The organism is Nocardioides guangzhouensis (assembly GCF_004519545.1).
Taxonomy (GTDB): domain Bacteria; phylum Actinomycetota; class Actinomycetes; order Propionibacteriales; family Nocardioidaceae; genus Nocardioides; species Nocardioides guangzhouensis.
Genome location: NZ_SDKM01000014.1, coordinates 54614 through 110001, shown reverse-complemented (window position 1 = coordinate 110001; position 55388 = coordinate 54614). Strand labels below are relative to the sequence as shown.

The 55388-nt window shown below is 72.2% G+C and carries 57 protein-coding genes, 2 tRNA genes and 1 pseudogene (2 of these 60 running past the window's edge); 34 read left to right on the top strand and 26 right to left on the bottom strand.

Annotation, left to right across the window (positions count from 1 at the left end; genetic code table 11):
- Together EKO23_RS11405 and recO are read left to right on the top strand one after the other, a co-directional pair.
- A protein-coding gene (locus EKO23_RS11405; protein ID WP_134717305.1) for an alpha/beta fold hydrolase crosses the window boundary here: on the top strand, window positions 1–536 show its 3' portion. Its footprint begins 322 nt before the window's first position; 536 of the gene's 858 nt are visible here — the last part of the coding sequence; the start codon falls outside the window, past its left edge; the stop codon is at window positions 534–536.
- 30 nt (window positions 537–566) lie between these two features.
- On the top strand, window positions 567–1295 hold the full coding sequence (gene recO / locus EKO23_RS11400; RefSeq protein ID WP_134717302.1) for a DNA repair protein RecO: 729 nt from the start codon (window positions 567–569) through the stop codon (window positions 1293–1295).
- 13 nt (window positions 1296–1308) lie between these two features.
- Here recO and EKO23_RS11395 read toward each other — a convergent pair whose 3' ends face one another.
- Window positions 1309–1758, bottom strand: a complete 450-nt coding sequence (locus EKO23_RS11395) for a MarR family winged helix-turn-helix transcriptional regulator (RefSeq protein WP_134717300.1) — start codon at window positions 1756–1758, stop codon at window positions 1309–1311.
- 72 nt (window positions 1759–1830) lie between these two features.
- On the opposite strand from EKO23_RS11395, the gene EKO23_RS11390 reads away from it, so the two are divergent.
- From EKO23_RS11390 to EKO23_RS11380, 3 genes are all read left to right on the top strand, one after another.
- Window positions 1831–2607 carry an isoprenyl transferase gene (locus EKO23_RS11390; RefSeq protein ID WP_134717297.1) on the top strand — a complete coding sequence of 259 codons (777 nt, stop codon included), beginning with the start codon at window positions 1831–1833 and terminating at the stop codon, window positions 2605–2607.
- Between the two features lie 65 nt (window positions 2608–2672).
- Window positions 2673–3206, top strand: a complete 534-nt coding sequence (locus EKO23_RS11385; RefSeq protein ID WP_134717295.1) for a SigE family RNA polymerase sigma factor — start codon at window positions 2673–2675, stop codon at window positions 3204–3206.
- On the top strand, window positions 3199–4044 hold the full coding sequence (locus EKO23_RS11380) for a hypothetical protein (RefSeq protein WP_134717294.1): 846 nt from the start codon (window positions 3199–3201) through the stop codon (window positions 4042–4044). The genes EKO23_RS11385 and EKO23_RS11380 overlap by 8 nt, the downstream gene beginning before the upstream one ends.
- A 12-nt stretch (window positions 4045–4056) precedes the next feature.
- Here the strand turns inward: EKO23_RS11380 and EKO23_RS11375 are convergent, their stop codons facing one another.
- The 4 genes from EKO23_RS11375 to EKO23_RS11360 are packed head-to-tail and all read right to left on the bottom strand — an operon-like array spanning window position 4057 to window position 7265.
- On the bottom strand, window positions 4057–4464 hold the full coding sequence (locus EKO23_RS11375; RefSeq protein ID WP_134717292.1) for a Fur family transcriptional regulator: 408 nt from the start codon (window positions 4462–4464) through the stop codon (window positions 4057–4059).
- Window positions 4451–5446 carry a metal ABC transporter permease gene (locus tag EKO23_RS11370; RefSeq protein WP_134717290.1) on the bottom strand — a complete coding sequence of 332 codons (996 nt, stop codon included), beginning with the start codon at window positions 5444–5446 and terminating at the stop codon, window positions 4451–4453. The genes EKO23_RS11375 and EKO23_RS11370 overlap by 14 nt, the downstream gene beginning before the upstream one ends.
- Window positions 5446–6300: a metal ABC transporter ATP-binding protein gene (locus EKO23_RS11365; RefSeq protein WP_134717288.1), complete on the bottom strand. Its 855-nt coding sequence runs from the start codon at window positions 6298–6300 to the stop codon at window positions 5446–5448. The genes EKO23_RS11370 and EKO23_RS11365 overlap by 1 nt, the downstream gene beginning before the upstream one ends.
- Window positions 6297–7265: a metal ABC transporter substrate-binding protein gene (locus EKO23_RS11360; protein WP_134717286.1), complete on the bottom strand. Its 969-nt coding sequence runs from the start codon at window positions 7263–7265 to the stop codon at window positions 6297–6299. Before EKO23_RS11360 ends, EKO23_RS11365 begins: the two co-directional genes overlap by 4 nt.
- A gap of 180 nt (window positions 7266–7445) precedes the next feature.
- On the opposite strand from EKO23_RS11360, the gene EKO23_RS11355 reads away from it, so the two are divergent.
- The 8 genes from EKO23_RS11355 (at window position 7446) to bfr (ending at window position 15815) form a co-directional block, all read left to right on the top strand.
- Complete coding sequence (locus EKO23_RS11355; RefSeq protein ID WP_134717284.1) at window positions 7446–7763, top strand: antibiotic biosynthesis monooxygenase family protein; 318 nt, start codon at window positions 7446–7448, stop codon at window positions 7761–7763.
- 399 nt (window positions 7764–8162) lie between these two features.
- Window positions 8163–9563: a glycine--tRNA ligase gene (locus tag EKO23_RS11350; protein ID WP_134717282.1), complete on the top strand. Its 1401-nt coding sequence runs from the start codon at window positions 8163–8165 to the stop codon at window positions 9561–9563.
- A 44-nt stretch (window positions 9564–9607) separates the two neighbouring features.
- Window positions 9608–10261, top strand: coding sequence for a hypothetical protein (locus EKO23_RS11345; RefSeq protein ID WP_134717280.1), 654 nt, complete (start codon window positions 9608–9610; stop codon window positions 10259–10261).
- A gap of 86 nt (window positions 10262–10347) precedes the next feature.
- On the top strand, window positions 10348–11706 hold the full coding sequence (locus EKO23_RS11340; RefSeq protein ID WP_217702580.1) for an SWIM zinc finger family protein: 1359 nt from the start codon (window positions 10348–10350) through the stop codon (window positions 11704–11706).
- A gap of 1 nt (window position 11707) precedes the next feature.
- The gene (locus tag EKO23_RS11335) at window positions 11708–14242 is read left to right on the top strand and encodes a DUF6493 family protein (RefSeq protein WP_134717278.1); all 2535 of its coding nucleotides are present in this window, start codon (window positions 11708–11710) and stop codon (window positions 14240–14242) included.
- 109 nt (window positions 14243–14351) lie between these two features.
- Window positions 14352–15011 carry a DUF6281 family protein gene (locus EKO23_RS11330; RefSeq protein ID WP_134717277.1) on the top strand — a complete coding sequence of 220 codons (660 nt, stop codon included), beginning with the start codon at window positions 14352–14354 and terminating at the stop codon, window positions 15009–15011.
- Window positions 15012–15133: 122 nt separating this feature from the next.
- Complete coding sequence (locus EKO23_RS11325; RefSeq protein WP_134717275.1) at window positions 15134–15337, top strand: (2Fe-2S)-binding protein; 204 nt, start codon at window positions 15134–15136, stop codon at window positions 15335–15337.
- A gap of 10 nt (window positions 15338–15347) precedes the next feature.
- Window positions 15348–15815 (top strand): bacterioferritin, encoded by a 468-nt coding sequence (gene bfr / locus EKO23_RS11320; protein ID WP_246051031.1) that lies wholly within the window; start codon window positions 15348–15350, stop codon window positions 15813–15815.
- Between the two features lie 19 nt (window positions 15816–15834).
- Here the strand turns inward: bfr and EKO23_RS11315 are convergent, their stop codons facing one another.
- Window positions 15835–16170: a YciI family protein gene (locus tag EKO23_RS11315; RefSeq protein ID WP_134717273.1), complete on the bottom strand. Its 336-nt coding sequence runs from the start codon at window positions 16168–16170 to the stop codon at window positions 15835–15837.
- Window positions 16171–16181: 11 nt separating this feature from the next.
- Window positions 16182–16526, bottom strand: a complete 345-nt coding sequence (locus EKO23_RS11310; RefSeq protein WP_134717271.1) for a TraR/DksA family transcriptional regulator — start codon at window positions 16524–16526, stop codon at window positions 16182–16184.
- A gap of 88 nt (window positions 16527–16614) precedes the next feature.
- Between EKO23_RS11310 and dusB the strand changes: the two genes are divergently transcribed.
- The 8 genes from dusB (at window position 16615) to EKO23_RS11270 (ending at window position 24223) form a co-directional block, all read left to right on the top strand.
- Window positions 16615–17778: a tRNA dihydrouridine synthase DusB gene (dusB, locus tag EKO23_RS11305; protein ID WP_134717269.1), complete on the top strand. Its 1164-nt coding sequence runs from the start codon at window positions 16615–16617 to the stop codon at window positions 17776–17778.
- A gap of 216 nt (window positions 17779–17994) precedes the next feature.
- The gene (locus EKO23_RS11300; RefSeq protein WP_134717267.1) at window positions 17995–18912 is read left to right on the top strand and encodes a VldE C-terminal domain-containing protein; all 918 of its coding nucleotides are present in this window, start codon (window positions 17995–17997) and stop codon (window positions 18910–18912) included.
- 60 nt (window positions 18913–18972) lie between these two features.
- On the top strand, window positions 18973–20247 hold the full coding sequence (locus EKO23_RS11295) for a deoxyguanosinetriphosphate triphosphohydrolase (RefSeq protein ID WP_134717265.1): 1275 nt from the start codon (window positions 18973–18975) through the stop codon (window positions 20245–20247).
- Between the two features lie 26 nt (window positions 20248–20273).
- Window positions 20274–22169 carry a DNA primase gene (gene dnaG / locus EKO23_RS11290; protein ID WP_134717263.1) on the top strand — a complete coding sequence of 632 codons (1896 nt, stop codon included), beginning with the start codon at window positions 20274–20276 and terminating at the stop codon, window positions 22167–22169.
- Window positions 22166–22669: a hypothetical protein gene (locus EKO23_RS11285; protein WP_217702579.1), complete on the top strand. Its 504-nt coding sequence runs from the start codon at window positions 22166–22168 to the stop codon at window positions 22667–22669. The genes dnaG and EKO23_RS11285 overlap by 4 nt, the downstream gene beginning before the upstream one ends.
- Before the next feature lie 68 nt (window positions 22670–22737).
- Window positions 22738–22810: transfer RNA gene (locus tag EKO23_RS11280), tRNA-Asn, on the top strand.
- 138 nt (window positions 22811–22948) lie between these two features.
- Entirely contained in the window at window positions 22949–23368 is a 420-nt protein-coding gene (gene gvpJ, locus EKO23_RS26690) for a gas vesicle protein GvpJ (RefSeq protein ID WP_134717261.1), read from the top strand.
- A 60-nt stretch (window positions 23369–23428) separates the two neighbouring features.
- Entirely contained in the window at window positions 23429–24223 is a 795-nt protein-coding gene (locus EKO23_RS11270; protein WP_246051030.1) for an aldo/keto reductase, read from the top strand.
- A 110-nt stretch (window positions 24224–24333) separates the two neighbouring features.
- On the opposite strand, the gene EKO23_RS11265 is transcribed toward EKO23_RS11270, so the two are convergent.
- The 4 genes from EKO23_RS11265 to EKO23_RS11250 form a co-directional block, all read right to left on the bottom strand.
- Window positions 24334–24780 carry a MerR family transcriptional regulator gene (locus EKO23_RS11265; protein ID WP_246051029.1) on the bottom strand — a complete coding sequence of 149 codons (447 nt, stop codon included), beginning with the start codon at window positions 24778–24780 and terminating at the stop codon, window positions 24334–24336.
- On the bottom strand, window positions 24777–25097 hold the full coding sequence (locus EKO23_RS11260) for a hypothetical protein (RefSeq protein ID WP_134717259.1): 321 nt from the start codon (window positions 25095–25097) through the stop codon (window positions 24777–24779). Before EKO23_RS11260 ends, EKO23_RS11265 begins: the two co-directional genes overlap by 4 nt.
- Window positions 25098–25171: 74 nt before the next feature.
- Entirely contained in the window at window positions 25172–25909 is a 738-nt protein-coding gene (locus EKO23_RS11255; RefSeq protein ID WP_134717257.1) for a PIG-L deacetylase family protein, read from the bottom strand.
- Between the two features lie 9 nt (window positions 25910–25918).
- On the bottom strand, window positions 25919–28273 hold the full coding sequence (locus EKO23_RS11250) for a xanthine dehydrogenase family protein molybdopterin-binding subunit (RefSeq protein WP_134717255.1): 2355 nt from the start codon (window positions 28271–28273) through the stop codon (window positions 25919–25921).
- A 133-nt stretch (window positions 28274–28406) separates the two neighbouring features.
- Between EKO23_RS11250 and EKO23_RS11245 the strand changes: the two genes are divergently transcribed.
- From EKO23_RS11245 to EKO23_RS11235, 3 genes are all read left to right on the top strand, one after another.
- The gene (locus EKO23_RS11245) at window positions 28407–29831 is read left to right on the top strand and encodes a wax ester/triacylglycerol synthase domain-containing protein (protein ID WP_134717253.1); all 1425 of its coding nucleotides are present in this window, start codon (window positions 28407–28409) and stop codon (window positions 29829–29831) included.
- On the top strand, window positions 29821–30258 hold the full coding sequence (locus EKO23_RS11240) for an SRPBCC family protein (RefSeq protein WP_134717251.1): 438 nt from the start codon (window positions 29821–29823) through the stop codon (window positions 30256–30258). Before EKO23_RS11245 ends, EKO23_RS11240 begins: the two co-directional genes overlap by 11 nt.
- A gap of 65 nt (window positions 30259–30323) precedes the next feature.
- Window positions 30324–30400 (top strand) — tRNA-Ile (locus EKO23_RS11235).
- Window positions 30401–30822: 422 nt separating this feature from the next.
- On the opposite strand, the gene EKO23_RS26450 is transcribed toward EKO23_RS11235, so the two are convergent.
- The 3 genes from EKO23_RS26450 to EKO23_RS26125 all read right to left on the bottom strand — a co-directional run bounded on the left by EKO23_RS26450 (window position 30823) and on the right by EKO23_RS26125 (window position 31994).
- On the bottom strand, window positions 30823–30957 hold the full coding sequence (locus tag EKO23_RS26450) for a hypothetical protein (protein ID WP_281280906.1): 135 nt from the start codon (window positions 30955–30957) through the stop codon (window positions 30823–30825).
- 222 nt (window positions 30958–31179) lie between these two features.
- On the bottom strand, window positions 31180–31332 hold the full coding sequence (locus EKO23_RS25245) for a hypothetical protein (RefSeq protein ID WP_167880429.1): 153 nt from the start codon (window positions 31330–31332) through the stop codon (window positions 31180–31182).
- Window positions 31333–31520: 188 nt separating this feature from the next.
- The gene (locus EKO23_RS26125; RefSeq protein WP_246051028.1) at window positions 31521–31994 is read right to left on the bottom strand and encodes a DUF5994 family protein; all 474 of its coding nucleotides are present in this window, start codon (window positions 31992–31994) and stop codon (window positions 31521–31523) included.
- Between the two features lie 925 nt (window positions 31995–32919).
- Between EKO23_RS26125 and EKO23_RS26685 the strand changes: the two are divergent.
- Both EKO23_RS26685 and EKO23_RS26680 read left to right on the top strand, forming a co-directional pair.
- Window positions 32920–33123: pseudogene (locus tag EKO23_RS26685) on the top strand (GAF domain-containing protein); the annotation flags it as partial.
- Window positions 33124–33132: 9 nt separating this feature from the next.
- A complete protein-coding gene (locus EKO23_RS26680; RefSeq protein WP_425464393.1) occupies window positions 33133–33447 on the top strand; it encodes an ANTAR domain-containing protein in 315 nt (104 codons plus the stop codon).
- A 264-nt stretch (window positions 33448–33711) separates the two neighbouring features.
- Here EKO23_RS26680 and EKO23_RS11220 read toward each other — a convergent pair whose 3' ends face one another.
- The 4 genes from EKO23_RS11220 to EKO23_RS26675 form a co-directional block, all read right to left on the bottom strand.
- Window positions 33712–34032, bottom strand: coding sequence for a hypothetical protein (locus EKO23_RS11220; protein WP_134717247.1), 321 nt, complete (start codon window positions 34030–34032; stop codon window positions 33712–33714).
- A gap of 39 nt (window positions 34033–34071) precedes the next feature.
- The gene (locus EKO23_RS11215) at window positions 34072–34320 is read right to left on the bottom strand and encodes a hypothetical protein (protein ID WP_134717245.1); all 249 of its coding nucleotides are present in this window, start codon (window positions 34318–34320) and stop codon (window positions 34072–34074) included.
- 2 nt (window positions 34321–34322) lie between these two features.
- On the bottom strand, window positions 34323–34859 hold the full coding sequence (locus tag EKO23_RS11210) for a DUF5994 family protein (protein WP_134717243.1): 537 nt from the start codon (window positions 34857–34859) through the stop codon (window positions 34323–34325).
- 68 nt (window positions 34860–34927) lie between these two features.
- Complete coding sequence (locus EKO23_RS26675; RefSeq protein ID WP_425464392.1) at window positions 34928–35368, bottom strand: DUF5994 family protein; 441 nt, start codon at window positions 35366–35368, stop codon at window positions 34928–34930.
- An 864-nt stretch (window positions 35369–36232) separates the two neighbouring features.
- Here EKO23_RS26675 and EKO23_RS25235 point away from each other — a divergent pair.
- Window positions 36233–36601: a hypothetical protein gene (locus tag EKO23_RS25235; RefSeq protein WP_167880427.1), complete on the top strand. Its 369-nt coding sequence runs from the start codon at window positions 36233–36235 to the stop codon at window positions 36599–36601.
- A gap of 634 nt (window positions 36602–37235) precedes the next feature.
- Here EKO23_RS25235 and EKO23_RS25230 read toward each other — a convergent pair.
- A complete protein-coding gene (locus EKO23_RS25230) occupies window positions 37236–37613 on the bottom strand; it encodes a hypothetical protein (protein WP_167880426.1) in 378 nt (125 codons plus the stop codon).
- A 138-nt stretch (window positions 37614–37751) separates the two neighbouring features.
- Here EKO23_RS25230 and EKO23_RS11205 point away from each other — a divergent pair, with 138 nt between their 5' ends.
- The 5 genes from EKO23_RS11205 (at window position 37752) to EKO23_RS11185 (ending at window position 46928) form a co-directional block, all read left to right on the top strand.
- Entirely contained in the window at window positions 37752–41951 is a 4200-nt protein-coding gene (locus tag EKO23_RS11205) for an nSTAND1 domain-containing NTPase (RefSeq protein WP_167880425.1), read from the top strand.
- Window positions 41952–42132: 181 nt separating this feature from the next.
- Window positions 42133–42732, top strand: a complete 600-nt coding sequence (locus EKO23_RS11200; protein ID WP_134717239.1) for a dihydrofolate reductase family protein — start codon at window positions 42133–42135, stop codon at window positions 42730–42732.
- Window positions 42733–43709: 977 nt separating this feature from the next.
- Window positions 43710–44249 carry a SigE family RNA polymerase sigma factor gene (locus EKO23_RS11195; RefSeq protein WP_134717237.1) on the top strand — a complete coding sequence of 180 codons (540 nt, stop codon included), beginning with the start codon at window positions 43710–43712 and terminating at the stop codon, window positions 44247–44249.
- A complete protein-coding gene (locus tag EKO23_RS11190) occupies window positions 44246–45421 on the top strand; it encodes a hypothetical protein (protein WP_134717235.1) in 1176 nt (391 codons plus the stop codon). Before EKO23_RS11195 ends, EKO23_RS11190 begins: the two co-directional genes overlap by 4 nt.
- A 121-nt stretch (window positions 45422–45542) precedes the next feature.
- Entirely contained in the window at window positions 45543–46928 is a 1386-nt protein-coding gene (locus tag EKO23_RS11185; protein WP_134717233.1) for an NAD(P)-binding protein, read from the top strand.
- A 93-nt stretch (window positions 46929–47021) separates the two neighbouring features.
- On the opposite strand, the gene EKO23_RS11180 is transcribed toward EKO23_RS11185, so the two are convergent.
- The gene (locus tag EKO23_RS11180; RefSeq protein ID WP_167880424.1) at window positions 47022–47693 is read right to left on the bottom strand and encodes a calcium-binding protein; all 672 of its coding nucleotides are present in this window, start codon (window positions 47691–47693) and stop codon (window positions 47022–47024) included.
- Between the two features lie 134 nt (window positions 47694–47827).
- Here EKO23_RS11180 and EKO23_RS11175 point away from each other — a divergent pair, with 134 nt between their 5' ends.
- Entirely contained in the window at window positions 47828–48319 is a 492-nt protein-coding gene (locus EKO23_RS11175) for a SixA phosphatase family protein (RefSeq protein WP_175582688.1), read from the top strand.
- A 49-nt stretch (window positions 48320–48368) separates the two neighbouring features.
- On the opposite strand, the gene EKO23_RS11170 is transcribed toward EKO23_RS11175, so the two are convergent.
- From EKO23_RS11170 to EKO23_RS11155, 4 genes are all read right to left on the bottom strand, one after another.
- Window positions 48369–48743, bottom strand: a complete 375-nt coding sequence (locus tag EKO23_RS11170) for a YciI family protein (RefSeq protein WP_134717228.1) — start codon at window positions 48741–48743, stop codon at window positions 48369–48371.
- Window positions 48744–48859: 116 nt separating this feature from the next.
- Complete coding sequence (locus EKO23_RS11165; RefSeq protein WP_134717226.1) at window positions 48860–51208, bottom strand: ABC transporter permease; 2349 nt, start codon at window positions 51206–51208, stop codon at window positions 48860–48862.
- Window positions 51209–51214: 6 nt separating this feature from the next.
- A complete protein-coding gene (locus tag EKO23_RS11160; protein WP_134717224.1) occupies window positions 51215–51988 on the bottom strand; it encodes an ABC transporter ATP-binding protein in 774 nt (257 codons plus the stop codon).
- Between the two features lie 119 nt (window positions 51989–52107).
- Window positions 52108–52731: a winged helix-turn-helix transcriptional regulator gene (locus EKO23_RS11155; RefSeq protein ID WP_134717222.1), complete on the bottom strand. Its 624-nt coding sequence runs from the start codon at window positions 52729–52731 to the stop codon at window positions 52108–52110.
- A 78-nt stretch (window positions 52732–52809) separates the two neighbouring features.
- Between EKO23_RS11155 and EKO23_RS11150 the strand changes: the two genes are divergently transcribed.
- The gene (locus tag EKO23_RS11150) at window positions 52810–54285 is read left to right on the top strand and encodes an MFS transporter (RefSeq protein ID WP_134717220.1); all 1476 of its coding nucleotides are present in this window, start codon (window positions 52810–52812) and stop codon (window positions 54283–54285) included.
- A gap of 115 nt (window positions 54286–54400) precedes the next feature.
- Here EKO23_RS11150 and EKO23_RS11145 read toward each other — a convergent pair whose 3' ends face one another.
- Window positions 54401–55150, bottom strand: a complete 750-nt coding sequence (locus EKO23_RS11145; RefSeq protein WP_134717218.1) for an ABC transporter permease — start codon at window positions 55148–55150, stop codon at window positions 54401–54403.
- A protein-coding gene (locus tag EKO23_RS11140; RefSeq protein ID WP_134717216.1) for an ABC transporter ATP-binding protein crosses the window boundary here: on the bottom strand, window positions 55147–55388 show its 3' portion. The gene runs 682 nt beyond the window's last position; 242 of the gene's 924 nt are visible here — the last part of the coding sequence; its start codon lies beyond the right edge, outside the window; its stop codon occupies window positions 55147–55149. Before EKO23_RS11140 ends, EKO23_RS11145 begins: the two co-directional genes overlap by 4 nt.

Genomic DNA, 55388 nt, shown 5'->3' with positions numbered 1-55388 from the left:
TCGGCGCCAACGTCTCGCTGGAGGCGTTCATGCACGCCCCCGACCGGGTCCGCGGCCTGATCGTGGAGATGCCGGTGCTCGACAACGCCCTCGAGGCCGGGCTGGTGGTGTTCGGCCCGATGATGCTGTGCGCCCGGTACCTGCCGTTCACGGTCCGGGCGCTACGCGCGGTCACCCGGCCCATCCCGCGCGGCCTGGTGCCGTTCTGGGCGGGGATCGCGCTCGACACGTTCGACCAGCAGCCGGCCTCCATGGCCGCGGTGCTGCACGGGATCGTGTTCGGGCGGATCGCGCCGCCGTCCCGGGCCCGCCGCGCGATCGACGTGCCGACCCTCGTGGTCGGGCACCCCAAGGACCCGATCCACCCGGCGGCGGACGCGGCGATGCTGGCCGAGGAGGTCCCCGGCGCCCGGTTCGTGCAGGCGCAGAGCATCCTCGAGTGGCGGGTGCGCCCCGAACGGCTGGACGCGATCACCGCCGAGTTCGCCCGTGAGTGCTGGCACGACCGGCTCGGCCACCGCCGCGTCGGGTCCTGATCACGGCCCCGCACGGGGCAGAATGAAGGGGTGCCCCTCTACCGTGCCGAGGCGGTCGTGCTGCGCACCCACAAGCTGGGGGAGGCCGACCGCATCATCACCCTGCTGACCCGGTCGCAGGGGCTGGTGCGCGCCGTCGCGAAGGGCGTGCGCCGTACGTCGTCGCGCTGGGGCTCGCGGCTCGAGCCGTTCACCCACGTCGACCTCCAGCTGGCCGAGGGACGCAACCTCGACGTGATCACGCAGGCGGAGACGATCGACCCGTTCTCGGCCGGGCTGGGCGCCGACTACGAGGCCTACACCGCCGGCACCGCGATGCTCGAGACCGCCGAGCGGCTGATCGCGGAGGAGCGGCAGCCGTCCGTGCAGCAGTTCCTGCTGCTGGTCGGCGGCCTGCGCGCGCTGACCTCCGACGAGCACGGCGCCGGGCAGGTGCTCGACTCCTACCTGCTGCGCTCGCTCGCGGTGGCCGGCTACGCCCCGTCGTTCGACGCGTGCGCGCGGTGCGGCACCGAGGGGCCGCACCGTTGGTTCAACCCGTCGGCGGGCGGGGTGCTGTGTGCGTCCTGCCGCCTCCCGGGCTCGGCCACCCCGTCTGCCGAGACCGTGGTCCTGCTGGGGGCGCTGCTGGCCGGCGACTGGCCGGTGGTCGACGCCGCCGAGCCACGGCACCTGCGTGAGGCGACCGGACTGGTCGCGGCGTACCTCCAGTGGCACCTCGAGCGCGGCCTGCGCTCGCTGGCCTACGTCCAGCGCTGAGCGCCGGCCGGGGTCAGTGCGGGACCGCGTCCCGGGCGATCCAGAGGTCCATCGTGTCGTTGAACCGCTGCAGCGCGCGCAGGAACTGGCCCCGCTCCTCGTCGGTCCAGTCGACGAGGATCGCGTCGAGCATCCGCCGGCGGTGCGCGCGGGCCGTCTCGACCGTGTGCGTGCCGTGCGCGGTCAGGTAGAGCAGCGTCGCCCGCCGGTCCAGCGGGTCGCTGGCCTTCTCCACCAGCCCGATGCGCTCGACGGCCTGCACCTGGCGGGTGATCGTCGACGGGTCGAGCCGGAAGGCGGTGGCGATGCTGCCGAGACGTTGCGGCCCCTCGTCGGCGAGCAGGCACAAGATGGCGTACGCCGACCGCTCGAGCTCGATCTCGCCCGAGGACGTCTGCACGTGGATCGCGTTGGTGCGTCGCAGGAGCTTGAAGAGCTGCTGCTCGATCTGGTCGTTGTCCAACCCGTTTCACCCCCTCCCCAGAGCAGTGATGCTCGAAGCATAGGACCGCCGGGCTCTCGTAGTCTGGGAATCGTGACTCGTCAACCACGGCCTCCGCGGCCCCATCCCTCCGGTGCCGTCCCGCCGCCGGTCCCGCGCACCCTGGTGCCGCGCCACGTGGCCGTCGTCATGGACGGCAACGGCCGCTGGGCCAAGGAGCGCGGGCTCCCGCGGACCGCGGGGCACGAGCAGGGAGAGCACTCGCTCTTCGACGTGGTCGAGGGAGCGATCGAGATCGGCGTCAAGGCGATCTCCGCCTACGCGTTCTCCACGGAGAACTGGACACGCTCCCCGGACGAGGTGCGCTTCCTCATGGGCTTCAACCGCGACGTGATCCGCCGCCGCCGCGACGAGATGCACGAGCTCGGCGTGCGGGTCCGGTGGGCCGGCCGGACCCCGCGGCTGTGGCGGTCGGTGATCAAGGAGCTGCAGGCCGCCGAGGAGATGACGAAGCACAACAAGGTGCTGACCCTGACCATGTGCGTCAACTACGGGGGCCGGGCCGAGCTCGCCGACGCGGCCCGCGCGATCGCGCGCGAGGCCGCGGCCGGGCGGCTGGACCCGGAGAAGGTGACCGAGAAGGTGTTCGCGAAGCACCTCTACGTGCCCGAGCTCGCCGACGCCGACCTGGTCTGGCGCACGTCGGGCGAGCAGCGGCTGTCCAACTTCGTGCTGTGGCAGGCGGCGTACTCCGAGCTCGTGTTCTCCGACGTGCTCTGGCCCGACGTCGACCGGCGGCACCTCTGGGACGCGATAGACCAGTACGCCCGGCGTGACCGGCGCTACGGTGGTGCTGTCCCGAACTCCTGACACCTCGGGAACCAGGCGGGCGCCTCGCGGGTCGTTCCTTCTCAAGGACGGCCGAGGGAGGTGCGATGAGCGAGGAGATCCTGTCCCGTCAGCCACGACGGGTGGCGGACCAGCAGTCCGACGCACTCCGCGACGTGTTCGAGGGGTCGTACCGACGACTGGTGGTGCAGCTGTACGCCGTCACCGGCGACAGCGTGGAGGCGGAGGACCTGGTCCAGGAGGCGTTCGTGCGGGCGGTGGCCGCCGGCCACCGGTTCCTCAGGGCGGACAACCCCGAGGCCTGGCTGCGCACGGTCGCGATCAACCTGCACCGCAACCGCTGGCGCAAGCTGCGCAACTACTCGCGGATCCGGCACCGGATCGAGGAGCCGCGCGACCTGGCCGGCCTCGAGGAGCACGTGGTCGTGGTGAACGCGTTGCGATCGCTGCCGGCGGAGCAGCGCGAGGTGATCGCGCTGCACCACCTGGCGGACCTGAGCGTCACCGAAGTGGCCGAGGTCCTCGGCTGCAAGGAAGGGACGGTCAAGTCCCGGCTCAAGCGAGGGCGTGACGCGCTCGCCAAGGTGCTGGGCCCGTGGGAAGGGGGATCCGATGAGTGAGCAGCGGCTCAAGGACTTCGCCTCGGAGGCCGAGCACCTGGTGCAGGCCCCCGAGCTGGACGACCTCGTCGGGCGCGGGCGCGACCTGCGGCGGCTGCGGCTGACCGTGGTCGCCGCCGCGGCGGTGCTCGTGACGGTCGCCGGCGGCATCCTCGCCTCCGTCGACCACGACGACCAGACGGGTCCGCCAGCCCAGACGCCGGACGACGTCGTGCCGCGGGCCGGCAAGCAGTTGCTGACGGCCGATGAGGAGCTGGAGGCCGGAGAGCAGCGTTTCTACGTTCCGTCGGTGTTCGGCGACGACCGGGTCTGGTTACGCGCTCCCGGCTCGGGCTGGGAGTGGTGGGGCGAGGGTGCCGTGAAGTGGCAGTCGGACGACACAGTCCCGGCCGGGCAGGCCGAGCCGTATGTCCGCTACACGATCCTGCCCCTCGAGCAGGTGATGGCGGGGCGTCCATGTGACCCCAGCCACGCGAACAGCCGATGGAAGGACGTCGGAGACGACCCGACGACCGCCGCGGAGAAGATCGGCACCATCCCCGGCCTGCGACTGGTCCAGGCACCCGAGAGGACGGAGCGCTTCGGTGTCCAGGTCGTGCACGTCGGCGTCGCGCTCCGGACACCCTGCCCCAACAAGTCGGATCGGAACCTGTTCATGGGTAACGGGAGCGTGATCTGGGGGTCGCCCCCCGGTGACTACGACGTGTGGATCGCGAAGCTGTCGAGCGGCGGCTTGGTCATGATCGCCGCGGACCACCACCCGGACGTGGCCAAGTCGTACCGCGAGCAGCTCGAGGCGCTGCTGGACAGCACCCGCATCGACGACGGGGCGGACTGACCACGGGACGGACTAGCGACAGGCCGGGCAGGTGCCGAAGATCTCGAGGGTGTGGCTGATGTCGGCGTACCCGTGCTCCGAGGCGATCGACCGGGTCCACCGCTCGACGGTGGGCCCCTCGACCTCGACGGTGGCGCCGCAGGACCGGCAGACCAGGTGGTGGTGGTGCGTCGCCGAGCAGCGACGGTAGATCGCCTCGCCGTCCTCGGTGCGCAGCATGTCCACCTCGCCGACCTCGGACAGCTTCTGCAGCGTGCGGTAGACCGTGGCCAGGCCGACGTTGCTGCCGGCCCGGCCGATCAGCTCGTGGATCTCCTGGGCGCTGCGGAAGTCGTCGAAGGCGGCCAGCGCCTCGACCACCGCGGTCCGCTGCTTCGTGGGGCGCAGCGGCTGGGCCTCGCCCCGCTCAGTGCTCGTCATAGTGACCTCCGTGCGCCGCGTGGCGGTGGCCGTCGTGGATGTAGTCGACGTGGTCGCCGTGCTCGACCGCCGGGTGCCCGCAGTCGTCGCCGTGCACGTGCGGGTGCTCGTCGGTGACCTCGTGCCCGAGCGGTGGCTCGGCGACGAACGGGGTCCGCAGCCGGGCCCGCCGGCGCAGCACCGCGCCGATCGGCCAGGTCACCGCGAACCCGGCCAGCGCGAGCAGCACGATCGTGGGACCGGGCGCGACCCGCCACTGGTACGACGCGAACGCGCTCACCACGAGCCCGCCCAACGAGGCCGCCACGCCGAGGCCCATGGCCAGCGCGAGCGTCGTGCGGAACGACCGGGTGACCTGCTGCGCGGTGGCCACCGGCACCACCATCAGCGCCGAGACCAGCAGCAGCCCCACCGTGCGCATCGCGACCGTCACGGTCACCGCGGCCAGCACCGCGACCAGCACGTTGTAGGCCTGCACGTTGAGACCGGCGACCCGCGCGAACTCCTGGTCCTGGGCCACCGCGAACAGCTGCGGCATCAGGCCGACGCAGATCACCACGACCAGTGTCGCGAGCGCCATCGTCGCCCACACGTCGCTGACCGAGATCGACGTGATCGACCCGAACAGGAACTCCTGCAGCCGCGCCGCGCTCTGGCCGGCGATCCCGGTGATCAGCACGCCGCCGGCGATGCCGCCGTAGAACAGCAGCGCCAGCGCGACGTCGCCGTTGGTGTGCCCCTGCACCCGGATCACCTCGACCAGCACCGCGCCCAGCACCGCGACCACGATCGCGGTCCAGGTGGGGGAGGAGCCGGTGAGCAGGCCGAGCGCGACACCGGTCACCGCAACGTGCCCGAGCCCGTCGCCCATGAGGGCCAGCCGGCGCTGGACGAGGTAGGTGCCGACCGTCGGGGCGGCCAGGCCCGTGAACACCGCGGCCAGCATCGCCCGGATCATGAAGTCGTAGCCGAGGATGTCCATCAGGCCCTCCCGTCCGGCCGGCCGGACCCGTTGCCGGTGCCGAGGCCGCTCGCGGTGCCGCCGACCCCGCCGTCCAGGGGTGCCGCGACGTGCGGGGCGTGGTCGTGCCGCGGCGCCTCGTGGTGGTGGTGGCTGTGCGACTCGAGGAACAGCGGGTGGTGCACGGCGTCGTCGGCCAGCGGCGCCCCGTCGTAGGCCAGCCGTCCGTCGCGCATCACCAGCGCCCGGTCCACCAGCGGGGCCAGGGGACCGAGGTCGTGGGCGACCAGGACGATCGTCGCGCCGCGGTCCTTGAGCACCCCGAGGGCCCGGGCCAGCGCCTCCTGGTTGGGCAGGTCCACGCCGGCGGTCGGCTCGTCGAGGAACAGCAGCTCCGGCTCACCGGCCAGCGCCCGGGCGATCAGCACCCGCTGCTGCTGGCCGCCGGAGAGCGCGGTCACGCCGTCGCGGGCCCGGTCGGCCAGCCCGACCACCTCGAGGGCGGCGCGGATCGCGGCCCGGTCGGGGCCGAGCAGCGGTCGCAGCCAGCGGCGGCGGGTGAGCCGACCCGAGGCGACGACCTCCCAGACCGAGGCGGGTACGCCGGACGCGGCAGTGGCGCGCTGCGGGACGAAGCCGATCCGCTGCCACTGGTGGAAACCGTCGAGGTCCTCGCCGAACAGGTGGACCGAACCCGCCGTCAGCGGGCGGAGCCCGGTCATGGCGCGGACCAGGGTGGACTTGCCGGAGCCGTTGGCTCCCATGAGCGCCACGAACTCGCCCTGCCGCACCTCCATCGAGATGCCGCGCAGCACCGGTCGGCCGGCGATCGCGACCGCCGCTCCGTCGACCGTGACCACGGTGGGGGACGTCATCGACATCCGTTCGCCCTCTCGAGCTCGCGCAGGTTGCGCCGCATCAGGGAAAGGTAGTCCTCGTCGGCGGTCTGGTCACTCAGTCCCTCGATCGGGTCGAGCACCGCCACCTCCACGCCGAGGTCGCCGGCCAGGGTGTCGACGGTCTTGCGGCTGACCAGGGTCTCGGCGAAGACGGTGGTGATGCCCTCGGCCTCGACCAGGTCGTGCAGGCGGGCCAGGTCGGCAGGCGTCGGCTCGGCGTCGGGGGAGAGGCCCACGACCGGCTCGATGTGCAGCCCGTAGTGGGCGAGGTAGCCGAACGCGTCGTGGTTGACGACCACCGTGTCCCGCTCGCAGTCGGCCAGCCCCGCGGCGTACTCCCGGTCCAGGCGCTCGAGGTCGGCCCGCAGGTCGGCGGCGTTGGCCCGGACCTGGTCGGCCCGGCCCGGGTCGAGCCCGGCCAGCTCGTCGGCGACCGCGTCGCCGACGTCGGCGAGAAGCAGCGGGTCGAGCCAGAAGTGCGGGTCGAGGTCGCCGTGGTCGTGGCCGTCGTCGGCGGAGTGCTCCTCGTCGGTGTGCTCGTCGGTGTGGTCGTCGGTGTGCCCGTCCTCGTGGTCGTGCTCGGCGAACGGCCGCAGGTCGACGACGTCGGTCACGTCCAGCACCGCCCCCTGGGCGTTCTGCTCGATCGCGGCGTCCACGGCCGGCTGGAATCCCTGCTCGTGGATGACCAGGCCGGCGTCCTCGACCGCGGCGGTCTCCCGGATCGAGAGCTCGAGGTCGTGCGGCTCGCTGCCCGGCTGGGTGAGGTTGACGACGTCGAACCCGTTGCCGGCCACCCGCTCGGCCACCCACGCCAGCGGGTAGAACGCGGCCACCACTGTGTGGTCGTCCGCGGGCTCGCTGGTCAGGGCGCTGCAGCCGCCCAGCAGCACGGCGGCGGCCGGCACCAGTGCCAGGCGGGCACGGAGCGACGTTGACATGAGAACGATTCTCAGGTCAGTTGAGAATCATTGTCAACTCGTCCTGCCGCCGGGTCGTGCGCACTCGGTTTCGAGTCGCTCGCTGGCGCTCGCTCCTCGACCAGCGGGCGGCGCTCGCTCGTCAACCAGCGGGCGGCGCCCGCTCCTCAACCAGCGGGCGCGCGGCTTAGGGTGGCGGTCGTGCTGGTGGTGAACAGGTTCCGGGTCGCCGAGGACGCCGCGGTCGGCTTCCGGGCCGACCTCGAGGCGGCGCACGGATTGCTGGCCGGGCGGCCCGGCTACCTCGACGGGCACGTCGGCCGCAACGTGGACGACCCGGAGCTCTGGGTGCTGACCACGCGGTGGGAGAGCGTCGGCGCCTACCGCCGCGCGCTGTCGTCGTACGACGTCAAGGTGGGCGCCGTTCCGCTGCTGAGCCGGGCCCTCGACGAGCCCAGCGCCTTCGAGGCGGTGCTGCCGGGCGAGCCCGTGAACACGGCCGACCCGCGCGTCACCTGAGCACCCTGCACCCCACCCGCACCGGTCCCGGTCTCCCGGTGACGCGGGTGGTAGCGCCCCGCCCACCCGTCCGAGATGTCCGAATATGCCCCGGCCGGGGCATGGTGTCCGGACGGTCGTGCCGGAATGCTTGTCGCGTGCCCTTCGGGGCGCAGGGCAGGACGAGGGAGCGTTCGTAGCGGGGGACGGGCGTACTGCTCGCCGCCGTCCTCGCGGCGGGGGCACTGACCGGAGCGGCGGGGGACGACGCAGCCGGCGGCGCCGCCGAGGACGGCGGCCCACCTCGCTCCCGGTGAGTCCGGGACCCACCCCGAGCACACGATCCTGTGGCGGCGCTCGTTAGGCTGATCCTTCGACCACCTGACCGGCAGCCAGCCGGCCGACCCAGGAGTGATCTTCGTGGCCAAGCCGCCCCCCTCGACCGTGGACAACGTCGTCTCCCTCGCGAAGCGGAGGGGTTTCGTCTTCCCCTGCGGCGAGATCTACGGCGGCACCCGATCGGCCTGGGACTACGGCCCGCTCGGCGTCGAGCTCAAGGAGAACATCAAGCGCCAGTGGTGGCGCTCGATGGTCACCATGCGCGACGACATGGTCGGCCTCGACTCCAGCATCATCCTGCCCCGTCAGGTGTGGGAGGCCAGCGGTCACGTCGACACCTTCACCGACCCGCTCACCGAGTGCCAGTCCTGTCACAAGAGGTTCCGGGCGGACCACCTCCAGGAGGAGTTCGCCGAGAAGAAGGGCATCGAGGACCCCGACGACGTCGACCTCGCCAGCGTGGCCTGCCCCAACTGCGGCACCCGCGGCGCGTGGACCGAGCCGCGCCAGTTCTCCGGCCTGCTCAAGACCTACCTCGGCGTGATCGAGGACGAGACCGGCCTGCACTACCTGCGCCCCGAGACCGCCCAGGGCATCTTCGTCAACTTCGCGAACGTGGTGACCTCGAGCCGCCAGAAGCCGCCGTTCGGCATCGCCCAGATCGGCAAGAGCTTCCGCAACGAGATCACGCCGGGCAACTTCATCTTCCGCACCCGCGAGTTCGAGCAGATGGAGATGGAGTTCTTCGTCAAGCCGGGCGAGGACAAGGAGTGGCACCAGTACTGGATCGACGAGCGCACCCGCTGGTACGTCGACCTGGGCATCGACCCGGACAACCTGCGTCACTACGAGCACCCCCAGGAGAAGCTGAGCCACTACTCGACGCGCACCGTCGACATCGAGTACCGCTTCCGGTTCTCCGGCTCTGAGTGGGGCGAGCTCGAGGGCATCGCGAACCGCACCGACTTCGACCTGACCACGCACGCCAAGCACTCCGGCCAGGACCTCTCCTACTTCGACCAGGCCAACAACGAGCGCTACGTGCCCTACGTCATCGAGCCCGCGGCCGGCCTCTCGCGCAGCCTGATGACCTTCCTCGTCGACGCGTACCACGAGGACGAGGCGCCGAACACCAAGGGCGGCGTCGACAAGCGCACCGTGCTCCGACTCGACCCGCGCCTGTCGCCGGTGAAGGTCGCGGTGCTGCCGCTGTCCCGCAACGCGGACCTGTCCCCGAAGGCCAAGGCCCTCGCGACCGAGCTGCGCTCGGCCGGCTGGAACGTCGACTTCGACGACTCCGGCGCGATCGGTCGCCGCTACCGCCGCCAGGACGAGATCGGCACGCCGTACTGCGTCACGGTCGACTTCGACACCCTCGACGACAACGCGGTCACCGTCCGCGAGCGAGACACGATGCAGCAGGAGCGGATCGGCCTCGACGGCATCTCCGCGTACTTCGCGACGCGTCTCGTCGGCTGCTGAGCGCGTCGCCCCGACCTGTGGAGACCGGTATGCACAATGGCCGCATGACGACGCTCGCCCGCCTCGCCCCGCTCGCCCTCGTCGCTGCGCTCGCCCTGAGCGGCTGCGGCGGGGACGACAGCGGCGAGGGGTCCGGCAGCTCGACCACCGCCGGCGGCGACTCGACCATCTCGACCAACGGCCCGGACGGCGACGGCAGCCAGACCCCCCAGCCGGGTGCCGAGCTCGCCCTCGGTGACTCGGCCCCGCTCACCTGGTCGCCGAAGCAGGGCCTGGAGGGGGAGGTCGACGTCAGCGTGGACCGCCTGGACCGGGCGACGATGAAGGACTTCTCCGCGTTCAAGCTCGACCGCGCGATGAAGCGTTCCACGCCGTACTACGTGCACGTGACGGTGAAGAACACCGGCACCTCCAACCTGTCCGGCGTCGAGCTGCCGATCTTCCTCGACAACGGCTCCGACGTGCTCTTCCCGGCGGCGCGGATCACCAGCTCGTTCAGGCCGTGCCCCAGCCAGCCGTTGCCCAGGCAGTTCACCGAGGGCAAGCGCGCCCAGCAGTGCCTGGTGTTCCTCGCCGCGGAGAAGACCAGGCTCCAGGCGATCGCGATGCGGCCGACCGAGGACACCGAGCCGATCACCTGGACCGGCAAGATCACGCGGCCGGCGCAGGCGAAGCAGAAGGTCGCCGCGAAGGGCTGAGCGCTCCGGCTCGGACCAGCTGCTCGACGGTCGGGAGTTCCCCCATCTGCGTCCCTCCGGTCGGTCGGCTCGCCTAGTGTGCACGAGTGGCCGCGGCTCCGGAGCAGATCTACCGCTACCCACGGTCGTCGACGGTCGTCGTCGAGCCCGCGGGCACCGAGGTCGCGCTCGCGACGAGCGGTGGCGTGACGTCGCGCGGACCGGCCGCGCACCCGGTGTTCTTCGACGGCTTCCTCGGCCATCCCGAGCAGTCCGCTGCCGCGCTGCTCGCGGTCGCGAAGGTGGCCCGGACCCGCTTCTACACACCGCCCGGCATGGTCGCCGCCATCCTCCGCGCGGCCGACCCGGTGGTCACCAGCAACGGCGACCGGCTGCGTTTCGAGTCGTTCTCGGCGTGCTGCGGCGTCTACGCACGGTACGACGTGCTGCCGGGCGCCCTCGACGGTCCCGCGATCGACACGGGCACCACCAACGTCGACTTCAACCCGCCGATGCGCCGGGCGCTGGCGACGGTCGGCGGTCTCGACCCGGTCCACCTGCGGGTCGGCGAGGACGTCGAGGTCACCACGATGGAGGCAACCGTCGTCGAGCGGAAGGTGCCGCTGCCCGAGCGGTGGCTCAAGGGCTTCGTCGAGGTGCAGCTGGTGGCCGCCGTCTCGACCCCCGCGTTCGAGGTGCCGGCAGCCGAGGCTCGTCGGTTCCTGCGGTCCCTGCCCGCCACCGCCGGACGCAAGCCCCTGTGGGTGGTGCCGGCCGGCCGCGGACTGCGCCTGACCAGCCGGCCGAACCCTTCCGGGGTCAGCCTCTCCGGCACCGACCGGCTCAAGCCGCTCGAGCCGCTGCTCCGGTTCGCGCGTGCACTGCGTGCCTACGCCGCGCCGTACGACCCCCTGGGGGCTGGGGGGATCTGGGAGCTCGACCTCGACGACGCCCGTCTGGTCGTCGGGCTCAGCCCCGACCTCAGCCGCGGCTTCTCCGGGGAGGGTGGCGTGCTCTGGGACCTCGCCGACGACGCGACCGAGGAGGATGCCGACGTGGTCAGCGCCCTGCTGGCCTTCGAGCCCCGCATCGACGTGGCCCGACTGGCCGTCGAGGCCGGGCTCGCCGAGGACCGGGTCCGCCGGGCGCTGGGCCGGCTGGGCGCCGCGGGGCGCGTGGGCTTCGACGCGGCCGACTCGGCGTACTTCCACCGCGAGCTGCCCTACGACGCCGAGCGCCTGGCCGCCATGCACCCACGGCTGCGTGACGCCCGGGCACTGGTGGAGGCCGGAGCGGTGCGGCTCGACGGGAGCACCGGCTACGTCACCAGCGGTGGCACCGAGCACGTGGTGCGCCGGACGCCCGAGGGGGACCGGTGCACGTGCCCCTGGTTCGGCCGTCACCGGGCCAGCCGCGGGCCCTGCAAGCACGCACTGGCCGTGGATCTCGAACGACGGGGGACCTGACATGGACGCCGACGAGCTGATCGCGATGTTCGGCTCGGAGCACCGGCACACGCTGGTGGACCGGCTGGCCCCGCTGACCGAGGTGGAGCGCAAGAAGCTGGCGCCCGCCGTGCGTGCGTGGGGCAAGGAGAACTACCCGGACCGCACATCTCGTGCCGGCTTCTTCCTGGCCGCACTCGGCACCCTGGGTGGGCCCCGGCAGGTGGCCACGGCGTTCTCGTTCTTCTGGGGACCTGACCACGGGCAGGTCGACCTCGCGATCCGGGTGCTGCGCGACCGGCAGCCGCACTGGCTGCCGGAGCTCCCCGACGCGCTGCTCGCCGAGTCCTCCAACTGGCCGCTGGTCCGCGCCCTGGTCCGCGAGGGCCTGGCCGCCCGCCCGGCCGAGTCCGCCGACTACCTGCTGCACCTGGTGCACGGCGTCCGCGCGGATCCGCGCTGGGACGCGACCGAGACCACCCGGCAGTGCCTCGAGCGGGATCCGGGGCTCCTCGAGCACGAGCTGTGGGACCTGCTCGCGCTCGAGACCGCGGGTCGGCGGCTCGCCTACCAGGACTCGTGGCTGCAGAAGCCGTGGACCCCGCCCGGGCGACCGGCGGAGGCGCGCCGCGAGCCGACGCCGGAACGCACCTGGCGGCACGGGCTCGCGGCGCTGGCGAACGACGGTGTCATCGACCGGAGCCGCTTGCTCGACGCCGCCCTCGCGGCCCCCTTGCAGGACTGGGCCGCCGTCGACATCGCGTGGTACGTCGGGCTGCTGGGCGAGCTGGACCCCACCGACGACGAGGTGCTCGCCAGGCAGCAGGTCTGGTGCCGACTCCTCACGGTCGACCACGGGCCGTCCGTGAAGCTGGCGCAGAAGCGGCTCCTCGGTCTCGTCGACCGTCTCGATGTCGACCCGCTGCTGGAGGCCAGCCGGGCGACGCTGGCCCGGCCCGACAAGTCCAGCGTCGCGGCGCAGCTGCGCCTCCTGGCCGCGGTGGCGAGGGCCCACCCGGCCGCCGCGGTCGGCGACGCCGCAGCGGTGGCGCTCGACCACCCGCGGACCGACGTGCGGGAGCAGGCGATGGCCCTGCTCGCCGGCATCGCCCCCGACCTGGCCTCCGACCTGGCCCCAGGCATGGTGGACGCCGCGCCGTTCACTGCCCCGGCTCCGGTTCTGCCGCCGGAGCCGGAACGGGTGGTCCCGGTCGCGGACCCCGACGAGCTCACGGAGCTCTTCCTCCAGCTCATCGAGGAGGCCGACGACCCGATCGCCGTGGAGCGCCTCCTCGACGGCGCCCTCCGGTTCGCCACCCAGCGGCCGGCCGCCGCCGAGGTGCTCCTGCGACGAGTCGACGACGAGCACTACGGCGCGCTCCTTCAGGTCCTGTGCGCGCTGGCCAGCGCCTGGCTGAGCGATGACCGCAGCGCTGCCCGCCGGGGCGCGAACCTCTTCCTGGGGGAGAGCGGCTGGCTGGACCGGCGGCCGCCGTCGCGTTCGCTGATGGAGACGCTGTCGCTACGGCTCCAAGCGGTCTCCCGAGCCGTCCGCACGGGGGGAGCGCCGTCGGTGGCACTCCCGACGTACGCCGACGGGTCCATCGACCCCGCCGACCTCTCCGAGCGGCTGGCCGGGCCCCGCCGGGGCCGGCCGGTGCCGGAGGACCTCGCGCTGGCGGTGCTCCGGGTCCACCCGGACCGGCTCGACGAGGTGAGCGTCGGCCGCGGCTGGGCCGCCAGGATCGTGGCCCGTGCGGTGACGGAGGTGCGTGAGGCCCGGCCGGTGTGGGAGCGGGTGGCGGACGTGGTGCCGCAGCGCTACCCGTTCCAGCAACCGGTCGCGATGGTGACCTTCCGCGACCGGGCGTCGGGTGTCGGCCGGGAGGGTCCCGTGGCGGCCCTGCTCTCGCGCCGCCACCCGCTGGACGACGTCCGTGGAGACCGCCTGCACCAGGGGCTCTACGACTCGAGGTTCGAGCAGGCACTCGGGCTCGCGACCCTGATGCTGCCGCACCACCCCGACCACCTGGCCGCCCACGTTCACCCGTTCCTGGTGCGGGACCTGGCCAGGGACCGTGCGCAGACCGTGCCGCTGGCGGACGCCTGGGCGCGCTCCCGCGGGCCGGGCGACGCACCGCTCGCGTCCGCCCTGGTGCTGGGCCTGGCGGCCCGGGACGCCCGCGCCCGCACGGCTACCCAGGACGCCCTGCTCGACCTGGCGGCCGCAGGGCGCCTCGACGGCTCCGAGCTGGGTCGCCAGGCCGGCGCCCTGCTCGCCGACGACACGGTGATCGGCAAGCGCGTCGCGGAGGGCCTGGCCGCGACGGCGATCGCCGACGATGCGGCCGTCGTCCCGGTCCTCGACGCGCTGGCCGCGCTGCTCCCCGTGCTTCCCGGGCGTCGGGACGCCGGTGCGTTCCTCGAACCGGCCGCGGAGCTGGCCGAACGCTCGGGCCGGCCGGTGGCCGTCCCCGACGAGCTGCGCCGGGTGGCCGGGGGTCGCTCGACGTCCCTGGCCGCGAAGGCGGCGCGACGGCTGCTCGCCGTCGAGTGAGGTGTCGACCGGGGACGGTGACGGTTCGGTTCCCCGACGGGAACCGCCCACCGACCACCGCCGTCCCACTGACGTGGGAACCCCGACCAGGTCACGGCCCGTCCACCACGTGCTCCTCGTGGTCGCGGCCCTCCTCGCCCTCGCCGGCTGCGGGTCCGGGGCGGGCCCCGGCTCCGGTTCCGGCGATGCCGCGTCGTGCGCGGCGCTGATCCGCTACGACGGTCATGACTACCTCGGCACCGGCGAGCTGAGGCGGACCCCGGCGACCACCGGCCGCACGCTGCGCGCCGCGGTGCCGGGCTGCGACGACACCGGCGAGCAAGGCCCCGCCCCTCACGACGAGGCGGTCCGGGTCGAGGAGCTCGCGGGCATCGACCCGGACGTGGCCGTGCTCTGGAATGGTGCGGTCTTCGTGCGCCGGGGGCGCATGCTGCCGCCGTCCACCCGGGTCTGGTTCCGCGCTCCGTGGTGCACGTCGCCCGGGCAGGTCGAGCTCACCGGTGCCTGGCTGGGCGTCACCGGCCCGCGGAAGCCGCGCTTCGACGGCGACCTGCGACCGCCGTACCGGCTGGCGCTGCGGGTGACCGACGGGCCCGCGGCGTACGTAGGGGCGACGGTGACGGTCCACGCCACGGCGGACACCGACCCGGCCCTCACCAGGAAGGATGCCGAGCAGGCCCTGTGGGACGACGGCCAGCTGGTCGCGACGGTCCGGTGCGCGGCCGGCCGGTTCGAGGCCACCGCGCTCCGGACGGTCCCGGCCGGCTGAGCAGGTGGCGGTCGCCGGACGTCCGCATCGTGGTCGGTCCGGGACGCAGTTCCGGCAGGGAGGGAGGGCGGGTTAGAGTGTGCTGTTATTAGGCAAGCCTTACCGAACTCCAGGAGCGCGACGTGATCGTGTGCCACTGCCGCGTCGTCAGCGACCGTGCGATCACTGCCGCCGTCGCTGAGGGGGCTCGCACGGTCGCCGCCGCGTGCAAGGCCACCGGCGCGGGACGCGACTGCGGCACCTGCGTCTTCTCCGTGCGGGCACTCCTGTGCCAGCATCTGGAGGAAGAACGCGGTCTCGTGGAGGTGGATGGTGCAGCCAGCTAGCCCTCGTGTCGTGGAGCTCCTGAACGACGCGCTCACGTTCGAGCTCACCGTGACCAACACGTACTTCCTGCACGCCCGGATGCTCGACAACTGGGGACTGCCCAGGCTGGGCAAGGTCTTCTACGAGCTGTCGATCGACGAGATGCGTGATGCCGACGACCTGATCAACCGGATCCTCCTGTTCGACGGCCATCCCAACGTGCAGCGGCTGAACCCGATCCGGGCCGGCGAGACACCCGAGGAGATGCTGCGCCTCGCGCTGGCCAGCGAGCTGGCGGCGGTCGCGCAGTTCAACGCCTCGGCCGAGGAGTGCCACCAGCTCGGCGACCACGGCACGGCCGCCGTGTTCGAGGAGATGGTGCGTGACGAGGAGAAGCACGCCGACTGGTTCGAGGGCCAGGTCGACGCGCTCGAGCGGGTCGGCACCGCGCAGTACCTCGCGCAGCAGATCGCGGCGGGCGAGGGCCCCGGCGAGTAGCCGTCCCGACGGTCCGTCGTCACCCGACGTCGATGTCCGCCCGGTCACCCAGGGTCACCGGCACCGACGGGACCCACCAGGTGTCCACGGTGACCTCGAACCAGCCGGCCCGCACGGCCGGGTCGGCGGTGGCGAGCGCCCGGGCCTCGTCGGCGTCGACCGTGTAGACGGTCAGCCCGCGCAGCCCGGGGGTGTCGCCGCCGCGGACCGGCCCGTTCAGCGCGATCAGCCCGCGGTCGCGCAGGCTGGCCAGGTAGGCGAGGTGCTCGGCCTGGATCCGGTCGTCGTCCGGGCCGTCCGGCGGCCGCGGGTCCGGGGTCATCAGGCGGACGACCGAGAGTCGCTGGAACTGCATCGCTGGCCTGGCTACCGGCGCGCCGACGCGCAGTCGATGCAGAGCCGGGCGGTCGGACGGGCCTCCAGCCGTCCCGGCGCGATCGCCCGGCCGCACCGCTCGCACACGCCGTACGTGCCGGCCTCGAGGCGGGCGACCGCCGCGTCGACCTCGGACAGGTGCGTGCGGGCCTGCTCGATCAGGGCCCCGACCTGGGAGCGCTCGAACGCGATGGTCGCGCCCTCGGGGTCGTGCTCGTCGTCCTGGTTGGCGTCGAGCGTCGCCGCGACCACCTCGTCGTAGTCGTCGGTCAGCCCGGCCAGGCGCTGCATGACCTGCCGGCGTTCCTCCTGGAGGAGCAGACGTGGTTCCTGCATCCGCCCATCGTGGCACTCCGCCGTCGTCACAGGGGAGGGTCCGCACCGGCGAGCACCTGATTTGGGCCCGTCGCCGGGGCGGCGGACAATGACGACCGTGTCCGCCACCGCCACCTCCCCGCTCACCGGGGGTCTCACGCTCGGCAACGTCCGCGTCAAGACCCCGGTCGTGCTGGCGCCGATGGCCGGCATCACCAACGCGGCGTACCGCCGGCTGTGCGCCGAGCAGGGGGCCGGGCTGTACGTCTGCGAGATGATCACCAGCCGCGGCCTGGTCGAGGGTGACGCGGTCACGAGGTCGATGCTGGTCTTCGACGAGCTCGAGAGCGTCCGCAGCGTCCAGCTCTACGGCACCGACCCGTCGTACGTCGGGCGGGCGGCGGAGATCCTGTGCGCGGAGTACGGCGTCGCGCACATCGACCTCAACTTCGGCTGCCCGGTCCCGAAGGTCACCCGCAAGGGCGGCGGGGGAGCGCTGCCGTGGAAGCGTGGCCTGCTGGCCGACATCCTGGAGTCCGCGGTCGCCGCGGCCGGGCGATACGACGTCCCGGTCACCATGAAGACCCGCAAGGGCATCGACGCCGACCACCTGACCTTCCTCGACGCCGGGCGGATCGCGCAGGAGTCCGGCGCGGCCGCGATCGCGCTGCACGGCCGGACCGTCGATCAGGCCTACTCCGGTGAGGCCGACTGGGACGCGATCGGCGAACTGGTCGGGCACGTCGACATCCCCGTCCTCGGCAACGGCGACATCTGGGAGGCCGGTGACGCGCTGCGCATGGTCGAGCAGACCGGCGTGGCCGGCGTCGTCGTCGGCCGCGGCTGCCTGGGGCGGCCGTGGCTGTTCCGCGACCTCGCCGCCGCGTTCGCCGGCGAGCAGGTCGCCACCCTCCCGACGCTGGGCGAGGTGGCCGCGATGATGCGCCGCCACGCCGAGCTGCTGGTCGAGCACATGGGGGAGGAGCGCGGCTGCAAGGAGTTCCGCAAGCACGTCTCGTGGTACCTCAAGGGCTTCCGGGCCGGCGGTCCGCTGCGGCACGCGATGGCGCTGGTGAGCACGCTGGCCGAGCTCGAGGTGCTGCTCGCCGAGCTCGACCCCGACGAGCCGTTCCCGGTCGCCGAGCTCGGTACGCCGCGGGGTCGCCAGGGCAGCCCCCGCAAGCGGGTGGTGCTCCCGGAGGGGTGGCTCGACGACACCGACGGCTCCGGGTACGGCCTCACCGAGGAGCTCAGCGAGACCTCGGGCGGCTGAGGGGGCGGCTGACCCGGCGGCCGACCCGGGCCTCTCTTCCGCTCTAGACCAGTGGTCCTCCGGCGCATCGCCGGGCCCGTGAGCGGGAACACGCTCCGGAGTTGCCGCAGGAATGGGACATTTCGCGACGCTTTATGTTTCACTCGGTTCTTCGTGCCTCGGGCCGGATCGGCCGGCGGCACGAAGCCATGTCAGCAATCGCAAAGGATCAGCGCTGTGGCAGACCCTCGCCACAAGCGGGACACCAATGCCCGCCCCAAGAACAAGACCAAGAACCCGAGCCAGCAGAAGAAGAAGCACCCGGTAGCCCTCGTCGCCGGGCCCATCGCCCTCACGGCGACCCTCGCGTCGGTCGCGGTCGGCGTCCTCGCCTCGACCCCCGGCACCCAGGACATGGTCGCCTCCAACAACCGGAACGCGATCGGCAGCCTCACCCGCGACGACGACAGCGTCTCCCGTTCCTCGGGCCGCTCGAGCTACGACACCGGTCGGCTCGCCTCCCTCGCGTCCTTCCAGAAGAAGCAGACCGCCGCCGAGCTCGCCGCGACCCGCAAGGCCGTCCGCGGTGCGAGCGAGAAGCGCTGGGCGACCGCCGACCTCAACCTCTGGACCGCCGCCGACGACGGCGCCCGCAACGTGGGTCTCCTCGACTCGGGCGAGAAGGTGCTGATCACCGGCCGGACCGACAGCGGACGCGCCGAGATCGTGGTGAAGGACGAGGCGCTCTGGGTCACCGCCGAGTACCTCTCCGACGAGAAGCCCGAAGAGGACCCGGCCGGCATCGGCGGCTCCTGCACCAACGGCACCTCGGTGCCGAGCGGCGTGAGCCCCAACATCGTCAAGGTGCACGAGGCCGTCTGCGCGGCGTTCCCCGACATCACGACGTACGGCACGTTCCGGGGCGACGGCGAGCACTCCCAGGGCCTGGCCATCGACATCATGGTCAGCGGTGCCGAGGGCTACGAGGTCCGTGACTTCGTCCGTGCCCACTACGCCGAGCTGGGCGTGAACTACATCATCTACTCCCAGCAGATCTGGTCCGTGGACCGCAGCGGCGAGGGCTGGCGGGGCATGTCCGACCGCGGGTCGACGACCGCCAACCACTACGACCACGTGCACGTCACGACGTACTGACCGTCCCGGCACCGCCGTCCGACTGCTGACGGTGGGCGGCCACCGCTAGGGTCACCAGCGATGGACGCCGACCTCTACGACGCCGCCGCGCGCGAGCGCCTCGTGCCCGAACCCCCCAAGCGGGTGGCCGCCCCCGAACGCACCGCGTTCGAGCGGGACCGGGCGCGGGTCGTGCACGCGGCGGCGTCGCGGCGTCTGGCGGCCAAGACCCAGGTGGTCGGCCCGCAGACCGACGACTTCGTCCGCAACCGGCTCACCCACAGCCTCGAGGTCGCCCAGGTGGCCCGCGACCTGGCCCGGGCGCTGGGCTGCCAGCCCGACGTCTGCGAGACGGCGGCGCTCGCCCACGACCTCGGCCACCCGCCGTTCGGCCACAACGGCGAGCGGGTGCTGGCCGAGCTCAGCTCCGGCTGCGGGGGTTTCGAGGGCAACGCCCAGACGCTCCGGCTGCTCACCCGGCTGGAGGCCAAGACCTTCGACCCGGCCGGCCGGTCCGTCGGGCTCAACCTGACCCGGGCCACGCTCGACGCCTGCACGAAGTACCCCTGGCCCCGGTCGGCCGCCTCCGAGCCGACCGGCGTGCACGCCGACGGGTCGCCGCGGGTGGTGGTGAAGTTCGGGGTCTACGACGACGACCGTCCGGTCTTCGACTGGATGCGGGCCGGGGTGGAGGGGACCGCGCAGGAACAGGCGCAGTGCCTCGAGGCGCAGGTGATGGACCTCGCCGACGACGTCGCCTACTCCGTGCACGACGTCGAGGACGGCGTGGTGGCGGGGCGGATCGACCTGTCCCGGATCGACCGGCCGGCCGCCTGGCAGACCGTCCGCGACTGGTACCTCCCCGACGCCGGCGACGACCTCCTCGACGAGGTTCTCGACGACCTGGCCGCGGTCGCCGGCTGGCCGGAGTCGGCGTACGACGGGACCCGGCGGGCGCAGGCCGCCCTGAAGAACCTCACCAGCGACCTGATCGGACGGTTCTGCGGGAGCGCGCAGGAGGCGACGTTCGCGGCCTCGGACGGCCCGTTCGTGCGCTACGCCGCGTCGCTGGTGGTCCCCGAGCGCACCCGGCTCGAGATCGCGGTGCTCAAGGGCATCGCCGCCCACTACGTCATGCGCGCGGACGACCGGGTGGCGGCCATGGAGCGACAGCGCGGGCTGCTCGCCGAGCTGGTTGCCGCCCTGCTCGAGCGCGGCCCGGACGCGCTCGACCGGGCCTTCGCCGACGACTGGAAGGAGGCCCCTGACGACGCCGGCCGGCGCCGCGCGGTCATCGACCAGGTGGCCTCCCTGACCGACGCGTCGGCCGTGGCCCGCCATGCCCGCCTCACCTGAACCGCCCGGCACGTAGACTCCGCGACGTGGCTGGCCGGATCAGGGACGAGGACATCGCGGAGGTCCGCGAGAAGGCGCGGATCGACGAGGTCGTCTCCTCCTACGTCACGCTCCGCAACGCCGGCGGCGGCTCGATGAAGGGCCTGTGCCCGTTCCACGACGAGAAGTCCCCGTCGTTCCACGTCACGCCGGCCCGACACTTCTTCCACTGCTTCGGCTGCAACGAGGGCGGGGACGTCTTCACCTTCCTCATGAAGATCGACGGCATCGGCTTCACCGAGGCCGTCGAGCGGATGGCCGACAAGACCGGCGTCACGCTCCGCCGCGAGGACGGCCCGGGGGAGGTCCGGCAACAGCGCGGGCCGCAGCGCGGCCGGTTGGTCGCCGCGCACAAGGAGGCGCAGGCGTTCTACGCCGACGCGCTCGGCGGCCCGGACGCCCTGGTGGCGCGACAGTTCCTCGGCGAGCGCGGTTTCGACAAGGACGCGGCCGACACCTTCGGCATCGGCTTCGCGCTCCGCGACGGCGAGGCCCTGCACCGGCACCTGCGGCAGAAGGGCTTCAGCCAGGAGGAGGTGGTCACCGCGGGCCTGGTCGGCGAGGGCCAGCGCGGCCTCTACGACCGGTTCCGGGGCCGGCTGCTGTGGCCGATCCGGGACGCCTCGGGTGACACGATCGGCTTCGGCGCGCGCCGGATCTTCGACGACGACCGGATCGAGGCGAAGTACCTCAACACCCCCGAGACGCCGATCTACAAGAAGTCCCAGGTTCTCTACGGCATCGACCTGGCCCGGCGGGAGATCGCGCGCTCCTCGCAGGCCGTCGTGGTCGAGGGCTACACCGACGTGATGGCCTGCCACCTCGCCGGCGTCGGCACCGCGGTCGCCACGTGCGGCACCGCGTTCGGCGACGACCACGCGCGGGTGCTCCGCCGGTTCCTGCACGACCACGAGGAGTTCCGCGGCGAGGTGATCTTCACCTTCGACGGCGACGCCGCCGGCCAGAAGGCCGCCCTGCGGGCGTTCGGCGGCGACCAGAACTTCGTGTCGCAGACCTACGTGGCGATCGAGCCCGACGGCCTCGACCCGTGCGACCTGCGGATCCGGAAGGGCGACGCCGCGGTGCGCGAGCTGGTCGCCCGGCGGGTGCCGCTCTACCGGTTCGTGCTCTCCAACGTGATCGGCCGCTACGACCTCGACCGGGCCGACGGCCGGGTGGACGCGCTGCGCGAGGCGGCGCGGCTGGTGAGCAGCGTCCGCGACAAGTCCAAGGTCGACGCGTTCGCGCGCGAGATCGCCGCGACCATCGGGGTCGACGTCGACGAGGCCCGCGCGGAGGTGCGCCGGGCGGCCGCCCGTGGCGGCAAGCCCGCGGGCCCGGGACGAGCAGGCCGTCCGGACGAGGTGACCACGGCCGAGCGCCCCGCCGCGCCACCGGTGCCCGACCTCCGCGACCCCCGGTTCGCGCTGGAGCGCGAGACCCTCAAGCTGGTCCTGCACCACCCGGCGACGGTCGGCCGGTTCGCCCGCGACCTCGACACCAACGACTTCACGCACCCGACCTACCGCGCGGTCTGGGAGATCATCGCCAAGGAGGGCGGGGTCGAGGCCGGCGCCGCCGACCCCGGCTGGGCCCCGCGGCTGCGCGACCACGCCACCGACCCGGCGACCTCGTCGGCGCTGAGCGCCCTGTCGGTCGAACCGATCCTGTCCGCGAAGGAGCCCGACACGGCGTACGTCCACGCCCACGTGTTCCGGCTCCAGGAGCTGACCGCGATGCGCCGGATCACCGACCTGAAGTCGCGGCTGCAGCGGACCAACCCGGTCGAGCACGCGACGGAGTACAACCGGATGTTCGGTGAGCTGGTCGCGCTCGAGCAGCACCGCCGCAAGCTGCGCGACCTGGCGATGGGTGCCCAGTGAGGGGACTGGGCCCCGGGCGCCAGCCGGACGCCGTACGCCGCGCTCCGGTGGGGCCTGGCGAGAAGGTGCTGGCCGGAGTCGTCGCGCGCGACGGGACGATCGCGGTCGGCACCCGCGACGCGCTGTACGTCGGCGACCGACGGATCCCGTGGGAGACCGTCGAGCGGGCCGACTGGGAGTCCGACGACAGCACGCTGACCGTCACCGAGGTCGGCACCTGGGGCGAGCGGCGACCGGTGCACCGCCTGCTGGTCGACGAGCCCGGGCGGTTCCTGCCGTTGGTGCGGGAGCGGGTCACCGCCAGCGTCGTGCTCCAGCGGCACGTGCCGGTGAACGGCCGCCGGGGCGTGTTCGTGATCGCCCGTCGGGCGCCCCGCGGAGACCGGCCGCTGAGCTGGGTCTACGAGTTCGAGGAGGGCGTCGACCCCGACGACCCGGCCGTCCGTGCCGCCGCCGAGGAGGCACTGGCGCAGGCCCGTGACGAGGTCGGCCTGGGCTGACCGATCGGCCGGCCCGGATTTCGCCGCCCGGGAGGTCCCTTGCTATTGTTCCCGGGCTGCCACAGCGATCCCCTGTAGCTCAACTGGCAGAGCATTCGGCTGTTAACCGGAGGGTTGTTGGTTCGAGTCCAACCGGGGGAGCCCAGGAGCCGCCCCTGACCCGCACGACGGGTCGGGGGCGGTCGTCATTTCTCGGGCTGCGCCGTGTGGTGCGGCGTCCGCTGGGTACGGGACCTCGGTTGTTGTTGTCCGGGGGACGAGTGACCGAGGGAGCCCGGCATGCGGGAACAGGGGTCGGGGTATCTGGCGCGCCCCGCGCCGAGCGGACTGGCCGACGTCGTGGAGACGATCCTCGACAAGGGGATCGTGGTCGACGCCTACGCCCGCGTCTCCCTGCTGGGCATCGAGGTGCTCACGCTCGACGCCCGGGTCGTGGTGGCCAGCGTCGACACCTACCTGCGGTTCGCGGAGGCGACCAACCGCCTCGACCTCGACGAGCTCGGCGGCGAGAGCCCGGTCGAGCTCCTGACCGAGGGTGCCGGGAAGGTGATCGAGGGGGTCGCGAGCAACGTGGCCGAGCGCAAGGTCGAGGGCGTGGTCGAGAAGGCGGGCGACGTGGTCGAGGGGGTCGCCGGCACCCTCGCCGACAAGGGGGAGGAGCTGGTCCACCAGGCCCTCGGTGACGACCCGACCCGCTGAGCACCTGCCGCGTTCGTCGAAACGGTTGCGCGGTGCAAGGGGTCGCCTAGGCTCCGGAGGGTGAGCCCCCGACCGCACGTGCCGACCCGCACCCTCCCGCTCCCGAGCGGTGCGGGGATGCCGCTCCTCGGCTTCGGCACCTGGACGCTGCGCGGGGAGCTCGCGGTGCCGGCGATCCGGACCGCGCTGGAGTGCGGCTACCGGCACGTGGACACCGCGACGATGTACCGCAACGAGGCCGAGGTGGGCCGCGCGCTGCACGAGAGCGGCGTCCCGCGGGCCGAGGTGTTCGTGACCACGAAGTGCCCGCCGAGCATGGCCGGCCGGGAGCTGGAGACGCTGCAGGCGAGCCTGGACCGGCTCGGTCTCGACCGGGTCGACCTCTGGCTGGTGCACTCGCCGGTCCGTCAGGGCAGCACCGTCGACACCTGGCGGGCGTTCGTCGAGGCCCGCGAGCGCGGCTGGGCACGCGACATCGGCGTGAGCAACTTCGAGCCCGCGCTGATCGACGAGGTGACCGAGGCGACCGGCGTGACCCCGGCGGTGAACCAGATCGAGTGGAGCCCGCTGCTGCACCGGCCATCGGTCGTGCAGGCGCACCGGGCCCGGGGCGTGGTGCTCGAGGGCTACAGCGGCCTCCGGGGCGGCGTGCTCGAGCACGAGGTGGTGACCGGGATCGCCGCGGACCTCGAGCGCACCCCGGCCCAGGTGGTGCTGCGCTGGCACCTGCAGCACGACGTGGTCGTGATCCCGCGGTCGACGCAGCGCGAGCGGATCGTGGCCAACGCGGACCTCGACGGCTTCGAGCTCTCGCAGGAGCAGATGGCCGCCCTGGACGCCCTCGGCCGCGCCTGACCCCCAGACCGCAAGCTCAGGCGTCGGTGATCCCGATCCCCACCAGTCCGGCGACCGGGGCGGCGCAGCAGGCGGCGCACGCGGCCGCTCCCGCGCCGAGCACGTGCCGGTCAGCCACGGTGCACCGCCGCGAGGTCGACGAAGGGCAGCGGGCAGCTGTCGGACTCCGCACACTCCAGCAGGTCGTCGCAGCCGGCCTCGAGCGCCTCGCACAGCCGCCCGCGGATGGTCTCGAGGTCGGCGATCCGCTGCTCGACCTCGGCGAGCTTGGTGCGTGCCGACGCCTGCAGCCCGGCGTCCGCACGGCCGTGCCGGTGGCGGCCGGCGGCGAGCAGGTCGGCCACCTCGTCGAGGCTGAACCCGAGCCGCTGCGCCGCCTTGATCACCCGCAGCTGGGTGACCACCCCGGGCGGGTAGAGGCGGTGCCCGCCGGGGCTGCGGGCTGGCTCGGAGATCAGGCCGCGCCGCTCGTAGTAGCGGAGCGTCTCGCCGTTCACCCCGGCAGCCTCGGCGACCTGACCGCTGCGCAGGTGCGGCTCGTCGTACGCCGCGGTCACGATGCCCGCTCCGCCAGCGCGTCGAGCACGTCGACCCGGGCCGCCGGGACCGACACGTCCATGCGCACGCCGCCGTCCGCGGGGGTGACGGTGAAGGTGAAGAACGAGCAGCAGGCGGACTCCCGGGCGGCGAGGTCACGGGCCGTCCCGAGCAGGTCGCCCGGTCCGGCGAGGACCAGCCGGAGCAGGGTGGGGGAGGGGCGCTCGACGGCGGTCACGGTCGCGAAGAGGTCGTCGAGCTCGGCCACCCGCAGGGGCCGCTCGGCGGTCGGCAGGGTGCAGGCGTCGACGTCCGCCCAGGTGTCGGGAGAGCTCATGCAGCGAGGGTAAACCCGTACCTCGGTACGGATTGCAAGTGCGCGTGGGTGCGGCGACCCGGGACTGGCGACCGTCAGCCGCCCCAGCCCATGGGGAACACCTCGAACGGCGCCGCGTAGGTGACCCCCAACCGGGATCCCGGTGGGCGGGTGAAGCCCTCGAGGAACTCACGCGGGTCGAAGTCCGTCCAGCCGAGCCCCCCTATGTAGGCCCGGTGCGCCTCCAGCGAGGCGACGCCGACGTCGAAGGTGTCGGTGATGTCGACCGCGTGCCGGCCGTCGGGGGAGCCGAACGCCCAGACCGCGCGGACGCCGCCCCAGGGCTCGAGCCCGTCCTGCTCGACCTGGTCGCGGAACACCCAGCGGTTGCCGGCGTCGCGCACCGCGTCGAGGACGCCGCGGCCGATCGCGATGTGGTCGGCCTGGTTGAGGTTCTGCCCGCCCCAGGTGTCGCGGAAGTTGCCGGTGATCACGATGTCCGGGCGGTGCCGGCGTACGACGGCGGTGAGGGTGCGCCGCAACGGGACGCCGTACTCGAGGACGCCGTCGGGGAGGCCGAGGAACTCCACGGTCTCGACACCGACCAGCCGGGCTGACGCGACCTGCTCGGCCTCCCGCACCCCGCGGCACTCGTCCGGGTCCATGCCGTCGATGCCGGCCTCGCCGCTGGTGGCCATGCAATAGGCGACGCTCTTGCCCTGTCCGGTCCAGCGCGCGACCGCGGCCGCGGCCCCGAACTCCATGTCGTCGGGGTGCGCGACGATGCACAGCGCGCGCTCCCAGTCCTCGTCGAGCCGGGTGAGCTCGTCCATCCGTCCCTCCTAGATGTTGGCCTGCTCCTCGTCCTCGTCGCCCGCGTCGGTGACCGGGATCGTGTCGAACGCGGCCGGCGGCTCCGACCACGGGTCGGCGAGGTCGCCACCCTGCGCCGCCAGCACCGCGCGCGCGACGCTGGCGGGGGAGAGCGGCAGGTCGAGGTGGCGCACCCCGAGGTGGCTGAGTGCGTCGACCACGGCGTTCTGCACCGCGGGGGTCGACCCGACGGTCGCGGACTCGCCGATGCCCTTGGCGCCGAGCGGGTTGCGGTCCGTCTCGGTGACCGTGTTGGCCAGCGTCATCGGCGGCATGTCGACCGCGCTCGGCATCAGGTAGTCGGCGAACGTCGAGGTCACCGGGTTGCCGGCCTCGTCCCACTCGAACGCCTCCCACAGGGCCTGCGAGACCCCCTGCGCGACGCCGCCCATCTGCTGGCCGGCCACGATCAACGGGTTCACGATCCGGCCGCAGTCGTCGACCGCGACGTGGTTCAGCGGGCGGACGCCTCCGGTCTCGGTGTCCACCTCGACCACCGCGACGTGGGCGCCGAACGGGTACGTCGCGCCGCCGGGGACGAAATCGTGGTCGGCCACGACCGGTTCACCCGCGCGGGCCACCACCTCCTCCCACGTCACCGTCGCACCGGGGGCGCCGGTCACCCCGAAGCCGCCGTCGACCACCTCGATGTCGTCGACGCTGGCCTCCAGGAGCTCGGCCGCCAGCGCCCGGCCGCGGTCGGCGACGGCGTCGGCCGCGCCAGCGACTGCGCTGCCGCCGAGCTGGAGGGAGCGGGACCCGCCGGTGCCCTCGCCGCGCGGGACGACGGCCGTGTCGGACTGCTCGAAGCGCACCTTCTCGAGGGGTACGCCGAGCCGGTCGGCCACCAGCATCGAGAACGTCGTCGCGTGGCCCTGGCCGTGCGCGGAGGTGCCGGCCCGGACGGTCACGGTGCCGTCGGTGCCGACCTCGACGTGGCCGAACTCGCCGCCGCCCCCGCCGGTCACCTCGACGTACAGCGCGAGGCCGATGCCGAGCTGGCACACGTCACCGCGCTCGCGGCGGGCGGCCTGCTCGGCCAGCAGGCCGTCGTACCCCGCGATCCGGAGCGCCTCGTCGAGGGCCTTGGCGTACTCGCCGGTGTCGTACTCGGTGCCGATCGCGGTCGTGTACGGGAACGCGTCGGGTGCGATCAGGTTGCGGCGCCGGATCTCGACCGGGTCGAGGCCGGTCTCGTCGGCGGCGAGGTCCATCAGCCGCTCCAGCATCGCCGCCGCCTCCGGGCGGCCGGCGCCGCGGAAGGCGCCGTTGGGGCTGGTGGTGGTTGCGGCCGCGATCGCGGCGTACTCGATCTTCGGGATCGCGTAGACGCCGCTCGACATGCTGCGTGTCGACCACGCGGCCAAGGCGCCGCCGAAGCCGCCGTACGCGCCGCAGTCGCCGACCACCCGGCACCGCAGCCCGGTGATCCGGCCGTCGGCGTCGAGCCCGAGCTCGGCGTACTGCACCTGGCCGCGGCCCTGCATCGTGAGCATCGCCTCGGAGCGGGTCTCGGTCCACGCGACCGGTCGGCCCAGCTCGCGCGCCGCCGCCGCCACGACCACCGTCTCCGACGACGTACCGGCCTTCCCGCCGAACGCGCCGCCGACGTGCGGCGCCACGACCCGGATCCGCTCGGCGTCGAGCCCGAGCGCGCGGGCCGCGCCGGTACGGGCGTTGTGCGGCATCTGGGTCGAGAGGTGAAGGGTCAGGTCGTGCGGGCCGCCCTCGTCCCCGGGCACGGCGAGCACCGCGTTGGTCTCCAGGGGGGCGACGGCGAGGCGCTGGTTGACGATCCGGGCGCGTACGACGTGCGCCGCGCCGTCCAGCGCGCCGACCGCCCTGCTCCGCACGCTGTGCACGATGTTGCCGGGCACGCCGTCGTACTGCGCGGGTGCGCCGGGCGCGAGCGCCGCCTCCATGTCCACCACCGCGGGCAGGTCGTCGTAGTCGACGTCGACCAGCTCGGCCGCGTCCACCGCCTGGGCCCGGGTCTCGGCGACGACCGCAGCCACGATGTCGCCGACGAAGTGCACCCGGTCGACGGCGAGGGGCGGCCGCGCGCACTTCGGGTTGGTGCGCACGAACGCGAAGCCGGGCTTGAGACCGAGGTCGCCGCCGCGGTAGACCGCAACGACGCCCGGAGCCTTGCCCGCCTCGGTGGTGTCGACACCCGCGAGACGGGCGTGCGCGACGGGGGAGCGGACGAACGCGACGTGCAGCGTGCCGTCGATGCGGAGGTTGTCGACGAACGTGCCGCGCCCCCGGAGCAGGTCCGGGTCCTCGACGCGGCGCACGGCATTTCCGAGCAGTGAACCGGGCATGCAGCGGAGACTACGCCCCGCCACGAGGAGGCCCGCGCAGAGAACGCCGTCTGGACGGCGTCCGCGGGACCTTCGGCCCGCCCGCCCCGCCCGGGACCGTCCTAGCGTGAGGAGCGAGGTGGAGGAGCGTCCCATGAGCGAGTTCATGCGCAACACGGATGCGTTCGCGCTGGGCATGGAAGCCGACGCCCGGCTCCGCTCGACGGTGGTGTCGGTCGTGATGCTGGACCGACCGCCGGACTGGGACGTGCTGGTCGACCGGTTCGAGCGGGTCTCGCGGCTCATGCCCATGTTCCGGCAGCGGGTCGAGCCGACCCTTCCGCCGGCCCCGCCCCGGTGGGTCTACGACGCCGACTTCGACCTCCGGTTCCACCTGCGGCGCGTGATGGCGCCCGAGCCGGGCACGCTCGAGACGGTGCTCGAGATGGCGCGCAACGCGGAGATGGCGGAGTTCGACCACGCGCGCCCCATGTGGACGGTGACCCTCGTCGAAGGACTGCTCGACGATGCGGCAGCGCTGCTGGTGAAGATGCACCACGCGCTCGCCGACGGCATCGGAGCGCTCCAGGTCGCGACCCTGGTGTTCGACCTCCAGCCGGAGCCGGCCGACCTCGGCCCCCTGCCGCCGGTGCCCGCGCCCGGCGCCACCGGCCCGCTGGCGGGACCGCGACGGGCCCTCGGGTACGACGTGGCAGTGGCCGGGTCGCTCCTCAAGGGGGCCACCGTGGGCACGACGAAGGCCGCCGCGGCCCTGGTCCGCCACCCCCGGACCACGGTCCGGTCGGCGCTCGGCACGACGGCGTCGGTCTACCGGACGGTGCGGCCGATCAACCGGACGGCCTCGCCGATCATGAGGGACCGACGCATGCTGCGCGAGCTGGGTGTGCACCAGGTGCCGCTCGCCGAGCTGAAGGCGGCCGGCAAGAGCGCCGGCGGGAGCCTCAACGACGCGTTCCTGGCGGGCGTGACCGGCGGGCTGCGGCGCTACCACGAGCACCATGCGGCCACGCTCGGCGACCTCCACGTCACGATGCCGATCAGCATCCGGTCCGACGGGGACGCCGAGGGCGGCAACCGGATCACGCTCATGCGGTTCGACGTGCCCGCGGGCGTCCGCGACCCCGAGGAGCGCATCCGGCTGATCCACGAGGTCGCCGGCAAGGCTCGCCGCGAGCCCTCCCTCCCGCTCACCCAGGCGATCGCCGGCGGGCTGAACCTGCTCCCGCGGTGGTACATCGCGGCGATCCTGCGCCACGTCGACTTCCTCGCGAGCGACGTCCCCGGGGTGCCGTTCCCGGTGTGGGTCGGCGGGGCGGAGGTCACCATGCAGTACGCCTTCGGGCCGACGATCGGCGCCGCGGTCAACGTCACCCTCCTCACCTACCGAGGCACGTGCGCGCTCGGGATCAACGTCGACAGCGGCGCGGTGCCCGACTCCACGGTCCTCCACTCCTGCCTGGTCGACGGTTTCGACGAGGTGCTGGCCCTGGGCCGCGCCTCGGCCGAGCCGCCACCACCCGCCGTACGACGGCGCTCGAGGGCGTCCGATGCCCACTGACCACGCGCAGCAGACCGTCGAGGTCGCCGCCCCCTTCGACGTGGTCCTGGCCACCGTCCGCGACGTCGAGGGCCAGCCGGACTGGATCCCGGAGATCATCGAGGCCGAGCTCCTCGAGGTGTACGAGGCCGACGAGCTGCCGGCCACGGCGCGTTTCAAGGCATCGGCAACGGTCGGCACCGACCACTACACGCTGTCCTACGAGCACGGCGACGACACGATGAGCTGGACGATGGTCGAGGGCCACCTGCAGACCGGGCAGGAGGGCTGCTACAGCCTGCGTCGGGTGGACCCCCGGACGACGTCCGTCACCTACGACCTCACCATCCACCACAACCTCCCGCTGCCCGGCTTCGTCCGCAGCCGGGTCATCAAGGGGCTGGTCGCCAGCACGCTCACCGGGCTGAAGGCGCACCTCGAGGAATGAACGACCCGGGAACCCGTGGCCGCTTCCGCCGGTGCGGCGGCTCTCCGGATAGGGTCCGGTGCACCGGGGCGGTAGCTCAGTCGGTCAGAGCAGAGGACTCATAATCCTTGGGTCGTGGGTTCGAGCCCCACCCGCCCCACCAGCCCCACACCCCACCCACCACACTCAGGTATGAGCCCGGGTCCCCCCTTGACGGAGTGGCCCGGGTTCATGGGAGCTCAGCGTGCAGGAGCAGGAGTACCAAGCCGTGATGGCGCTTCTGGCCCGATGCGCCCGGGACGCACGGCTTGCGACTGTCCAGGCGCTCCGCTCGACTGCCGCTTCCTAGGAATCTCAGCCCCGAGATTGCGGCGCGCAAGACATTCGCACACGTCGATGAGCACGAGCCGATCAGAGTAGTGATCGACGAACGGAGCGCGACCAGCGAAGCCCAGTCCACCGCGTCGCGAGCGTTCGGAGGCTGTCCCGGTAGCCCGGGCACTTCCGACAACCTCCGTCGCCGGTCGAGGCCACCGTGCATCTAGCTACGAGGCGCCGCCGATCCTCAAAGCGCGGAGGGAGGCGTCACTTCTTCTTTGTCGGGTGGATCTTGTCGGAGAAGGTCTCCTCTGACGCTTTGCTGCGCTTCTCGGCGCGCTTCTCCTTGATTGACTTGCCGGACTTCTTGGACATGCTCTGACGCGGCGACTTGTCGCTCATGGGGGATCTCTCTGAGAGGAAGCCTGAATGGCTCCGTGCCTCGACACTACGCCTCGCCCGGGCGGGACTTCCGCGTCATCGCGGCCATTGAGCAGGCTGACCAGTCTGTGGGCGTGTCTCTCTGGACACCGACGGGTCATACGTGCGGGCTCGGGACGACACAATTCGGTCGCGCCGTGCGGCATAGCCAACGTGGCCGTCTGGGTCCGCGGCTGAATCCAGTCAGTCAGGGGAGTCCGGCAGCGCGCGCAAGTAGGCGTCAACCTCCTCATGCTCGTGACGCTCAGCGCGCAGCTTGCGGCTCGCCTCGGCCGCGTTGGCTCGGGCGGTGTCCTGGCTGGCCAGCCTCCACCAATTGCGGTTGATTCTCGGCATGGGCCCTCCTCTGGTGGTTGGGATGCACGTCGGTCATCCCCCGCGTTGGGGACCAGGTCGCGCGAGAGCCGGCGCAGATCCGCGTCGACAAGTGGTGCGCCCCGGGGCGAGTTGTGAACCTGGCCGGGCAACGCTAGGCACATCTGCAGTCGCCGGTAAGGGGTCACCTTGGCTGCCGCCCAACAGCTTCAGGTCGGCACGTCGTCCCATCTCGCCCAGTCAGTATCGTCGCTCCCGTCGGTCATGCGGCCGTCCCGTGCTGCCGCGAGCAGTTGCCGGTGTGCCTCACCGGGGTCGGTGCTGCTGGGTACCACGAGAAGCCGGAGCCGTTTCCCCGTTGCCATCGTGACGATCATCAGGTGAGTGTCATCACTGGGGAACGAGCCGACCTTCACCGGTCCCCGCCGGGCCTGGACACTTCGAACTCCGCGACCCGCAACGACCGAGTCGTCCCAGTCCGGCCGTGAGTACAGGAGACGGTAGACCCGGCCCTGCTCGCCCACCGGAAAGTTGTCGATCAGGTCGGCGGCTTCTGCTTGAAGGTCGCGCGATTGAGGCCACCAGACACCATCGAGGCGGGGCGGAGAAGTCTCGCGGAGACGGATGCGCAAGGGGTCCCGAACTTCGGGCACAGATGTGGGGGTGTTCGCTGAGGTCGTCATGACCAGCGTCCTTCGTCCCTGTCCCGCAACTCAACGAGTTGGCTTGACAGGCTGGTTGCGTGCAACCCTACCCGGCGTCCCTGAGCCTTGCGCCGAGCGGCCGCGCGTTGGATCGCGCGCTTTCGGCGGTGGATCCAGTCTCGGACTCAGGCAGGGTCCAGATCTTCGCAGACGTCGGATTCCGGGTCGGGCGAAGCGGCGATTGCGCTGGGCACTCGTGCAAGCAGCACTCAAGTCCCCAGCGAGCTCCTCACGCTCTGCAGGTGACGGCTCGGTGCCAGCTCTGGCCTGTCCGACGACGCAGCTGGTTGAGGAACCTGTCGGCGAGTCGCGGCCTCGTGATGGGGGCAAGCTCGTGCACTACTGCCGGTCCCGGTGATCGCGTCCCGGAGCAGGTGGGCGTTGGCGAAGTCCAACTCGCCGCGACGCTCACTCTGGGTTGCTGGTGGTCGTCGATGCCGACCCTGATCGTGACGCCCGGCCCCTGCTCGGGCAGTATCGGCCACCCGCGGGGGTTGTGCTTCGAATTCGGTGGCCACGTCGATTCCCCGTTCAGCGCCAACATCCGTGGCCCCACGAAAGTGCCGGCACTTCACGGAGCCTCGTACCACGATGCTGGGCTGTTCACCGAACCTTGCCTTCAGGGTAGGCCCCGGGATCCATCGAGCTCAACGCCTCGTGCGCATGAACAACGGGGGTAGCCTGGTCAGGCCGAGAGTCTCTCGCGCATTGCCAACAAAGGTGATGTCGTTCCCGGTGTTCGGGACGAGCGGTGGCCGGCCAGGCGGTCGTCACCGGTCAGTTGGCAGCGCGATGGACCGGAGCGATGACAGGTCTTCGTTGCCTCCCGAGCTGGCGACAGGGCTGGCTGAGCTGGCCAACCTCCTGATGGCCACCCCCACCGTGAGCGGGCCGCACCGATCAGGTTACGGTCGTCCGTGACCTGACACGCGAGGACCGCTGGGTCACCTACGTCACCAACGCCCTCGGATACGGTGCCCGCAGCTCGCTCTCCCTGCCCCTGAGCATCAATGGGAAGACCTACGGAGCCTTGAACCTCTACTCACGTGCAACCGATGCCTTGGGCGATGCAGAGCGGCAGAGGGCCGAGTTCTTCGCGGTCCAGGCATCGGCGGCGCTGTCTGTCGCCAGACGCCAAGCCGAGCACACCCAACTGACCGAGCAGCTGCGCGATGCCCTGGCCACCAGGGCGGGGATCGACCAGGCACTCGGGATCCTGATGGCCCAGCAAGATTGCACCCACGACCAGGCGTTCGCGATCCTCCGCAGCGCATCCCAGCATCAGAACCGCAATTTCGGGACGTGGCCGCCGGGATCGTCGCTTCGGTCACCGGGGAGACGCCCAGCCCGCCGCGCTTCGACGACCCCGCCTGACCCACCAGCGACGGGGCCCGCGAGGACGCTGAACGCGTTGACGCGCGAGCATCGCTGAGGGGCGTCGCCGGCGTCGCGCCGCGCCGTCGAGGTGTTCAAAGGACCGCTCCCCGTGGAGCTACCTCGACGGCTGCAATGCCCCGTGCGTACAACACCAGTAGTCGATCGCCATGCCGGCAACGAAGGACGCCCGAATCGTTCGACAGTGTGGCGACGACGTTGTCGATCGCTTCGGCATCGCTCCCTGCCTCTGGATCTTCGTACGTGACATCCATGCTGCTACCGCCGACGAGCCGGACACGAAGCACCGTGCTGGCCGTGGTCATGGGCCGATGGCGGTGCAGGCCTGCTGCTGCACTCGCCGGGCCGCGTCGCGGGCGGCCCCCTCGCTGGGGAACCAGTCACCCGAGACAGCGACTCGGATCCCCTCGGGGCGCCAGGCTGTCCACAGCCACAGGCCACCACGCTTGGCCTGGACCCGGTAGTCGGGATCATCGGCGTTGACCCGGAAGTCATGAGCCGCCTCATCTGCATACGCAAGGCTGGCGAAGGTCCGCCCAGCCCAGGCGACAACCCGGTTGTCGTCATCGAGCAGCCACCACGCCGGCTTGCTTGCCAGATTCGTCTCGATGATGAACTTCATGATCGGCCCTTCATTCCTCTCGTCCATCGGCGGTCGTCGTCAGGCGTACTGGCCAGTCGAGTCGCTGTCCCCGGCTCCACTCGATCCGTCCAGCACCACAGCGGCCGCGACCAGCGCCCACGAGACCACGAGCGTGGCTTCGACCTCAGATCCGGGATCGACCACGGAGAGCTTCCCGGTGGAGTCCGTGCCGACTTGGGAGAGCTGGGCGCGGACTTGTTCTTCCATACCGGCAGCGATCCGCCAGCGCTGGGTCCAGCCGTTCCCGTAGAGCATCACGTAGGCCACGGTCACCTGCTTGTCCGGAACGAAGGCGCAACGGGGTGGGGTGCCCACCATGGTTCGCCGTCGTCCGCCCAGTGGTCCATCGGGCGGCTGTCCGGGTCTTCGATGACCTCGTCGAGAAGGTCCGCGGCCGAGGACGCATTGCCCGTGGTGGCCGCAGCCAGCAGAGCGTCGTCACCCCGAGTGAAGTCGGGCGGTACGACCAGGAGGCGCAGCACGGTCCGGGCCGAACTCGTGAGATGGACCAAGTGGACGTGGCCGCGGGACAACGAACCGACCCTCACGTGACCACCGGCGACAGGAATGCGCCGCGGAACGGGGCCCCAGTCACGCGGCGAGATCAACGCGCTGACGAACCGCCCCAATCGCGCGGGCAAGTGGTCGACCAGGTCGGACAGTTCGATCGCCAGGTCGCGGCTCTGGGGCCACCACCCGCCGTCCAGATGGTCTCTGCCGGGCTGCTCGGTGATGCGCATCCGCAGCGGACCACGGCCCCGCGTCGGGACCTCGGAGATATCCACCGGACCGTTCGACGTCGACATGACGTCCGCCTCTCGACCGGAGCGGGCGTCCGGATGGAGGTCTCATCGCCGGTCAGTCAGGCCCAACTCTACGCCCGGGAGGAAGGCCGATCTTCGCCGGGGTCCGTTCGGGGAGCCACCCATACGACCCGGAGCCGGATGATCTCCGAGCCCAACAGCCGCAGCAGGACCAGGCCGCCGGTCCGACGTGCGGGAAGGAAACCCACCTTGATCCGGCCGTGTCTGGTGAACACCTCCTCGGCCACCACGTCCCAGTCGCCCGGGGAGTAGACCAATCTGTCGATCCGTCCGCGTCGCTTGGGGAAGTCATCTACCAGATGCGGTCCTTCGCGGGTGAGGTCCCGACCGTGGGGCCACCACACCCCGGCTGCTGGAGCACCCCCCAAGGTCGGCGCGAGATGCAACCGGAGCACCCCGAGCGCCTGCGCGTGGCGGTACGGGTAGGCGAACTCCGAGGCACGCAAGACGTCCGCCTCTCCTGGCGGCCGCCGGACCGACGCAGGATGCATCGGCGCTCCATCGACCTGCCTCGAGCATACGTCGGCCGTGAAACGCCAGCCCACTGAGCATGCAACGCTCCCAACCAGGGCCCCTGATCGTGCGATCTGGGGGACACGGTTGCTTCGCTCCCGAACGATGCAAGGAGCTTCCACGGTTGGCGCCAACCAGGGGATGGAGTCAGGCGCGCCCGGACTACGACGAAGTGATCTGCCGGATGCCGTCGACCGCGCCCGCGCGCCCGGCACAAGCACTGTGGGTCGCGGACCCCGACCACATCGCGTGTCCGTAGACCGCTCCGTCTCCAGCGGGGGTCAGGAGACGAGGCGGCTGCGTTGGAGGGTGGACAAGCTGGTCATCTACGACATACCACCTCTAAGGGTGATTGACGCCCAAGAGGATGCTGGCGAGGCCGAGTTTCGGCGGGGGAAAGGCAATCAGCGCCATCGGTTGTGTCGCTCGAGGTCGGGGGCCTCGGGCGGCTCTCTCGTTCCCGCTGCTCCAGACAGCGGAGCAGCGGCCCTGCGGGTGAGTCCGGCTGACCGGCATCGCGCATCCGCGTTGCTGATCGTTGCCGTGCAGCACCATTGAACCGGCTGGCCAGCCGCGGCCAAGCTGACCGTGGCGAATCAGGCGCAAGTCCGCACGCCGTCATCTTTGCGGCGGGTCACGCACACGTGACCCGGCCCCCAAGGTCCCGGGCGTGGAAGCATTCGAGCAGTCTGAAGGCGCGCCACCCAGACAGCCAACGAGCTGCCCGACCCCGGGAGAGTACGTTGGACGCCACCTGACTAAGACGCGGCTTGGCGTCCTCACCCACGGGATTGTCAGCGGAACGGAGCAATGCGCATGTCAACTCACCGGCGAGCTGTCTGATGCCCGAGGAACGGAGGCGCTCCGCGGACGGCTGGTCACCGGATGCGCGAGGCGCTGCCCTTGCTCAGTACCTCCGCGAACGGGCCGCCGCCTTCTCGATGTCCGCCGATGTCACCGGAGTGCAGGACACGGCACGCGCTGGAATGGCGCTGCTCGATGCCGCCACCGTCGCGGACTCGATGTCCACGAGTGACGCCAGGCTCAGGTTGCTCTCCGAGGCGGGCCTCTTCGAGTCGATGCCGGAGGGCCGCGCCCGATTCACGGAAACGCCGGAAGTTCGCGCCGCCATTCAGCGGCCCCTCGTCTCGGATCGGCACACCGGCGTCGAGATCATCGCTGAGCTGGTCGCGAGCATTTGCAGACCCTGAAGAGCCACTCTGTCGGGGACGGCGCTGTCGGGCCCGGCTCTCGATCGCACCAGCAGTGTCCTCAGGCGCCCCACGGGGACGCCCCGTGACAGGGTGCCGATCAAGGCTCAAGGCGCCGGCTCCGCCGGCGCGACCCGGCTGCGTTGCGGCGCTGGCGCGCCGGCCTCGCCGAGCCTCGGTGCCCGTGCAGGCACACACGAGTCCCGTCCCCTCGCCGTCGATTGTCCGGTCGCCGCCCGGCGAGCCAAGAGCGCGGACGCGTCGCTCCGCGATCGAGCAAGCTCGACTCCTGACACACCGCACGGCGACCTCAGCAGCGGCAGCTACGAGGGGACGGGCCGGTCCGACAGTCATCGCCAGTCCCAATCGGTCCGCACCAGGTGCAAGGTGGGGGAGAAGGGCCGTCATCCGTCCGAAGACGTTTCCGCAGGTCAGCGACCCACCTGCACTGGCCTGCACTCCTCCGAACTGGCACGTCGATGCCTGGGTCGTCGCGCGGCGCATCGCGCGCCGTGTGGGCCTTGACGTACGTCGTCTCAGCGAGGCGGCCGAGGACTACGGACGCCTGCCCGGGACGACGTGGGCGAGGCCCGACCGTCCGGAGGCCGGCCTCTTCGTGAGGCCAGCGGGAACGCTAGTCGCTCGTGCCCTGGACCGCCTCGAGCCGACGCGTCCACGCCTCCGCGGAGGTGTCCGGGTCCTGATCGTAGGGACCGGCGGTGCGGTGTTGGAGCGCCTCGAGCCGCCGCGTCCACGCCTCTGCGGAATCGGAGAGCACCCGGTCGCTGTAGACCGCCGGGAACCGCTGCTCCCACGGGTCGCGGCCGTAGTTCTGGGCTGCTTCCGCGACGTTGTCCGAGCGGGTGACCGGGTCGGACGGGTCGGTCTCGGAACCGCAGGCAGTGGCGAGTGCGGCCAGCGAGACCGCGGACAGGGCGAGGGCCAGGTTGGTGGACAGGTTGGTTGCGGCGAGCGGGCCCGTCAGGCGGGTGATGGCGCTGTTGGTGTTCATGGCGGTGCTCCTTGGTGTGGTGGAACGGGTGGTTGCCGACAAGCGCACCGAGGGCCGTTATCAGGGGGGCGTCGTCGCGGTATCAGTTCGTTATCAGGGGCGTTGACCTGCTCGAACCGGCGCCTGCACATTGGCTCCATGGGCATCGGCGTGCTCGGCCCGCTCACCGTCGACGGCGACGGCTCGCTCTCGCCACGCGATCGGGTGGTGCTCTCCGCTCTGGTGGTCCGCGGGGGCTCGGCGACCTCGATGGATCAGCTCGCGGACGCCTTGTGGCCCGACCAGCCGCCCGCGTCGTGGAACAAGGTGGTCCCCGGCTGCGTGAACCGGCTGCGCAAGGTGCTGGGTGCGCGCTCGATCGTGACCTCGCCGCACGGTTACCGGCTGGCTGTCACCGATGACGACATCGATGCCCGCCGCTTCGAGCGCCTGGTCGCCAAGGGGCACCAGATGCTCGCCCTCGACGAGCCCGATCGCGCCATCCTGGCCCTCCGGGAGGCTTTGGCCCTCTGGCGTGGGCCGGCCCTCGGCGACGTGGAGGAATGGCCGCCGGCGCAGGCCGAGGCGCAGCGGCTCGACGAACTGCGGCTGGAGGCCGAGGAGCTGGTGCTCGACGCCAGCCTGCGGGTGGGCCAGCAGGCGGGGATCCTCGCCGAGGCGCGCGCCCGGGTGGCGCAGGCACCGGTCCGGGAACGGCGGTGGGCGCTGCTGGCCCTGGCCCAGTACCTGTCCGGGGCGCAGGCGGAGGCGCTCGCCACGCTGCGCCGGGCCCGGGAGATGCTGTTCCGCGAGCTCGCCCTGGACCCCGGCCCCGAGCTCGTGGAGCTCGAACGGGCGATGCTGCGGCAGGACCCCGCGCTCAGCGCGGCCACTGCCCTCCCCCGCCCGACCGCCCGGTGCCCCTATCCCGGACTGCTGCCGTACGACGTGGCCGACGCCGACTTCTTCTTCGGCAGGACCCTGGACCTGGCTGGCTGCCGCAGCCGGCTGGACAAGGAGGGGGTCCTGGTCCTGGTCGGTGCGTCGGGGAGCGGCAAGTCCTCGTTGCTTCGCGCCGGGCTGGTCGCCGCGCTCACCCGCGAGGGCATCACGTGCGTTGTCCCGCCCGCCGGCACCGGCCACGACGACCTGCTGACCGAGCTGGCCGAGGGCGACGGCAGCACGGTGCTGGTGCTCGACCAGTTCGAGGAAGTCATGGCCGGGTGCCCGTCGGCCACGCAGCGGGCCAGCCTCGCAGCAGAACTCGTAGGCGCCACCGAACGGCGGCGTCTGGTCCTGGCCGTGCGGGCCGACCGGTTCGGGGACCTGTCGGGGCTGCCTGGGTTCGGCCGCCTCGCCGAGCGGGGGCTGGCGGTGCTTGGCCCGCTGGGTGAGGACAAGCTCCGGGAGGCGATCGAGGGCCCGGCCCGGGAGGCGGCGCTGCTCCTCGAGCCCGGTCTGGTCGACCTGGTCCTGCACGAGGTCCGCGACGACCCCGGTGCGCTCCCGCTGCTCTCGCACGCACTGCGCGAGACATGGGAGCGGCGTGAGGGCCGCACCCTCACCGTGGAGGGCTACCGGGCGTCCGGAGGCATCCGCGGGGCTGTCGCTCGCTCAGCGGAGCAGCTCTACGACGAGCTGCCGGAGGGCGAGCGGTCCCGGTTGCGGGACCTGATGCTGCGCATGCTCACCCTGGCCCCGGACGGAGAGCCCATGCGTTCCTGGGTCCCGCGAGGTGCGATCCCGGCCGACCCCGCCCACCAGCAGCTGGTCGAGATGCTGGTCCGGGCCAGGCTGGTCACTGTCGACGCCGACGCGCTCGCCCTGGCCCACGAGACGCTTGCCCGCGCCTGGCCGCGGCTCCGCGGCTGGCTCGACGACGACCTGGAGGGACAGCGCATCCTCCGTCACCTCAGCACTGCTGCGGCGACCTGGAACGCGATGGGACGACCCGACGCGGAGCTCTACCGCGGCGACCGACTGATCCGCGCCCGGGAGTGGCAGGGCCGCTCCGGCGCGGACCTGACCGACACCGAACGGGACTTCCTGGACCGGGCCGGCCAGGTCGCCGACCAGGAAGCCGCGATCCAGGAGCGCGAGGCTCGTTACCGACGCCGCACCCGCCGGCGGCTCAGCGGCCTGGTCGCCGTCGCGGCCGCCCTCACCCTGGCTGCCGGCGTGGCCGGCGCCGTCGCCATTCGCCAGCGGGACCGGGCCGCGTCGGAGAGCCAGCAGGCAGCAGCCGAACGGCTGGTCGCCTCGGCACGGCGCGCCGCGACCCTGTCCCAAGGCACCGACGACATCAGCCAGGCCCTGCTGCTGGCCCTCGAGGCGGTACGGCGGGACGACTCGCCCGACACCTGGGCCAGCCTGCTGGCCGCCCTGGCCAGGAGCCCGGCGCTGGTCGGAGTGGTCGCGGCCAACGGACCCCCGTACATCGACGCGAGCCCGGTTGGTCGACGTGTCGCCGTGCGGGACGACAACCGGCTCCGGTTCCTCGACGCCGAGTCACAGACGTCCGACGAGACCTTGTTTGGCGACCTAGGAGGGTCGTGGGTCGAGTTCGCCGCGGACGGGGACTTGCTGACCACCTTCGGCAGCACCCTCGTCGAGCTGGGGACGGCCGGCCGGGAGACGCGCCAGTTCACCGCGCCCGGGCAGGACCCGCATGGGTGGCCGCGTGCGGCCTACAGCGGCGACGGACGGCGGCTCGCGGCACAGACGTGGCGGCGGCAGGTGGGCAAGTCCGACGTGGTCGTCTGGGACGTGGATCGGCCCGACCGACCCACCGGCCGGGTGACCCCCGGGGGGCTCTGGGACTTCGCGCTCGACCAGGCGGGGACCAGGCTGATCGTCGTCTCGAGCGGCCCCACCTGGATCACGATGTATGACACGGCGTCCGGACGACGGCTCGCCACCGTGCCCCCGTCGCCGGAGACCCGGGGACGTGACGACCCCCGCATGGTCCGGCTCAGCCCGGACGGTGCGGTGCTGGCCGTGAACGACGGTGCCGACGTCGCGCTGCTGCACCCCGGCACCTTGAGCGAGATCACCCGCCTGCGCGGACACACCAGCCGGGTGACTGCCGTCGACTTCTCCCAGGACGGCCGACTGGTCGCCGCCGGCGCGGTGGACGGGACCGTCCTGGTGTGGGCGCGACGCACGGGCGCGCTGGTCGAGCAGCTGGACGGTCCCCCGGGGGAGGTCACCGACCTGGCCTACGCGCCCGACTCGGACACGCTCTACTCGGGGTCCCTGGAGGGCGGGGTCCTGGTCTGGGACCTCGGCGGCGAGCGCCGGTTCGTCTCCAGGGTCACCGGCGCGGTCGGCGACTTCGGACCCCTGACCGTGGTCGCCCCGGACGGCCGCACCGTGGCGCACTTCAGGTCCAGCCCGACATCCGGCCGGACCCGGGGATTCGACGTGGCGCAGGTCCCCAGCGGCCGGCACTCCACCGTGGCAGGCGAGTACGCGAACCTGGGGGCCTTCTCACCGACGGGTGAACGCCTCGCCACGGCCATGGGCAACCGCGTCCAGGTGTGGGACCCCCGGGACGAACGCCTGGTCACCGAGCGCGAGGTGACGGGCATCGACCATGCCCGGGCCGTCACGTTCACGGGCGACGGGGCCTGGGTCGTCGTCGGCGAGCGAGAGGGCACGGTGCAGGCGCTGGACGCCGACACGTTGGCACCAGTCGGCCGCCGGGCCTCCACGCCGTCCTCAGGGGCGTTCACGGCCATGGCCCAGAACGGCCCTCAGCTGACCGAGCTGCTCCCCACCCCCGACGGGCGTCGGGTCATCGCGCTCGCCATGGACGACGCGGCGTACGCCGTGGTCGACCCGGCAACCGGCCGGGTGCTGGACGAGGTCGACCTGCGCTGGGAGCCGTATGCGACAGATGGGGCTGTCTCCCCGGACGGCGAGCGCCTCGCCCTGACCGGAGAGGGCGGCTGGGTAGGCGTGGTGGACCTGCGTTCGGGGACCTGGCTCAGCGACCCCGTGTTCGCCCACCGAGGGAGCCGCACGAGCCTGGACGCCAACCCCGACGGAACCCGGTTCGCCACCAGCGGCTCGGACGGGCGGGTGATCCTCTGGGACGGCGCCACCGGAGAACGGCTGGCCACCCTCCGGCCGAGCGGCCCGGACACCGACGTCGGGATGGTGTACCTGCCCGACGGGCACACCATCCAGGTCGCGAACTCCCGCGGAGAGGTGTTCCGGTGGGACACCGACCCGGCCGCCTGGCAAGGCTTCGCCTGCCGCGCGGCGGGCCGCAACCTCACCCGGGAAGAGTGGCGGGAGGCCTTCGACTCCGAGGACTACCGCACGACCTGCCCCGACCAACCTCGAGCCCACTGACCCGCGTTCCGTGTGCGCCCGCCCCGCCGTCGCGAGGCTTCAGAGGTCACCGCCCGTGTGGGCGGCGCCTCCTGGGGCCTGGCCCGACTCGAACGGAGCCGTCATCCTTGAGCTCGGTGACGCCCGGTCCCAGCGCCGGACGTTGAGCCGGCGGCTTCGAACCCAAGCAAGGGAGAGCCCCGTGGGCAAGGTGGTCATGTACAGCTCGGTGTCGGTGGACGGCTTCATCGCGGACGAGACCGACCAGCCCGGACTGCTGTTCGACTGGTTGACCAGCGGTGACGTCGCGCTGGACGAGAGCGGCGAGTTGACGGTGTCGCAGACGTCCTACGACTACACCCGACCGTACTGGGACCAGATCGGGGCGACCCTCGTCGGCCGCCACGTCTTCGACATGACGGACGGCTGGGACGGGAAGCCTCCGGGCGGGATCGACCACGTGGTCGTCGTGACGCACCGGCCGAAGCCCGAGGGCTGGGACCCCGAGGCGCCGTTTCACTTCGTCGACGGCGTCGAGGCAGCCGTGGCCAAGGCGCAGGAGCTTGCCGCCGACCGCATGGTCGAGGTCGCCGCTGGCGACGTCGGTGGCCAGGTGCTTGCCGCGGGCCTGGTCGACGAGGTGCGCATGGACGTCGTACCTGTCGTGTTCGGCTCCGGCAAGCGCTATTTCGGGTCGGTCCACGCGCAGCACCTGTTGGAGGATCCTGACGTCGTGATCCAGGGCAACCGGGTGCTTCACCTGCGCTACCGGGTGCGCCGCCCGGCGTCACCTGCTTCGTGAGGGTCCTCCGCCTGCGGAGCAGGTGGACGAAGCGTCCGCTCATGGCCGCGAGTCGTGCACGTGCAGGCCGATGAACGAGTGCCGGTACGCGCGAACCGCGCGTCCTGGGTGAGCGCCGGCACCGCGGCGCTCACCCAGGACGCCGCGGCGCCAACCCCGGCTCGGCGATGCGTAATCGACGAGTGGTTGGCGGGCGCATCCATCCTGCTGCTAGGCGGCGCCCCAGGTGTGCCGAGCGAGGTAACGCTGGACGTCCTCCCGTTCCCGTCTGCGCTGCGTGCAGACCAGCGCGGCCCGGCGAGCGTTGCGACGGGCCCTCTCCTGCGACAGGAGGGGACGGGCGATCCAGATGAATCTCGTGCGCATCATGAAATCCCGAGATGTGGCGAGTGGCGTGCCGTCTGGCTGCAGCACCCGCACGACGTTAAGGACCTACTCCGCAGTAGGGGATAGCCCATTCGGACTATTCAGACAGCGCTGGCGAAATCGCTCAGTTCGACACGATCACCCAGGTACCTGGCCGGCCGTCCGGTTCGCGGCCGCGTTGCTCGCGCGCCTCCTCGAGCTCAACCCGGCCCCGGTGACGGTTGAGCGGCTCCCGGGCGAGAGGGTCGTGGGCACCTGCCGGCACTTCGCGGTGATGACGTGCGCCCTCCTTCGCCACCGGGCGATCTCGTCCCGCGTGCGCTGTGGGTTCGCGACCTACTTGCAGCCCCGGCGGGCCCTCGATCACTGGATCGTGGAGTACCAGCCGCGCTCGCACTCCGGGTGGGTGCGTCTCGGGCGCTACGACGCCTTCATGACCGCCCGTAGCTCAGCGTCCCGGGCAACCTGATCGACTGACCGCCGCCCTGTTCCCCCATCCTCTGCTCGAGCCCGGCCTCGGTTCGGTTCTGAACCTTCGTCGCTGCTGACCGCGTCCAACAAGTAGCGGATCCTTGTTGTGCGCGTGGGTTCCTGACGATCGAGGGTTGGTCATGGCAGTGCGAGACACGGCGGCGGCCACGGCTTTCACCGAGTTCGCGTCCGCGAGGTCAGCGAACCTGTTCCGCACGGCGTACCTGATCCTGGGCGGGGACCACCAGCTCGCCCAGGACCTGGTGCAGGAGTCGCTCATCAAGACCTACCTCGCATGGCCCCGCATTCGAGACCTCAGCAAGGCCGAGGCCTATGCGCGCAGGACGATCGTCACGACTGCGATCTCGTGGCGCAGACGGCGGTCGTTCCACGAACGACCCACAGACCTGTTGCCGGAGACGGCTGTGCCCGACTCGGGTGAGGCAGTCACGACCCACGCGTCGATGCTGGCCCAGCTGCGCAGCCTGCCACCACGGCAGCGCGCAGCGATCGTGCTGCGGTACTACCAGGACCTCTCGGAGGCCCAGACGGCCGACGTCATGGGCTGTTCGGTGGGCGCGGTCAAGAGCCACGTGTCCACCGGCCTGGCCAGGCTCCGGCAGGGCCTCGGACAGGCCTTCGACGAGACCGCACCGGCCGAACGGGAGGCGACCTCATGACCGGGACCCTGGGCGACCTTCTCCGGCGCGCCGCCGACACCGCCTCGGTGCCCCAGCTCGACCTCGACGGACTGCTCGGCGAGGCGGACAAGCGGCAGCGTCGACGCCGGCTCGCCATCGCCGCCGTCGCAGCCGGCGCTGTCGCTGCGACCGCGGCCGGCTCCGTCCTCGTCACCCGGGCCGACCCGAAGACACAGCAACCGCCACCGGCGGCCCCGCCGTCCTCCACGCAGTCGAGCAACGTCGCGGTGGCCCCGCACGGAGCGCGCCCCCTCGTCTACGCGGACGGCTCGACGGTGCACGTCGGTGACGCGACGGTCGAGGCGCACGATCCCGTCGCGTTCATCGACGCCACCGACGACGGAGCCGTCTACGAGGCGGCGTACGACGGCACGTTGTGGTTCACCGACGGGAAGACGTCGTCCGTGATCGGGACGACGGCGTTCACGGCGGCCCCGACCGCTCACAGCGGGGTCGTGACGACCGGCGACTCCGGCTCGCTGGTGGTCTGGGGCGACGCCAGCATCGGCGAGAACGAGTCCCCGGTGGAGTTCGTCGTCTACGACACCTCGCGCCGCGAGGAGGTGGCGCGCATCCCGTTCACCGAACCCGGTGAAGTCGACCAGGTTCTGTACGTCGACGAGGGCCAGGTCTACGTCAACCCGGACCCGAGCACGCCCGGTTGCTGGGCCATCGACGTCCAGGACCTCCACCCCTGCAAGCACCCGCACCTGTTCCGCTTCGACGTGGCGTCGGGCCGGACCACGAAGATCACCCTCGCCGACCTGGACGCACACCTCGGCACGCGCGCCCGGAGGTTCGCCGTGCCGGCAGGTGGCGACCTCGACCTCGGTGCGAGGCCGGGCTTCAGCCAGGTCGGACAGCGCCTGGTCCACACCGACACCGACGGCGATCCCACGGTCCTCAGCACGGCCAGCGGCGACGAGGTCCGGCTGAGGCTGCCACGCGGCTACCGCGCGCCCGGCGGAGAGGGCTCTGGAGGGATGATCGCGGTGTCCCAGTGGCTCGATGACGACCACGTCGTGCTCTGGGCCGACGACGGGGGTGGCGACCTCCCGGCGAAGGAGGGAGACCTGCTGGTGTGCCGGCTACCCGACGGCACCTGCCGCGTCGCCGTCCCCAGGTCGTCGCGCCCGTACGTCGTCCCCTGACGTCGGGCGGGTCAACGGCCCGTCCACCTCGTCCCGTCACAATCGGCCATGAGCCCCCGGCGGATCCGTCGGGTCGACGGGACCGGTGGACGCGCCGCGAGGGGCCGTGGTTCCGTGGACCATGACCCAGGCTGTCGACGCGGACTACCTGGTGGTCGGGGCCGGGGCGATGGGCATGGCGTTCACCGACGCCCTGACCGGCCATGCCGCCGCGCACGTCGCCGTCGTCGACCGCCGCGCCGGCGTGGGCGGACATTGGCGCGAGGCCTACCCGTTCGTGCGGCTGCACCAGTCGTCCAGCTTCTACGGCGTCGCGTCCACGGTCCTCGGCGGCGGGCGCATCCAGACCTCCGGCCCCGAGGCCGGCCTGCACGAACGGGCCGACCAGCCGACGATCTGCGCCTACTACGAGGACCTGCTGGCCAGGATGCTCGCGTCGGGTCGGGTCGACTTCTTCCCCCGCTGCGACTACCAGGGGGAACGCCGGTTCGCGTCCCTCGACACCGGCCAAGAGTTCGAGGTGCCGCAGCACTGCCGGATCGTCGACGCCCGCTACCTGGCACCGGACATCCCGGCAGAGACGCCACCGAGGTTCCGGGTGTCCGACGGAGCGCGGGTGATCCCGGTCAACGACCTGCCGGCGTGCGACGAGGACCCGAGCACGTACGTCGTGGTCGGCTCGGGCAAGACCGCGACCGACGCCTGCGTGTGGTTGCTGACCCAGAGGCGGGTCGACCCCGGCGCGATCTGCTGGGTGCGCCCGCGCGAACCGTGGATGCTGAACCGTGCGGTCATCCAGCCGGATCCCGTCACCTACCTCGGCATGGTCGCCCACATGATGGAGGCTGCTGGCGCATCGCCCTCACTGGACAACCTGTTCCTGCGGCTCGAGGACGCCGGCACCATGGTGCGCATCGACCGCGCCGTCACGCCGACGATGGCCAAGGCCCCGACCCTCGGGGGCTGGGAGCTCGAGCTCCTGCGCAGCATCGAGAACGTCGTGCGGCTGGGCCACATCCGGTCCGCCGGGCCGGCGCGGCTCGAGCTCGCCGACGGGACGGTCACCCTCGCGGACGACGCCCTCGTCGTGAACTGTGCCGCGGACGGACTGAAGAACCCTCCGCGCGTGCCGATCTGGGGGCCCGAGGAGATCACCCTGCAGCCCATCCGGGCGGGCTTCCCGTGCTTCGGTGCGGCACTCGCCGGGTACGTGGAGGCGACCCGCGACGACGACGACGTCAAGAACCGGCTGTGCCCACCCTCGTCGTACGGCAACACCCTCGTGCAGTGGGCCACGATGAACGTCCTGGGCATGCGGGCGACGGCGTCGTTCGGCTCCGAGCCCGACATCAAGCAGTGGTCTGACCGGGTCGCACTGAACCCCGCGCGGGTCCCGCCGGACCACCCGGGTTCGGCCGAGCTGGACGAGGTGCTCGACCGCCTCCGGACCCACGTGCCGGCAGGGGTGGCCCAGCTCGCACGCCTGTGTGGCCAACCGGCTGGCTGAGTGACCGGGTCGCACCCGGACCAGCTCGTTGGGCCGCGACCGCCACCACCGACCGATGCCCCCGAGGGAGCGCCGCAGGAACCGGTGATCCACTCAGCGGAGTGCGTCGAGGACGCGCACCCGCTCGCAGCCGTACCACCGGTCGAGGGCGTCCCGGGGACCGTAGTAGGTCACCGTGTCGCGACCGGGACCGCAGCGGATGACGTCCACCGCGCCGTCGGCGTCGGTGCGCACCCGGTCGTCGCCACCACCCATCCGTACGACGTCCGCTCCCTCGCTCAGGCCGACGACGTCGTCCCCGGGACCCGTGGTCAGCAGGTCCTGGTCGTCGGGCGCGGGGTTCGAGAACTCGGTCTCGACCCAGTCGGTCGCCCAGTCGTCGCCGAGCCCACCATGGAACGCGTCGTCGCCGGCGCCACCCGCGAAGCCGTCGTTCCCGGATCCGCCGACGAAGACGTCGGCGCCGGAGCCTCCGCTGCCGTAGTCGGTGCCGGGGCCACCCCACATCCGGTCCGCGCCGGCACCGCCGGCGAGGCTGTCGTTGCCGGCGTCCCCGAAGAGCCGGTCGCCGCCGGGACCTCCCCAGACCTGGTCGCGTCCGCCCAGCGCCCTCACGACGTCGTCGCCGGCGAGGGCGTGGATGGAGTCCCGGGACGGCGTCCCTCGAAGGTGGTCGTCGCCCGCGGTGCCGTCGATGGTCGCGGCTCCCGCCACGGACATCGGCAGCAGCAACCCCGCAGTGACCAGTGCCAGCGTCCTCCTCATGGTGTCCTCCCTCACCTCGAGCCACTTCCAGCGTCGGCGCGCGGGGGATCGCTCGACAGGGCCGAAGGTCATCGACGGGCGGTCCACGTGGCCGACTCGTCGCTAGCCTTGTCGTCGAGGGAGAAGGAGCGGCCATGGGCACCGTGATCCTGCTGCGGCACGGGAAGTCGGACTGGTCGGGCGGCGAGCCCGACCACCTGCGGCCGCTTGCCGGGCGGGGGAGGCGTCAGGTGCCGGAGGCCGGCCGGTGGCTCGCAGCCAACGTGGCGGCCATCGACCTGGCGCTCGTCTCGCCGGCCACCCGCACGCGCGAGACCTGGCAGCTGGCGTCGGCGGAGCTCGGGGTCGCGGTGCCCCTCCGGGTCGACGACCGGATGTACCCGGGCTCCGCGCACGCCCTGCTGGGCGTGCTGCACGAGCTGACCGACGAGTCGAGGACGGTGGTCCTGGTCGGCCACAACCCCGGGGTCGAGGACCTGACCGAGCGCCTGACCGGCCGGTGGGTGCCGATGCCGACCTCGGCGCTCGCGGTGGTCGACCTCGCCGGGTCGTGGGCCACGGCCGGCGACGGGTCAGCGGACCTGCGGACGCACGGACGGCCGCCGACGAGCCCGACCGACGCGTGAACGACGGCTCGGGACGTGGTCGCGGCGAACCCGGCGCCGGCCACGTTCCTCAGCTCCCGAGCACGACCGCCTGCAACGAGCCGGCCTTGAAGCGGCGCACCTCCTGCGGCCAGCCGCACCCTTCAGCCACCCTTCCCGCCCACCTGCGAGCGGACTCGTCGTCGGGCACGTCCACGATGGTCAGCCCACCGAGCCACTCCTTGGACTCCGCGAAGGGCCCGTCGGTGACGATCAGCTCACCACTCGTGGCGTCCGCGCTCGCCGCCTCCTCGAGCTCCTCGACCAGCCCGCCGGCGTAGACCAGGACGCCCTGGTCCTGCATCTCCCGGACGACGGCCCGCGACGGCTCGACGCGGCCCTCGAACCACGCCTCGTCGTGTTCGCCGACCCACTGCTGGTTGAAGTAGATGAGGTAGTGAGCCATCGCTGCTCCCTTTCGTCGGGCAGACCCGATGTCCGCCACCACCTACGCTACGAACAGCGGTGAGCCGACACGACACCCTCGTACGGGCGAGTTGGGCGCCACGCGCACACACCCCGTCAGAGGGAACGCTCGCGCACGATGCGGGGCAGGTCCATGCGCCGGACCGTCCTTCCCGCAGGAAGCTGCACCAGGAGGGCGACGGCGAGGATGGTGCCGGCCACGACCAAGGGTGTGCTGGGGTCGAGCGTGAGCGACCAGTAGTAGCCCTCGGTCTCGTAGCGACCGAGGAACCAGTCGGCCAGCCAGGCGCCGACGGCCAGCCCGAGCGGTACGGCGACCGCCACCAGCAGCATGCTCTCCGTGGCCACCAGCCTGCCGAGCATCCCGCCGCGCATCCCGGCGGCCCGCAGCGTGCCCAGCTCCACCGCCCGCTCGGCCGCGTTCGCCGACATCGCGTTGTAGAGCAGGGCGGCGGCCATCAGGGCAGCGAAGGTCAGCATAAGGCTGACGAGTGCGTGGTAGAGCCCGAACGTCTCGGTCATCGCCTGCTCGAGAGTGTCCGTCGTGAGGACCGCCACCACGCCCGGGGTGGCGGACAGCCGGTCGGCGACCTCCTCGGCGTCGGCGTCGGAGGTCACCCGGACCAGGACACCGGATGCGGACGGCGGCGAGTGGACGTCACCGAGCCCGGCGAGCGAGGTGTAGGCGACGGGGCTCATGGGCTCGTCCACGAAACCCGCCAGCCGGCGGGTCAGGCGCTGGCCGCTGGCGGCGATCGAGACCTCCACGGGGTCGCCGACCTCGACCCCGAGCTCGTTGCGCGCGCCGATGCCGAGCAGCACGCTGTCGTCCGGCAGCACGAGCGGGTTGCCGTCGGCGTCGGTGAAGCGGTGCATGGTGGTGTCGGGCGCCATGGCGGTCAACAGCGTGAGGAGATGCCCTTGGGGCCCGGTCAGCGTGACGTCGTACCTCGCGAACGGCTCGGCTGCGGCGACTCCCGGTTCGGCCCGGATCCGGCCCAGCGCGGTCGGCGCGGTCCCGGGTGCGACGTGGACCTCGGCGTCCTGGAGCTGGATGCTGTCGAACTGGCGCGCGATGAGCCCGTCGACGGTGTCGCGCAGCCCGGCGAACGTCATGACCAGGCCTACGGACACCGCCACCCCGACGACGGTCATCGCGCTGCGGCGGCGGTTGCGGGTGATCCCGCGCAGGGTCATGCGCCAGCGCGCCGGCAACCGCCGCAACGGTGGTACGGCGCGCTCCAGGAGGCTGCGCCCACCGGTGCCGCCCGACGGGGCGACGCGCATGGCCTCGGCCGGGCTCATGCGTGCGGCGGCGCCGGCCGGCACCCAGGCCGCCGCGGCAGCTGCCACGACCGCCCCGACCGCACCGACCAGCAGGGTGCGCGGGTGGAGGGAGGTCACCGCCACCGGTACGGAGAGCGAGGTGGTGTAGGCGTTCGTGAACCACCGGCCCACGAACCAGCCGCCCACGAGACCCGGGACGACGCCGAGGAGGCCGGCGGCCACGCCGTACCCGAGGTAGTGGCGGCGAAGGGTCCGCGCGGGGAACCCGTTGGCAGCGAAGGTGCCGATGATGGCGCGCTGCGACGTCACCAGACGCGAGAGGAGCACGTAGGTTCCCAGCACGCCGGCCACGAGGAAGACCCAGGGCAGCAGCCTCGCCATCTCACCGAAGCCGTCGACGTCCTCCCGCAGCGCGCGGTACGACGGCTGCTCCTCCCGGCTCATGAACAGCAGTCCGCGCTCCCCGGCGAGGGACGACGCCGCCTGCTCGAGGGCCGGGGCCCGATCCCGGTCGGCGGTGTAGAGCAGCAGCTGGTCCACCGGTTCCGCAACGACCCGGCGTATGTCGGGTGCGGTCGCGAACACCACGCCGAAGTGCTCCGGCGTGGTCATGATCTCCTGCCGGGAGCGGGCCGGCCAGAGGTACTCCGTGGACAGCGCCGACCCCGACACCCGGAACGTGCGCCAGTCGTCGGGGGCGAGCAGGGCGACGCGGTCGCCGGGCTCCAGGTGGAAGTGGTCGGCGAGGTGCTGCTCGACCACGACCTCGCCGCGGCGGGGCAGCCGTCCCGACTGGAGGGCGAGCCGTGAGACCTCGGGCTGCTGCTGCGTCGGTACGCCGACCGCCCTGCCGACCAATGTGTGGTCGCCGATGCGGATGCCGACGTCGCCCTGCCGGCGCACGGTGACCACGGGCCGCCCCGGGAGGCCGGCCGCCTCGTCGCGCAGCGCCACGGCACCCGAGCCCGACAGGGTGGCGTCAGGGAGCCGCTGGACGGCGTACGCCCGGCTGAAGGACTCGTCCAGGTTGACGTACGCGTCCGCGGCGCCGACGTAGACCGCGACACCGATCGCGATCACGAGGGCCGCTGCCGAGAACTGCCACCGGTTCCGCCACAGGTCGCGGCGGAGCTTGCGGGCCAGGACCGTGCTCACCATGTCGTCTCACCACTCGAGGTCGGCCGCCTCCAGGGGCTCGGCCACGACCTCCTCCCGAGCGAGCGTGCCGGAGTGCAACCAGAGCACCCGGTCGGCCATCGCCGCGATCGCGGAGTTGTGGGTCACCAGGAGGACCGTGTGGTGGCCTTCGTCGACCAGCCCGCGCAGCACGCCGAGCACCTGCCGGCCGGTGGCCAGGTCGAGACTGCCGGTCGGTTCGTCGCACAGCAGGAGCGGCGGTTCCTTGACGATGGCTCGGGCGATCGCGACCCGTTGCTGCTGGCCGCCGGACATCTGCGCGGGGAACCGGTCGACCACGCCGGCCAGACCGACCCGCTCCAGCGCCTCGCGGCTGCGGTGCGCTGCGTCGGGCCCGGTGAGCTCGGCGATCACCTCGACGTTCTCCTGCGCGGTCAGCGTCGGTACCAGGTTGAAGAACTGGAAGATGAATCCGACCCGGTCGCGGCGGTAGTCGGTGCGTCGGCTCCCGCGCAGGGACCCGACCTCCAGCCCGGCGACCTCGACCGTCCCGCTGCTCGACTCCTCGATCCCGCCGACGATGTTGAGCAGCGTGGTCTTACCGGACCCGGACGGCCCGAGGAGCACCACCAGCTCACCCGGCCAGACCTCGAGGTCGACTCCGCGCAGGGCGTGCACGGCGGCTGCGCCGTAGCCGTAGGTCTTGCTGACGCCGGCGAGCCGCACGGCGGGCTCCCCGGAGGCTGCGACAGCCTCCGCCTCCGCGGCGAGGTCGGGATGTGTCCGGCTGCGCGCGCCCATGTCGACCTCCTCGGGCCTCTCCTCCCATTCCCGCGCGGAGCGGCCGGGGCGGCCAGAGGCCAACGTCCCGGCAGCCGCGCCCAACGGCGCGTGGGGCAGGCGTCGGGACGCGGGGCCGGTCAGGCGGGGGAGGGGACCTCGGCCCGCGGCGGGGCGGCGTCGACCAGCTGGGCGAGCAGGTCACGGTCGCCGCGTACGTCGATGTGGTCCACGCGGCGCTCGACGAACATGTCGTAGATGCCCTGAGGGGTTGTCTCGACGACCACGTCCGCGTCGTCGATCGGTCCGGGGCGGACCTCGCCGTCGATCATCGAGGAGACCTCGTCGCCGACGTGGAACTCGAAGCGGCCGCGCGGCGCCCGGTGGGCCAGCGCGATGTCCATGGCGTTGCCCAGCCAGCCGGAGAAGAGCCCCGCGTCCTGGGTGGGCGGGCCGAGGGAGCGGGCACCCCAGAGCGCCAGCTCGCGCATGGCCGGGCGCAGGTCGCGGCCGTAGTCCGTGAGCTCGTAGACCCGGGACGCGGCCGGGGGCGGCAGCGTACGGCGGGTGACGATGCCGTTGGCCTCCAGGTCGCGCAGCCTCGAGGCGAGCATGTTCGTGCCGATCCCCGGGAGGGCGTCGACGAGGTCGGTGTAGCGCTTGGCGCCGTGCATCAGCTCGCGGACCACGAGGAGTGACCACCGTTCTCCGACGAGGTCGAGCGCGTGCGCCATGGGGCAGTACTGGTCGTAGCGCTTCGGCATGCCGCAACGATAGCACTAGGTTCAACTTCTGTATTAAACACTTGCAAAAAAGAAGTAGAGGCTCCTACTGTCGAACACATGACTACCAGAACTGAAGCAACTTCACCCTCGACGTCGGAACGTCGGAAGTGGCTGGCACTCGCGCTCCTGTGCGTCGTGCAGTTCATGGTCGTGCTCGACATCGCGATCGTGAACGTCGCCCTTCCGTCCATCAAGATCGACCTGGGCTTCTCCCAGAGCGACCTGCAGTGGGTGATCAGTGCCTACGCCCTTGTGTTCGGCGGGTTCCTGCTCCTCGGCGGCCGGGCGGCCGACATCCTCGGTCGCCGCCGGCTCTTCATCGGCGGGCTCGTGCTGTTCACGGTCGCCTCGCTGCTGGCCGGGCTCGCCTGGTCCGAGGCGTCGCTGATCGGGGCCCGCGCCTTCCAGGGCCTCGGTGCCGCGATCATCGCGCCCGCTGCCCTGTCCATCCTCAGCACCACGTTCACCGAGGGCCGGGAGCGCAACATCGCGCTGGGCGCCTGGGGCGCGGTCGGCGGCTTCGGGGCGGTCGCGGGTGTGCTGCTCGGCGGCGTGCTCACCGACGCGCTCAGCTGGGAGTGGATCTTCTTCGTCAACGTCCCGGTCGGTCTCGCCGCGCTGGTCGTGGCGCCGTTCCTGCTCCAGGAGAGCCGGGACGCGGCCGGCAAGAAGTTCGACCTGCCCGGCGCCGTGCTCGTCACCGGCGGGCTGTCGTCGGTCGTCTACGCGATCACCCGCGCGGGACAGCACGGCTGGACGGACGGGGGCACGATCGCGGTGTTCGCATTCAGTGCCGCGATGCTGGCCGGGTTCGTCTGGTGGGAGCTGCGGCACCCCGACCCGCTCATGCGGTTCGGCATCCTGCGGATTCGCACCGTGAGCGGCGCCAACGTGGCTGGCTTCATCATGGGCACCGCGATGTTCTCGATGTTCCTGATGCTGACCCTCTACATGCAGCAGGTGCTCGGCTACTCGGCGATGAAGACCGGCGTGGCCTACCTCGCCGTCGCCGGTACGGCGATCGTCTGGTCGACCGTGGCCGCCCAGCTCGTGACCCGGATCGGGGTGAAGCCGGTGCTCGTGGCCGGCATGGTGGCGCTGACCGGCGGCCTCGTGTACTTCACGCAGGTGTCCGTGGACGGCTCGTACGTGACCGACCTGCTGCCGGGCTTCCTGGTGATCGGTGTCGGGATTGGCTTCTCGTTCGTCCCGATCTCGATCGCCGCACTGGCCGGGGTGCAGCCCGCCGAGGCCGGCCTGGCCTCCGGGCTGATCAACACCTCCCAGCAGATCGGCGGCGCGCTCGGGATCGCCGCGCTCTCGACGATCGCGACCACGAACACCACCGACGCGCTCGCCTCGGGCTCGGCACCTCCGGTCGCGCTCGTGGACGGCTTCTCCGCCGCTTTCACGGTCGGCGCGGTCATCGCCGCCGTCGGCGTGCTGGCCTCGCTCGCCCTGGTCCGCCGCGACGAGCTCGCGGCGACGACCGAGGAGGCCGTCGTGCCCGACCCGCTGCTCGAGGCAGCCTGACCCCTGCTGTCGGACGACGTACGCCGGGTGGACCGGCCGGGGAGGACCCGGTCCGCCCGGCGTACGGGCGTGCCGTCTGCCTGCGAGGCGGTGCGCCACCGGGCTCCTCCCGGCCTCAGCGAGCCTCCTCGTGACGCAGCCGCCAGGCAGTGAGCGCCACGGAGCCCACGAGGATCAGCAGCATCACCGCCGTGGCGCCGACGTCCCAGTCGGAGTAGAGCCACGGGTGCCGCAGCATCGCGCCGGCGTGGGTCACGGGCACGACGTCGGCGACGTGCTGCAACGAGGTGGGCAGGGCCTCCTTCGGCGGCCCGGCTCCACCCAGCATCATGAAGACGAAGAAGAGCAGCACGCCCAGTCCCTGGGCGGCCCGCGCGGTGGGCATCGCCAGACCCAGCAGGCCGCCGAGCGCGGTGAAGGCCAGGATCACGACGAGGTAGGCGAGCAGCACGCCGAGCCAGTCCTCGGGGAGCGCCACGTCGTACCCGATCCAGGAGACGACGGTGAGCAGCAGGGCGCCCGCGGTCGCCAGGGCACCGGCCACGACCATGTGCGCGCCGATCAGGGTCGCCGGCCGGATCGCCGAGGCACGGAACCGGCGCAGGACTCCCTGCTCGCGGTAGCCCGCGAGGTGCACGGGCAGGGACAGGATGCCGGCGGTGGCGGCGGTGAGCGCGACGTACGACGGCGTGTAGAAGTCGACCGGCGGCTGGCCCTCCCAGACGGTCGGGTCGGGCTGGCTGCCGAACACCCCGTTGAGGACGTAGAGGATCACCAGGGGCAGCACCAGCAGGAAGAGCACCGTCACGGGTTCCCGTGCGAACAGCTTGAGCTCCACCCAGGTCATCGCGCGCAATGCCCTCATGGCCCGCCCTCCGCGCCGGTGCCCGCCGTGGTCAGGGCGAGGTAGGCGTCCTCGAGGGTGGGCGTCTCGACCGTGAGGTCGTCGGGCTCGAGGCCGCGTTCGACGAGGGCGTGGGCCACCCGGGCCAGCAACGGCCCCGAGCCGTGCACCCGGACCGCGCCGCCTTCCGCGTCCACGCCGCTCACCCCTCGGACCCGGGACAGGAACGTGACGTCGGTGCTCGGCGGCACCGTGAAGT

Coding starts and splice junctions, on each gene's coding strand:
- EKO23_RS11385 (WP_134717295.1), top strand. CDS start 2,673: ATGAGCGAGGAGATCCTGTCCCGTCAGCCACGACGGGTGGCGGACCAG.
- EKO23_RS11380 (WP_134717294.1), top strand. CDS start 3,199: ATGAGTGAGCAGCGGCTCAAGGACTTCGCCTCGGAGGCCGAGCACCTG.
- EKO23_RS11375 (WP_134717292.1), bottom strand. CDS start 4,464: ATGACGAGCACTGAGCGGGGCGAGGCCCAGCCGCTGCGCCCCACGAAG.
- EKO23_RS11370 (WP_134717290.1), bottom strand. CDS start 5,446: ATGGACATCCTCGGCTACGACTTCATGATCCGGGCGATGCTGGCCGCG.
- EKO23_RS11365 (WP_134717288.1), bottom strand. CDS start 6,300: ATGACGTCCCCCACCGTGGTCACGGTCGACGGAGCGGCGGTCGCGATC.
- EKO23_RS11360 (WP_134717286.1), bottom strand. CDS start 7,265: ATGTCAACGTCGCTCCGTGCCCGCCTGGCACTGGTGCCGGCCGCCGCC.
- EKO23_RS11345 (WP_134717280.1), top strand. CDS start 9,608: ATGACGACGCTCGCCCGCCTCGCCCCGCTCGCCCTCGTCGCTGCGCTC.
- EKO23_RS11335 (WP_134717278.1), top strand. CDS start 11,708: ATGGACGCCGACGAGCTGATCGCGATGTTCGGCTCGGAGCACCGGCAC.
- EKO23_RS11315 (WP_134717273.1), bottom strand. CDS start 16,170: ATGCAGTTCCAGCGACTCTCGGTCGTCCGCCTGATGACCCCGGACCCG.
- EKO23_RS11310 (WP_134717271.1), bottom strand. CDS start 16,526: ATGCAGGAACCACGTCTGCTCCTCCAGGAGGAACGCCGGCAGGTCATG.
- dusB (WP_134717269.1), top strand. CDS start 16,615: ATGACGACCGTGTCCGCCACCGCCACCTCCCCGCTCACCGGGGGTCTC.
- EKO23_RS11295 (WP_134717265.1), top strand. CDS start 18,973: ATGGACGCCGACCTCTACGACGCCGCCGCGCGCGAGCGCCTCGTGCCC.
- gvpJ (WP_134717261.1), top strand. CDS start 22,949: ATGCGGGAACAGGGGTCGGGGTATCTGGCGCGCCCCGCGCCGAGCGGA.
- EKO23_RS11260 (WP_134717259.1), bottom strand. CDS start 25,097: ATGAGCTCTCCCGACACCTGGGCGGACGTCGACGCCTGCACCCTGCCG.
- EKO23_RS11255 (WP_134717257.1), bottom strand. CDS start 25,909: ATGGACGAGCTCACCCGGCTCGACGAGGACTGGGAGCGCGCGCTGTGC.
- EKO23_RS11250 (WP_134717255.1), bottom strand. CDS start 28,273: ATGCCCGGTTCACTGCTCGGAAATGCCGTGCGCCGCGTCGAGGACCCG.
- EKO23_RS11245 (WP_134717253.1), top strand. CDS start 28,407: ATGAGCGAGTTCATGCGCAACACGGATGCGTTCGCGCTGGGCATGGAA.
- EKO23_RS11240 (WP_134717251.1), top strand. CDS start 29,821: ATGCCCACTGACCACGCGCAGCAGACCGTCGAGGTCGCCGCCCCCTTC.
- EKO23_RS26450 (WP_281280906.1), bottom strand. CDS start 30,957: ATGAGCGACAAGTCGCCGCGTCAGAGCATGTCCAAGAAGTCCGGCAAG.
- EKO23_RS25245 (WP_167880429.1), bottom strand. CDS start 31,332: ATGCCGAGAATCAACCGCAATTGGTGGAGGCTGGCCAGCCAGGACACC.
- EKO23_RS26125 (WP_246051028.1), bottom strand. CDS start 31,994: ATGACGACCTCAGCGAACACCCCCACATCTGTGCCCGAAGTTCGGGAC.
- EKO23_RS11220 (WP_134717247.1), bottom strand. CDS start 34,032: ATGAAGTTCATCATCGAGACGAATCTGGCAAGCAAGCCGGCGTGGTGG.
- EKO23_RS11210 (WP_134717243.1), bottom strand. CDS start 34,859: ATGTCGACGTCGAACGGTCCGGTGGATATCTCCGAGGTCCCGACGCGG.
- EKO23_RS26675 (WP_425464392.1), bottom strand. CDS start 35,368: ATGCATCCTGCGTCGGTCCGGCGGCCGCCAGGAGAGGCGGACGTCTTG.
- EKO23_RS25235 (WP_167880427.1), top strand. CDS start 36,233: ATGCCCGAGGAACGGAGGCGCTCCGCGGACGGCTGGTCACCGGATGCG.
- EKO23_RS25230 (WP_167880426.1), bottom strand. CDS start 37,613: ATGAACACCAACAGCGCCATCACCCGCCTGACGGGCCCGCTCGCCGCA.
- EKO23_RS11205 (WP_167880425.1), top strand. CDS start 37,752: ATGGGCATCGGCGTGCTCGGCCCGCTCACCGTCGACGGCGACGGCTCG.
- EKO23_RS11195 (WP_134717237.1), top strand. CDS start 43,710: ATGGCAGTGCGAGACACGGCGGCGGCCACGGCTTTCACCGAGTTCGCG.
- EKO23_RS11190 (WP_134717235.1), top strand. CDS start 44,246: ATGACCGGGACCCTGGGCGACCTTCTCCGGCGCGCCGCCGACACCGCC.
- EKO23_RS11185 (WP_134717233.1), top strand. CDS start 45,543: ATGACCCAGGCTGTCGACGCGGACTACCTGGTGGTCGGGGCCGGGGCG.
- EKO23_RS11180 (WP_167880424.1), bottom strand. CDS start 47,693: ATGAGGAGGACGCTGGCACTGGTCACTGCGGGGTTGCTGCTGCCGATG.
- EKO23_RS11175 (WP_175582688.1), top strand. CDS start 47,828: ATGGGCACCGTGATCCTGCTGCGGCACGGGAAGTCGGACTGGTCGGGC.
- EKO23_RS11170 (WP_134717228.1), bottom strand. CDS start 48,743: ATGGCTCACTACCTCATCTACTTCAACCAGCAGTGGGTCGGCGAACAC.
- EKO23_RS11165 (WP_134717226.1), bottom strand. CDS start 51,208: ATGGTGAGCACGGTCCTGGCCCGCAAGCTCCGCCGCGACCTGTGGCGG.
- EKO23_RS11160 (WP_134717224.1), bottom strand. CDS start 51,988: ATGGGCGCGCGCAGCCGGACACATCCCGACCTCGCCGCGGAGGCGGAG.
- EKO23_RS11155 (WP_134717222.1), bottom strand. CDS start 52,731: ATGCCGAAGCGCTACGACCAGTACTGCCCCATGGCGCACGCGCTCGAC.
- EKO23_RS11150 (WP_134717220.1), top strand. CDS start 52,810: ATGACTACCAGAACTGAAGCAACTTCACCCTCGACGTCGGAACGTCGG.
- EKO23_RS11145 (WP_134717218.1), bottom strand. CDS start 55,150: ATGAGGGCATTGCGCGCGATGACCTGGGTGGAGCTCAAGCTGTTCGCA.